Annotated in this window: 48 protein-coding genes and 1 pseudogene (2 of these 49 only partly in view); 16 read left to right on the top strand and 33 right to left on the bottom strand. The window is 64.4% G+C overall.

The window, feature by feature from the left end; translation table 11 throughout:
* Positions 1-179: the 5' portion of an arginase family protein gene (locus ACX9OW_RS04995; protein ID WP_187756563.1), read on the bottom strand. The gene continues 10 nt to the left of window position 1, outside the view; only the first 179 of its 189 coding nucleotides appear in the window; the start codon lies at positions 177-179; its stop codon lies beyond the left edge, outside the window.
* Between the two features lie 46 nt (positions 180-225).
* On the opposite strand from ACX9OW_RS04995, the gene ACX9OW_RS04990 reads away from it, so the two are divergent.
* Both ACX9OW_RS04990 and ACX9OW_RS04985 read left to right on the top strand, forming a co-directional pair.
* Entirely contained in the window at positions 226-555 is a 330-nt protein-coding gene (locus ACX9OW_RS04990) for a TonB-dependent receptor (RefSeq protein WP_223025135.1), read from the top strand.
* Positions 556-581: 26 nt separating this feature from the next.
* Positions 582-1412, top strand: coding sequence for a DUF4198 domain-containing protein (locus tag ACX9OW_RS04985; RefSeq protein WP_005413408.1), 831 nt, complete (start codon positions 582-584; stop codon positions 1410-1412).
* A 104-nt stretch (positions 1413-1516) separates the two neighbouring features.
* Here ACX9OW_RS04985 and ACX9OW_RS04980 read toward each other — a convergent pair whose 3' ends face one another.
* From ACX9OW_RS04980 to ACX9OW_RS04960, 5 genes are all read right to left on the bottom strand, one after another.
* Complete coding sequence (locus tag ACX9OW_RS04980; RefSeq protein WP_005413407.1) at positions 1517-4657, bottom strand: efflux RND transporter permease subunit; 3141 nt, start codon at positions 4655-4657, stop codon at positions 1517-1519.
* Entirely contained in the window at positions 4654-6168 is a 1515-nt protein-coding gene (locus ACX9OW_RS04975) for an efflux RND transporter periplasmic adaptor subunit (protein ID WP_459061999.1), read from the bottom strand. Before ACX9OW_RS04975 ends, ACX9OW_RS04980 begins: the two co-directional genes overlap by 4 nt.
* The gene (locus ACX9OW_RS04970; protein ID WP_275942804.1) at positions 6165-7463 is read right to left on the bottom strand and encodes a TolC family protein; all 1299 of its coding nucleotides are present in this window, start codon (positions 7461-7463) and stop codon (positions 6165-6167) included. Before ACX9OW_RS04970 ends, ACX9OW_RS04975 begins: the two co-directional genes overlap by 4 nt.
* 79 nt (positions 7464-7542) lie before the next feature.
* Entirely contained in the window at positions 7543-7938 is a 396-nt protein-coding gene (locus tag ACX9OW_RS04965; protein WP_005413404.1) for a hypothetical protein, read from the bottom strand.
* A gap of 137 nt (positions 7939-8075) precedes the next feature.
* Positions 8076-8318, bottom strand: a complete 243-nt coding sequence (locus ACX9OW_RS04960) for a heavy-metal-associated domain-containing protein (protein WP_224482004.1) — start codon at positions 8316-8318, stop codon at positions 8076-8078.
* 315 nt (positions 8319-8633) lie between these two features.
* On the opposite strand from ACX9OW_RS04960, the gene ACX9OW_RS04955 reads away from it, so the two are divergent.
* The 5 genes from ACX9OW_RS04955 (at position 8634) to ACX9OW_RS04935 (ending at position 12775) form a co-directional block, all read left to right on the top strand.
* A complete protein-coding gene (locus ACX9OW_RS04955) occupies positions 8634-8927 on the top strand; it encodes a BPSL0761 family protein (protein ID WP_223224794.1) in 294 nt (97 codons plus the stop codon).
* 2 nt (positions 8928-8929) lie between these two features.
* The gene (locus ACX9OW_RS04950; RefSeq protein WP_049401588.1) at positions 8930-9871 is read left to right on the top strand and encodes an SseB family protein; all 942 of its coding nucleotides are present in this window, start codon (positions 8930-8932) and stop codon (positions 9869-9871) included.
* A 403-nt stretch (positions 9872-10274) separates the two neighbouring features.
* Positions 10275-10418, top strand: a complete 144-nt coding sequence (locus ACX9OW_RS04945) for a hypothetical protein (protein ID WP_153855340.1) — start codon at positions 10275-10277, stop codon at positions 10416-10418.
* 101 nt (positions 10419-10519) lie between these two features.
* Complete coding sequence (locus ACX9OW_RS04940; protein ID WP_021201831.1) at positions 10520-11047, top strand: NIF family HAD-type phosphatase; 528 nt, start codon at positions 10520-10522, stop codon at positions 11045-11047.
* Positions 11048-12145: 1098 nt separating this feature from the next.
* Complete coding sequence (locus tag ACX9OW_RS04935; protein ID WP_306341171.1) at positions 12146-12775, top strand: cyclin-dependent kinase inhibitor 3 family protein; 630 nt, start codon at positions 12146-12148, stop codon at positions 12773-12775.
* Between the two features lie 314 nt (positions 12776-13089).
* On the opposite strand, the gene ACX9OW_RS04930 is transcribed toward ACX9OW_RS04935, so the two are convergent.
* The 3 genes from ACX9OW_RS04930 to ACX9OW_RS04920 all read right to left on the bottom strand — a co-directional run bounded on the left by ACX9OW_RS04930 (position 13090) and on the right by ACX9OW_RS04920 (position 15231).
* On the bottom strand, positions 13090-13764 hold the full coding sequence (locus ACX9OW_RS04930) for a helix-turn-helix domain-containing protein (protein ID WP_005413401.1): 675 nt from the start codon (positions 13762-13764) through the stop codon (positions 13090-13092).
* Positions 13765-14006: 242 nt separating this feature from the next.
* Entirely contained in the window at positions 14007-14534 is a 528-nt protein-coding gene (locus tag ACX9OW_RS04925) for a DUF6988 family protein (RefSeq protein ID WP_395760189.1), read from the bottom strand.
* A gap of 436 nt (positions 14535-14970) precedes the next feature.
* The gene (locus ACX9OW_RS04920) at positions 14971-15231 is read right to left on the bottom strand and encodes a hypothetical protein (protein WP_049401600.1); all 261 of its coding nucleotides are present in this window, start codon (positions 15229-15231) and stop codon (positions 14971-14973) included.
* Positions 15232-15292: 61 nt separating this feature from the next.
* On the opposite strand from ACX9OW_RS04920, the gene ACX9OW_RS04915 reads away from it, so the two are divergent.
* Positions 15293-15493: a hypothetical protein gene (locus tag ACX9OW_RS04915; RefSeq protein WP_032966765.1), complete on the top strand. Its 201-nt coding sequence runs from the start codon at positions 15293-15295 to the stop codon at positions 15491-15493.
* On the opposite strand, the gene ACX9OW_RS04910 is transcribed toward ACX9OW_RS04915, so the two are convergent.
* The 8 genes from ACX9OW_RS04910 to merT form a co-directional block, all read right to left on the bottom strand.
* Positions 15490-18456, bottom strand: coding sequence for a Tn3-like element TnAs1 family transposase (locus ACX9OW_RS04910; protein ID WP_005413400.1), 2967 nt, complete (start codon positions 18454-18456; stop codon positions 15490-15492). The genes ACX9OW_RS04915 and ACX9OW_RS04910 overlap by 4 nt on opposite strands.
* A gap of 3 nt (positions 18457-18459) precedes the next feature.
* Positions 18460-19020 carry a recombinase family protein gene (locus ACX9OW_RS04905; RefSeq protein ID WP_010921730.1) on the bottom strand — a complete coding sequence of 187 codons (561 nt, stop codon included), beginning with the start codon at positions 19018-19020 and terminating at the stop codon, positions 18460-18462.
* Between the two features lie 175 nt (positions 19021-19195).
* Complete coding sequence (locus ACX9OW_RS04900; RefSeq protein ID WP_003132006.1) at positions 19196-20185, bottom strand: DUF3330 domain-containing protein; 990 nt, start codon at positions 20183-20185, stop codon at positions 19196-19198.
* Positions 20182-20418 carry a broad-spectrum mercury transporter MerE gene (gene merE, locus ACX9OW_RS04895; protein ID WP_003132004.1) on the bottom strand — a complete coding sequence of 79 codons (237 nt, stop codon included), beginning with the start codon at positions 20416-20418 and terminating at the stop codon, positions 20182-20184. Before merE ends, ACX9OW_RS04900 begins: the two co-directional genes overlap by 4 nt.
* Positions 20415-20780: a mercury resistance co-regulator MerD gene (gene merD, locus ACX9OW_RS04890; RefSeq protein WP_000995360.1), complete on the bottom strand. Its 366-nt coding sequence runs from the start codon at positions 20778-20780 to the stop codon at positions 20415-20417. Before merD ends, merE begins: the two co-directional genes overlap by 4 nt.
* Positions 20781-20797: 17 nt before the next feature.
* A complete protein-coding gene (gene merA, locus ACX9OW_RS04885) occupies positions 20798-22483 on the bottom strand; it encodes a mercury(II) reductase (RefSeq protein WP_003156770.1) in 1686 nt (561 codons plus the stop codon).
* Between the two features lie 71 nt (positions 22484-22554).
* Positions 22555-22830, bottom strand: coding sequence for a mercury resistance system periplasmic binding protein MerP (gene merP / locus ACX9OW_RS04880; protein ID WP_003131987.1), 276 nt, complete (start codon positions 22828-22830; stop codon positions 22555-22557).
* A 12-nt stretch (positions 22831-22842) separates the two neighbouring features.
* Positions 22843-23193 (bottom strand): mercuric ion transporter MerT, encoded by a 351-nt coding sequence (gene merT, locus ACX9OW_RS04875; RefSeq protein WP_003131974.1) that lies wholly within the window; start codon positions 23191-23193, stop codon positions 22843-22845.
* Positions 23194-23264: 71 nt separating this feature from the next.
* Here merT and merR point away from each other — a divergent pair, with 71 nt between their 5' ends.
* Positions 23265-23699 (top strand): Hg(II)-responsive transcriptional regulator, encoded by a 435-nt coding sequence (gene merR, locus ACX9OW_RS04870; RefSeq protein ID WP_005413387.1) that lies wholly within the window; start codon positions 23265-23267, stop codon positions 23697-23699.
* A 2453-nt stretch (positions 23700-26152) separates the two neighbouring features.
* Entirely contained in the window at positions 26153-26929 is a 777-nt protein-coding gene (locus ACX9OW_RS04865) for a hypothetical protein (protein ID WP_032966761.1), read from the top strand.
* Here ACX9OW_RS04865 and ACX9OW_RS04860 read toward each other — a convergent pair.
* Positions 26926-27252 (bottom strand): HNH endonuclease, encoded by a 327-nt coding sequence (locus tag ACX9OW_RS04860; RefSeq protein WP_323162603.1) that lies wholly within the window; start codon positions 27250-27252, stop codon positions 26926-26928. The genes ACX9OW_RS04865 and ACX9OW_RS04860 overlap by 4 nt on opposite strands.
* Before the next feature lie 253 nt (positions 27253-27505).
* Positions 27506-27688, bottom strand: a pseudogene (locus tag ACX9OW_RS04855) (hypothetical protein); the annotation flags it as partial.
* A 314-nt stretch (positions 27689-28002) separates the two neighbouring features.
* On the opposite strand from ACX9OW_RS04855, the gene ACX9OW_RS04850 reads away from it, so the two are divergent.
* Positions 28003-28350, top strand: a complete 348-nt coding sequence (locus ACX9OW_RS04850; protein ID WP_262218115.1) for a DUF3653 domain-containing protein — start codon at positions 28003-28005, stop codon at positions 28348-28350.
* A 52-nt stretch (positions 28351-28402) separates the two neighbouring features.
* On the opposite strand, the gene ACX9OW_RS04845 is transcribed toward ACX9OW_RS04850, so the two are convergent.
* The 3 genes from ACX9OW_RS04845 to ACX9OW_RS04835 all read right to left on the bottom strand — a co-directional run bounded on the left by ACX9OW_RS04845 (position 28403) and on the right by ACX9OW_RS04835 (position 31280).
* Positions 28403-28801, bottom strand: coding sequence for a DUF4124 domain-containing protein (locus tag ACX9OW_RS04845; RefSeq protein ID WP_459062465.1), 399 nt, complete (start codon positions 28799-28801; stop codon positions 28403-28405).
* A gap of 518 nt (positions 28802-29319) precedes the next feature.
* A complete protein-coding gene (locus ACX9OW_RS04840) occupies positions 29320-29844 on the bottom strand; it encodes a transporter (RefSeq protein WP_197600091.1) in 525 nt (174 codons plus the stop codon).
* A 452-nt stretch (positions 29845-30296) separates the two neighbouring features.
* Positions 30297-31280 (bottom strand): LacI family DNA-binding transcriptional regulator, encoded by a 984-nt coding sequence (locus ACX9OW_RS04835; protein WP_053516400.1) that lies wholly within the window; start codon positions 31278-31280, stop codon positions 30297-30299.
* Positions 31281-31439: 159 nt separating this feature from the next.
* On the opposite strand from ACX9OW_RS04835, the gene ptsP reads away from it, so the two are divergent.
* The 4 genes from ptsP (at position 31440) to ACX9OW_RS04815 (ending at position 38019) form a co-directional block, all read left to right on the top strand.
* Positions 31440-33950, top strand: a complete 2511-nt coding sequence (gene ptsP, locus ACX9OW_RS04830) for a phosphoenolpyruvate--protein phosphotransferase (protein ID WP_197599985.1) — start codon at positions 31440-31442, stop codon at positions 33948-33950.
* Positions 33947-34903, top strand: coding sequence for a 1-phosphofructokinase family hexose kinase (locus ACX9OW_RS04825; protein ID WP_111186963.1), 957 nt, complete (start codon positions 33947-33949; stop codon positions 34901-34903). Before ptsP ends, ACX9OW_RS04825 begins: the two co-directional genes overlap by 4 nt.
* A gap of 83 nt (positions 34904-34986) precedes the next feature.
* Positions 34987-36687 (top strand): PTS fructose transporter subunit IIC, encoded by a 1701-nt coding sequence (locus tag ACX9OW_RS04820; protein WP_053516393.1) that lies wholly within the window; start codon positions 34987-34989, stop codon positions 36685-36687.
* A gap of 78 nt (positions 36688-36765) precedes the next feature.
* The gene (locus ACX9OW_RS04815; RefSeq protein WP_346480304.1) at positions 36766-38019 is read left to right on the top strand and encodes a carbohydrate porin; all 1254 of its coding nucleotides are present in this window, start codon (positions 36766-36768) and stop codon (positions 38017-38019) included.
* Positions 38020-38067: 48 nt separating this feature from the next.
* Here ACX9OW_RS04815 and ACX9OW_RS04810 read toward each other — a convergent pair whose 3' ends face one another.
* Genes ACX9OW_RS04810 through ACX9OW_RS04780 form a run of 7 tightly spaced genes read right to left on the bottom strand, consistent with a single transcriptional unit; the run spans position 38068 to position 50034 of the window.
* Positions 38068-38919 (bottom strand): aldose epimerase family protein, encoded by an 852-nt coding sequence (locus ACX9OW_RS04810; RefSeq protein ID WP_459062464.1) that lies wholly within the window; start codon positions 38917-38919, stop codon positions 38068-38070.
* Positions 38909-39946 carry a glycoside hydrolase family 43 protein gene (locus ACX9OW_RS04805; RefSeq protein WP_197599982.1) on the bottom strand — a complete coding sequence of 346 codons (1038 nt, stop codon included), beginning with the start codon at positions 39944-39946 and terminating at the stop codon, positions 38909-38911. Before ACX9OW_RS04805 ends, ACX9OW_RS04810 begins: the two co-directional genes overlap by 11 nt.
* A gap of 16 nt (positions 39947-39962) precedes the next feature.
* Positions 39963-41447: an MFS transporter gene (locus tag ACX9OW_RS04800; RefSeq protein WP_111186967.1), complete on the bottom strand. Its 1485-nt coding sequence runs from the start codon at positions 41445-41447 to the stop codon at positions 39963-39965.
* Entirely contained in the window at positions 41434-44139 is a 2706-nt protein-coding gene (locus ACX9OW_RS04795; RefSeq protein WP_459062463.1) for a glycoside hydrolase family 3 protein, read from the bottom strand. Before ACX9OW_RS04795 ends, ACX9OW_RS04800 begins: the two co-directional genes overlap by 14 nt.
* Complete coding sequence (locus ACX9OW_RS04790; protein ID WP_459062462.1) at positions 44139-45821, bottom strand: glycoside hydrolase family 43 protein; 1683 nt, start codon at positions 45819-45821, stop codon at positions 44139-44141. Before ACX9OW_RS04790 ends, ACX9OW_RS04795 begins: the two co-directional genes overlap by 1 nt.
* Before the next feature lie 59 nt (positions 45822-45880).
* On the bottom strand, positions 45881-47809 hold the full coding sequence (locus tag ACX9OW_RS04785; protein WP_459061998.1) for a sialate O-acetylesterase: 1929 nt from the start codon (positions 47807-47809) through the stop codon (positions 45881-45883).
* Positions 47810-47859: 50 nt separating this feature from the next.
* Entirely contained in the window at positions 47860-50034 is a 2175-nt protein-coding gene (locus ACX9OW_RS04780; protein WP_459061997.1) for an alpha-glucuronidase family glycosyl hydrolase, read from the bottom strand.
* A 92-nt stretch (positions 50035-50126) separates the two neighbouring features.
* Between ACX9OW_RS04780 and ACX9OW_RS04775 the strand changes: the two genes are divergently transcribed.
* Positions 50127-51185 (top strand): LacI family DNA-binding transcriptional regulator, encoded by a 1059-nt coding sequence (locus tag ACX9OW_RS04775; protein ID WP_053516379.1) that lies wholly within the window; start codon positions 50127-50129, stop codon positions 51183-51185.
* Between the two features lie 73 nt (positions 51186-51258).
* Here ACX9OW_RS04775 and ACX9OW_RS04770 read toward each other — a convergent pair whose 3' ends face one another.
* The 4 genes in view from ACX9OW_RS04770 to xylB are tightly spaced (at most 46 nt apart) and all read right to left on the bottom strand, a layout consistent with a single transcriptional unit that may run on beyond the window.
* Positions 51259-53808: a glycoside hydrolase family 3 protein gene (locus ACX9OW_RS04770; protein WP_459061996.1), complete on the bottom strand. Its 2550-nt coding sequence runs from the start codon at positions 53806-53808 to the stop codon at positions 51259-51261.
* A 5-nt stretch (positions 53809-53813) separates the two neighbouring features.
* Entirely contained in the window at positions 53814-55223 is a 1410-nt protein-coding gene (locus ACX9OW_RS04765; RefSeq protein ID WP_164152081.1) for a sugar porter family MFS transporter, read from the bottom strand.
* A 45-nt stretch (positions 55224-55268) separates the two neighbouring features.
* Entirely contained in the window at positions 55269-56603 is a 1335-nt protein-coding gene (gene xylA, locus ACX9OW_RS04760) for a xylose isomerase (RefSeq protein WP_197599976.1), read from the bottom strand.
* 46 nt (positions 56604-56649) lie between these two features.
* Positions 56650-57671 carry the 3' portion of a xylulokinase gene (gene xylB, locus ACX9OW_RS04755; RefSeq protein WP_445394488.1) on the bottom strand. Its footprint extends 472 nt past the window's final position, so the window shows 1022 of its 1494 coding nt (coding positions 473-1494); the start codon falls outside the window, past its right edge; it ends in the stop codon at positions 56650-56652.

The raw sequence follows: 57671 nt of genomic DNA, 5'->3' as shown, positions 1-57671 counted from the left end.
TGCGCACTGACCATTCGGTGGATCAAACGCGCGGCCACACGTGCGGTGGCTTGATCCGGATCCAGGGGCGGACACAGTTCCGCCACGTCGACCACACGTACCTTGCCCGAGGCCATGACCAGATCCAGCAGGGCTTCCAGGACCTCCAGACTCACCCCGCGTGGGTTGGGGGCGCTCACGCCCGGGGCCACCACCATTGAGTACGCCGGCAAGATCACCAGCGGCTTGGGTAGCTACACCCAGTGGCGTGGCTTGGGCTCACTGCGTATGGGCAAGAACCGTTGGACCGGCGTCTATTCGGCGCAGTACATCGGCAGCGCGGACGACATCATCGCCGTGCCCGACACGATCGGCTCGCATGTGTCCAGCGTGGTGTACCACAGCCTGCAACTGAGCTACGGCATCAAGAAGAAGTGGGATATCTCCGCCGGCGTTGAAAAAGTGCTCGATAAGAAGGCGCCGTTCGTGAAGAACAACCCCAACACCGACACCGACACCATGACGTACGACTTGCTGGGTCGTCGCTGGAATGTCCGCTTTGGTTACCACTGGTAAGCCACGATCACGAGGAGCTACACATCATGAGAAACACGCAACTATCCGCCACACTACTGCTGTTCGCTGTGGCCGGCAGTGCCGGTGCGCACGACCTGTTTGTCGCTTTCTCCAAGCCTGGCACCGCAGCGGGCGAGGCGAACACAGCGTTGGTGAACAATGGCACCTTCGATGAAAGTGCAGGTGCAGTCACCCGAGCGCGTCTACAGGACGTTTCGCTGAGTCAGGGCGGCGCTAAGGCTGCACCGGACTTGGCCAGTTGGAAAGAGGTCGGCAAGCAGAGCCAGCTCACCGTGCATCCGGCGGGCGAGGGCACCTATCTGCTGGGGGTCTCGACGATGGCCTCCACCAGCACGCGTACGGCCAGCGAGTTCGGCAAGTACCTGGAGTTGGAAGACTTGCCCGATACCCTGGCCACCTATGATGCGAGCAAGTTTCCCAAAGGGGTCACCTATAGCTATACCAAGCATGCTCGTACCATTGGACAGGTGGGCACAAAACTGACCGACGATTTCGCTGCCTCGCTGGGCTATCCGCTGGAGATCCGCTTGGCCCGCAATCCTGGAAGCGTGAAGGTCGGCGAACAGCTGTCGTTCCAGGTGCTGCAGCAGGGCACGCCAGTGCCCAACCTACGCGTGTACGTCGGTCATCGTGCTGACGCACCGGTCAAGGGTGGGCACGGTAGCGCTACGCTCCTGCGCACCGATGCCCAAGGCCAAGCCAGTTTCCAGGTGACCACCGCCAAGACCTGGTACATCCACACCAATCACATTGTGCCCTCTACACAAAAGGGTTTGGATTTTGTGTCGGATCGGGCGTCGCTGAGCTTTGAGATTTCCCCGCACGCCGGGCACTGATAAGTAAGCATGTAGGCGGTACTCTCCCCTTTGACGCCAGTCATGACTTCTTCCATGACTGGCGTCTTTTTGTGGGGACTTACCTCAAGTGCTCAGTCTGTCTCTCATTGGTCGCCCCGCGCCGCGCGCAATCCACGTCGCCGCACTAGATAGAACGCTGCGGGAATCACCACCATAGAGAGCACCGGTGCGGTGAGCATGCCACCCAGCATCGGCGCGGCGATACGTTGCATGACCTCCGAGCCGGCACCGGCACCGACGAAAAGCGGAAACAACCCGGCCAGGATGACGGCTACCGTCATCGCCTTCGGGCGCACCCGTTGCACGGCGCCTTCGTAGATAGCCTCTTGCAGGGTAGACACATCTTCCGGCGCACCGCTGGCCAAGCGCTGCTCCCAGGCATGACGCAGGTACAGCAGCATGATGACGCCGAACTCAGCCGCAACGCCGCCCAGGGCGATGAATCCGATCATGCTGGCCACCGAAATCGCATGGCCCAGCCCCCAGATCAACCAGAAACCGCCCACCAACGCCAAGGGCAAGCTGAGCAGGATGATGGATACATCGCTAAGCCGGCGAAACACCATCCAGATGACCAGGAAGATGATCGCCAACGCCGCGGGCACCACCCATTGCAGGCGTGCCAAAGCCCGTTGCAGATACTCGTACTGCCCCGACCACGCCAGACCATAGCCGGCAGGCAAACTCACCTGGGTCTGCACCGCGGCTTGCAGGTCCTGGACCACCGATCCCAAGTCGCGATCGGCCACATCCACGTAGATGTAGCCCACCAACCGGCCGTTATCGCTCTTGAGCATCGGCGGGCCTGGGCTGATTGACAGCTCCGCCACCTGGCTCAAGGTCAGTTGCACACCGCCTGGCGCGATCAGCGGCAGATCCTGCAAGGCCTGCAACGAGTCACGCTGGCCACGGGGGTAGCGCAAGACGATGGGATAGCGTTCGCGCCCCTCGATCGTTTCCCCGATTGGATCACCGCCAACGACCGTGGCAATCAGTTGCTGGAGTTGGCCTTGAGTGAATCCGTAACGTGCAGCGATTTCCGGGCGCACCTGTACATCGACATAGCGCCCACCCGTGACGCGTTCGGCCAGTGCCGAACTCACGCCGGGCACAGTCTTGGCCACCTGCTCGATCTGCTGGCTCAGGCGCTCGATCTGCTCCACATCGGGTCCGGAGACCTTGATCCCAATCGGGCTCTTGATGCCGGTGGCCAACATATCGATGCGATTGCGAATGGGCGGGACCCATAGGTTGGTCAGACCGGGAATCTTGACCGCTGCGTCCAACTCCTGGCGTAGCTTCTGGGGGGTCATGCCCGGGCGCCATTGATCCCGCGGCTTGAAGGTCACGGTGGTCTCAAACATTTCGATCGGTGCCGGATCGGTCGCACTTTCGGCACGGCCCGCCTTGCCGAACACGTGCTCAACCTCCGGTACGGTCTTGATCATCCGGCCCGAGAGCTGGAGCAACTGACGGGCCTTGTCGGCGGACAGGCCGGGCAGGGCCGTGGGCATGTACAACAGGCTGCCTTCTTCCAAGGGCGGCATGAACTCACTGCCCAACCGGCTAAAGGGGATCAAGGTGAGCACTAGCAGCAGGCCGCTGAGCAGCAAGGTGACACCGGGATGTTTGAGGACCCACAGCAGGATGGGCCGATAGCCAGCGATCAGGATGCGATTGATGGGGTTCTGCTGTTCCGGGCGGATGCGGCCGCGGATCAGGTAGCCCATCAAGACGGGGATCAAGGTCACCGACAACCCTGCTGCGGCGGCCATCGCGTAGGTCTTGGTGTAGGCCAGAGGCGAGAACAATCGCCCTTCCTGCGCCTGCAGGGCAAAAACCGGCACGAAAGACAGGGTGATGACCAGCAAGCTGGCGAACAGGGCCGGTCCGACCTCGGCCGCCGAGCGGGCCATCAGCTGCCAGCGCTCCTCACCCTGAGGTTCCCGGCCGTGCGCCTCCCGCCAGTGCTCCAGATGCTTGTGTGCATTTTCGATCATCACCACCGCTGCATCGACCATCGCACCAATGGCGATGGCGATGCCGCCTAATGACAGCAAGTTGGCGGAGATCCCCTGGGCGTGCATCACGATGAAGGCCGCCAGGATACCCAAAGGCAGGGTGATGACGGCCACCAACGCCGAGCGTAGGTGCCACAGGAACAGCAGGCATACCAGCGCTACGACCAGAAACTCTTCGCCAAGCTTGTGGGTGAGGTTGCGTACCGCATCCTGGATCAGCTCGGAGCGGTCGTACACCGGCACCACTTCCACGCCCTCGGGCAAGCTGGATTGCAACGCCTGCAGTCGCGCTTTGACGTTCCGAATGGCCCCCAAGGCATCCTTGCCGGTCCGCAGGACGATCACGCCGCCGGCCACCTCACCTTGACCATCCAACTCTGCGATACCACGACGGAAGACCGGCCCGCGACTGATCGTGGCCACCTCGCCGAGCAGGACGGGGATGCCGTCGTTGCCGGTTACCGGCACCTGTTCGAACGCCTCCTGTGTGCGCAGGTAGCCTTCGCTGCGCACCATCAGTTCGGCTTCGCCTTGTTCGATCACCGAGCCCCCGGTAGCGCCGTTGGCCGCATCCACCGCCTCGATGAGCTCGGCCACCGTCAGTCCACGGGCCGCCAACGCCTGCGGATCGGGCTGGATCTGCCAGGCGCGCACCGCACCGCCCACACTGGCTACTTCAGCCACGTCCGGCACGGTTTTTAGCTCATAACGAAGAAACCAGTCCTGCAACGCACGCAGCTGCCCCACATCACGTTGACCTGTCCGATCCACCAAGGCGTACTGGTAGATCCAGCCCAGTCCTGTCGCATCAGGACCCAGCGCCGGATTCACATTCGGCGGAAGTCGATCGCGTACCTGGCTCAAGTACTCGAGCACTCGAGAGCGCGCCCAGTAAAGATCAGTGGCATCGTCAAACAGGATGTAGACGAATGAATCACCGAAGAAGGAGAAGCCGCGTACCGCCTTCACGCCCGGCACGGACAACATCGTGGTGGCCAACGGGTAGGTGACCTGGTCTTCGATGATGCGCGGGGTTTGCCCCGCCCATTGCGTGCGGATGATGACCTGGGTATCGGACAGGTCCGGCAGCGCATCCAGCGGCGTGTTCTTTACCGACCAGATACCGACCACCGCCAGCAGCGCGGCGGCAACCAGCACCAGCACGCGATTGGCGATGCAAGCATGGATCAGGCGCGCGATCATGGTGTGCCCTCCATCGCTTCGGACATGACCTCGCTTGCCTGGCAATCAGCGGCTGCGGCGGGGCCGAACTTGGGTACCAACTGCATATCCATGAACGGTGACTTGCCCGGCTTGTCGAAATGCTTCTCCGGCACCATCGGGTCATACCAGTACTGCACCGGGCAGCGCGGCGGCGTAGAGGTGGAGGTGTCTGGCGCGACAGGCGCCGGCTGTCTGGACGGTGACGGCACGACAGTGCGTGGTTCGTGCCCGGCGTCATGGCGCTCGTGCACACCTGATGCGCTGGCAGGGCGTGTCGGTTGTGCAGCACCCAGGCGCTCCAACGCACCGGAGAGATTGGCTTCGGAGTCGAGCAAGAACTGACCCGAGACGACCACGCGTTCACCACCGGCCAAGCCTGCCACGATCTGCGTGCGCCCTTGCACGCTACGTCCCACACTCACCCGCACTGGCCGGAAGCTCCCGTCCGGATCCTGCACGATGACCCGGCTGTCCCGCCCGGTGGCGATCAGCGCCTCCGTGGGAACGACTGGCAGGGCCTGCTCGGCGTCGGGCTGCACCAGAACCTCGGCGAACATGCCCGGCACCAGCCGACGCTGCGGGTTGCGCAGCACAATTCGCGCCCGCTGCGTGCGACTAGCCATGTCGACCTGGGGAAGCAACGCCTGGATCTGTCCGGCAAAGCGCTCTGCCGGCCAGGCACTGACCGTGGCCTGCACTGAGGTCCCCGGCCGCAAGGTGCCCAGCGCTGCCTGGGGTACCGAGGCCTCCAGCCACAACGTGTCCAGCCCATTGATCTTGAACAGTGGCGTACCGGGCATCACCGTCTGTCCCTCGCGTGCCAGGATCTCGGTCACGACACCACTGTGGTCTGCGCTAAGCACGACGCCACTTCTGGCCGAGGCGCCAGAAGGAACACCCAACGAACGCAACCGTTGTTGCGCCGCACCCTGCAGCTCACGCGCGCCCGCGGACTGAGCTTGGCTCAGGGCATGTGCTTCGGCGATGGCCGCGTTCCATGCCGGGGCCTGCACGGTGGCCAGCGTTTGACCACGACGAACCTCGGTAAACGGCGCCTTTACCTGCACGTGGGTGATCAAGCCTTCCATGCGCGCACTGATCACGCTTTCCTGGGTCAGATCCCACGTCAGTGTGCCCGGCACGCGTACGGCAGTCCCTAGTAACTCTACCGTCACTTCCTGAGTGCGTATGCCCACGTTCTGCTGCAGGCGCGGATCGATCTGCGTTCCGCCCCCTATGGCCTCATCTGCGTATTTGGGCAGCAACTCCATATCCATGAACGGAGATTTGCCCGGCTTGTCGAATCGCTGCTCCGGCGCCATGGGGTCGTACCAGTACAGCACCTTGCGTGCTTGATCTGCGACGCTCGTGCCGGGGGGCGGGGTGGTATCAGAGGTTCGAGTCATCCAGGCGTAGCCGCCGGCAAAGCCGAGCGCCAGCAACCCGAGGGCCACGGCGAGCTGTGTGAGACGCGTCTTGGTCGGGCTCATGGCGTGTTCTCCTCATGGGGTAGCAGATAGGCCAGTGCCGCCCAGGCACGGCCCTGTTCGCCCAGCAGACGGGCGTTCTCCAGGTGCAATTCGATCTCATCGCGCCGCGCTTCCAGCCACGGCTGCAGGTCGGCACCGGCGCCGTAGGCGGCCAACGCCGTGCGTGCACGATCGCGCGCCAAAGGCAGGCTCTGCGTGTTCTGGCGCTCCAACTGGCCGGTTAACCCGCGCCATCGCGCTATCGCGCGTTGCACCGACTCGGCTTGGATGCGCCGGGCCTCATCGCGCTCTGCGGACACCGCCTCCAGCTCGGCCCGCCGTGCCGCGATGCCTCGTGCTTGGCGGTTCTTCTGGAACAGCGGCAGGCCCACACCCACTTCCACCATGAGCATGTCGCTGCGCGCCATGCCGTCGGGTGCGCGCTCGCGACGTCCGTAGGTGAGCTCCACACTCCAATCCGGGCGGGTTTCGGCCACGGCCGCATCCACCTGGGCCTGGGCTAAGCTCTCGCGTGCCTCCCAGCCCAGTAGTGGCGTGTGTTGGTCCAGTTTGGCCAGCAGTTGGGTGGGCTCCAATGGCAACTGCGAAAAATCCGGTGCCGCACCACTGGCCAAGATCGCCTCTGGTGCAATACCCAACCACCGCGCCAGGCCGGCCTGCGCGGCGGCGTGCTCCGCATGTACCTGCTCCAGGCGATTGTCCAACTGCAGTAGGGCGGCCTGGGCGGCAAGCACATCACTGGCCCCGGCCGTGCCGCCTGCCAAGCGAGCACGCGCCGCACGCTCGGCTATACGGGCCGGCTCGCGCAGACCTTCCAACGCATCTACGGCTTGCTGCGTACTCCACAGCTCGATCCAGGCCAGCGCGGCCGCTTGGGCCACCATCTGCTGTTCGGCCATCGACAGTGAGCGCGCTTGCGCCAGCGTCGCTTGCGCCAACGCGTGCTCGGCACGTCGTTTCGCACGCGCAGGAAACTCCTGCATCAGACCGATTTGCTGGGTGGTCATCTCATCGGCCCGCAAGCTGAAGGCATCGGGTCCGCTGACGGGCCAGTTCGCCAGCCCCACGATCAAACGTGGGTCGGGAAGCGCGCCAGCACGCGCGGCTTCTTCGGTACTGGCATCGATCTGCGATCGGCGCACGTGCAGGGTTGGGGCGTTAGCAAGCGCCCGTTGTAGGGCTTCTGTGTAGCTGATCGGGATAGCGGGCGATGCCGCCAGCACAGGACCACTGAGCGCCAGGGCAAACACGAACCCACACGCCATCTTGCGCCTTGCACGCAAGAAGAAAGACATCTCCATAAGACCTCCGGGAAACGACAACGAGCGCGCTGCAACGCATGCAGCACGAGCACGGGTCAATCCAGGAGGGGGCTTAAATCAGCAGGCTACAGAAGCGCTGCAGGGGAGGCGGATCGGACACGCACACCGGAACATCCCGATACAACTGCGCGTGTACCGGTGGCAACAGAGCCTGCACCAGCGCGAAGGCGGCCAGCGCGGGCTGGTAAGGCACTTGAGGGGCCTTCGCATCGGCCGTGGCGATGTGATCGCGCTGGCAATGCTGGTCGCACAACGCCGGAGCATCGGGATCCGGCGTGGACATCTCTTCGCAACCGACCATCAGGGTCGCTTGTCCAGCTTCCACCGATTCCAGCGGACAGGCGTAAGCCACCAGCGCGAGTTGCTGCAGCAGCAGCGCCCACAGTCCCAGCCATGCCAGTCGGGCACGAGAACGGGGTCGCCGCCACCGCCTCAGCAGCCTCACCATGACAGCTCCCGCACGCCCGAAGCAGCGCCTGCGGACGCTGGGCAGATCAGGGCAGGGGACGTGCGAGCTCTCATGATGGCCAGTCTAGCCCTCTTGGGGCCGACTGTCATTGATCAGGATCAAGCCCTCGCGCGGACTCAGCGGTGGCATCCGCCGCAGCAGGAGGATGCGACGGCCGGGGCGGCCGGCGTACCAGCCTCAGAAGGGAGCACCGCAGCGATCACATAGCCTTGCCGCTGGATAGCCTCAACCGCCTGTTCTACGGCAAGCAGGCCCTCGATCTTGACCACGCCACTGCCCAGATCGACGTCCACCTGGGCGTGGGGGTCAAGGGCCTGAATGGCTTGGGTGACCGTTCGGACACAGTGACCACAGGTCATACCTTCAACAACGAGATTCATGGACAACCCTCCAAAAGCATCGGCGGTTTGCCGACGGCGTGACGATGAGCCTTCCCACGGTGGGAAGGTCAAACGACAGGCAAGTTGAGTGGTAATCCGTCCCGCGTTGTTGACCTTCCCATCATGGGAAGGCTCAGGCTACCTGCTCGTTCCTATTGGCCCTCACTCCATGGACATAACGCTCACTTATGCGAATTAAGTTATTGATTATATTACATTAATACAGGAATCGCAAGGTCTGTAGTTGCACCGTGCCCTGGCCGGCCACAAACGCGATAAGCTAAGCATTCCTTAGTGCTAGTCATTCTTGATGTCATGACGATGCCATCTGAGCGCACCCGCAATGTGCTGCAGGCGGGCGCGTTCCTCAGGCAGCTAGCGGCCAGCCAAGCCGTGCCTAAAGAGGTGCGGCAAGAGGCATATCGACTGCTGCGGCACTATCCAACCGTCAGCGACATCGAGGCGATTGCTGAGCACGAAGAGCGGCTGCGAGCGCTGACCCAGTCGGCCTTCGTACGACCCTACCTGAGCAGCGAGATCGAGGCGGATTGGTTCTCCGGGTACCCGCTCGGCCCTCATCGCATCTGACCATGAAGCAACCGAGCAGGCCGCGTGGAAGAGGGACTACGTCTGCGGAGACAGCGCTGGAGGCTTCCTTTGAACGGGCCCGCGACAGTGCGGCCGAGGAACGCGCATTCTTCAAGCGACTGATGGATGCGATCGTGTACGTGCATGCGCCCATCTCGGACGACGCGCAGACACTGCGGCTGGTCCAGTTCCGCCATCCTGACGGTTTCGATGCGATCCCTTTCTTTACCTCGCTCGACAAGGCGCAGGCGGCCAGCTCGTCTGCTGTCAGAATTCTGGGAGTTTCAGGCCGTGAGCTGCTAACCGGTACTCGCGGCGCGACGTTGATGCTCAATCCCAACTACGGCGGCGTTGTCCTGTACCCGGAAGAGGTTGCGACATTGTTGGATACGGGCTTTCTGGCCAGGGTGGAACGTCTGGCGCCGGCGGAGTTCGCGGTGAGACCTGCCCAGGCCGCGCCGGCTTGGCTCGCTCCGGCCATCAGCGGCAGCCTTGAGCACGCCGACTTCGTCTCGTCGGCCTATCTCCTGGAAACTCACTCGTCAGGGGGCGTCGAACAGCCTCCCGGTCTGTTGATCTGGCTGGTGGTGGACCTGGCTTTCGCCGAGCGGGCGGCTCGTCTGGTGACCACCGCCATACAGCCCTTATGCTCAGATTTGGACGTCATCATCGACTTGGCGGTCCACGACGTATCGCTGCCTTTGCCGGCGGGCTTGGATGATCCCCAGATCCTGCCCATATTTTTTCACGAGAATCAAGCCAACTTGAGCACAGCTCATCGGCCTATGAGCCCTGAAGATAAGCTACTAGCACTCCTTCCGGGATTGACCGAGGAAGAGAAGGAACGGCGGACCCGCGAGGGTATGGCCGACGTCGACGCTGGACGTACGATCCCGCACGAGGAACTACTGCAATGGATCAGGCGACGGTCAGAGCCTTCTTGAAGGTTTCCGTTGGGTCAGGAGCGTGGAAACTCTTGAATCCAATATTCAAGAAGGGCACGCGTGCCTGAGCAGTACTCCAGGAATGCCTGTGTCACGCGGCTTCTGGTTCAATCAAGCCTAGGTCTGTAATCCACGAACTGCCTGACGTCGAGGGGTGTTTCCTCGTTGAATCATGGTGTTAGAGACGATTCGGCTGTTTTTCTCACGAATCCCTGCCGACCTTCTTGAAAAACTGAACCAGACCTACCCAAACGCTTCCGTAAGGCAGGTGGTGAGAGGGCAGGTTAAGCACATCAGGGATAGCAATCCCAAGGAGATAGAAGCGCTATGACAGGAGGCCAACGATCAACTTCCTACTATCGCCGAGCTAAAGAGGGTCAGTGCGGTTGATCCAGAGTTCCGGATGGAAAACAGCTTCTTTGGGCCCAAGCCAGTCATCACCGCCCGCATCATCAACCGCTCAACACTGCCATTGAGCGAAGCGAGCTGGAATGCGGCGCTGTACATCAGCTACATCCACACGCGTCGAGCTGGAGATGATCCCTGAGACAGCAATGGACTTTACGGACAAAGCCTATCTAAGTGCCGATCTTCAGAAGCGCATTGATTTCCTTGAGAACCAACTCAAGCAAGCGAGCGAGTTCGAAGATGTCTGATGCTACCAAGCCCCGCCGGCGGATCACCCTCCGGCGGGGCTTGGTAGCGGTACCGACGTTCACCCCCGCCAAAGAGGACCATTACACAATGCGCCCGTCCATCCTCGCCTTGGACTTAGAAGGAACGCTGATTTCCAACGCTGTAAGCCAGATCCCGCGCCCGGGCCTCTACGAATTTCTGGAGTCGGCAAAGTCGCTCTTTGAGGGTCTAGTCATCTTCACCACAGTTCCGGAGCCTAGATTTCGCGAGATTGCCGACCTATTGGCTTGCGAAGGAGCGGCCCCGGGTTGGTTTGCCCGCTTGCCATACATAGACTGGACTGGGCCGACGAAGGATCTTGCCAACGTTTCCCAGCCCATCGGCTCTGCATGGCTACTAGATGATTACGCCCCCTATGTACAACCGGGACAGGAACATTGCTGGGTCCCGGTTCAACTGTTTTGTTCTCCTTACCCCGAGGACGACGCGGGACTGGACGATGCCATCGAGGCAATCCGTAAGCGACTGAACGAGTACTAGAGGGCCATCTCTTGGCCAGCGTCCAATGGGCCACAGGCTCGCCGGTCAACCAAGGTCCAGCGCTTCGTTGGAGAACCGTCGATATAGACCTGGGGGGGCGTTTACCGCGATAGAGTCCTGAGCCCCCTCAAACCATCTCATGGACCCGTGGCAGCTGGTCGGTCTACTCAGACTAGAAGCTAAAGCTGCCAACTGCCGCTAGGTTCCAGCCAGTACGCCATGCCCAGCGGCAGGAAAGTCTCCATTGCAACGTCCAGGATCAACGGCTGACGCCAACCCTGACCAGGCAAGAAGCAAAAATCCTTCCGGGCGAGGGTTCCAGCTTGCTCGCGTCCAGCTAACCAGATGCATCTGCGTTTTATCTCGCGATCAAGTGCTCGCCTCGCGGCATGCTCATCCAAACCGCTTTGTATGAACTCCGAGGCAGAATTTCGCATGCTCGCCCACAGCACGTAGCGCTTACGCCCCAAGCTGAGCGCATTCCATTCAGGCGATCCAATCGACTGAAGCCCGTCGCCTAGCTTCGGGTCCAACCGATGCTTCCGCAGAAGGTTTGCCAAGTACGCTCGAGCTTCGGTGGATGCCAGTGAAATTCCGAGATTCCGCCTCGCACTGGGCGTGCACTCAGCCGCCCACTGGGTGAGCGACCGGGTCAATGCCGACTCAAGGTTCAAGTCACTGCGAGACCACGGAGATTTGTAGGACCAAGCCAGGGGCTCATACAGAGATCTTGCGGCAAGCCGAGAACATTCGACTGGTTCGCGATGGAGGACGCGCAGCGTCGCAAGCGTGTCAAGTGCCTGCGAGGCCAACCCCTCAGCAGCTACCGGCGAACTAGCCGTTCTTGAGCGCTCTAGCGCGCACCACGCGCACGCAAGAAAGGGACCTATTGAACGAACGAAATTGTCCAGTTCTGGCCAGGGCGCGATGAGGGTCGGTTGGCTAACGACATAGGCCACACAGCCCTCAAATCGCGATACCAGTTGTCAGGATATCAACCTGCCCACAGACTGTCTATCTGACTTTCCGATATTGACCCTTAGGTGTTCTCTCCAGTTCAACGATATCTGAACATCCGATATCCTAGCCGTGCAGCGAATGAGCGGGGAGCGCCCCGGCGCACGACGCAGAACGTTACCGCATGTTGGGAGAGCCGAAATGATGCGCACCAGCGCTAGCCACCCGTTACTGATTGCAGAGTTGCCTGTTGGAGCCCATGGAGGCGGCATAGGGGTGACATTTGCGCCAGGCAAGTACCAGGAAGTCGCCATGACTGGAGCATGGGCGAGAGACCTAGATGTGGACGTCTCGGCTATTCAGGACTGGGGTGCCACTCACCTAGTCACCTTGCTTGAGCCTTGGGAGCTCAAGGACCTTCGAATCGAGAGCTTACCGGCGATAGTGGCGGGGAAGGGCATCTCTTGGCATGGACTGCCAATCACTGATGGAGCCGCACCAGACGACAGACTCCTCAAAGATTGGCTACAGCTAAGTGCTGAGCTCGTCGCTGACATGCTGAGCGGTCAAAGGATCGTGGTCCACTGCAAGGGGGGGTTGGGACGCGCGGGAACGGTCGCTGCCATGCTTTTGCTGCAGTCTGGCGAGGCCAAGCGGGCATCGGATGCCATCCACATGGTGCGGCATGCCAGGCCAGGCGCAATCGAAACGATTGCTCAAGAGGAGTTCCTAGAGTACTGGGCGCAGAGCCTTCACCCGGGCGGAGCTTGACCACTCAGGTGCGCAGTCAGGAACTCAAGGACGAGTTGCCTGTGGATCCAGAACTCGAGGGCTTCTTAGGTCTGGATCCAGAAATCGACGGCGTCTCCATAGTGGATCTTCGCGAGGGTTCAGGGCACATCAAAAATTCGCTGCCTCGAAAGCTAAGAACCTTGCTGTCGCACGAATCAGGGTCTTGTGCTGGGGCCGGACCAGCGCTATCGCTGACTAAGGCAGGGCAACCTCCAGGGACTGTACTGCGACGGCGCGATCAATAGACATCTGTCAGATGTATCGCCACCACTATCGATCTAATGAATGCTGACTCAGCCGATGCGTGCTGCCTTAGGAGTTACGATCTGACTGCACTCGTGGCCGAGGCGAAACGCCACGACGTACAGGACCGTGGCATCCATCGGCATACCTGAGCCCATCCGAATGACGACCTTACGCTGACCGTGCGACAGTGATACTCCCAGTTCCCGCAGGACCTCAATGCGCTGCTGCAGCCCGTCGTAGATGTCTAGCTTGTCGACTTCTGAATACAGGTCTTGGCAGTCGCGATACTCACGGTAGTAGTCGACCAGTGCAGCAAACTCGCTCGCCGCCTCGCGCGACAGCTCGAAAGCCGGTTCGGACAGATCCATGTCGCACGAAACGATCAGGCTGGCCAGCTCGCGCCCAGCAGCAAGCGGGGACACCGCCAGGGTGATGTAGTCGCGCTCAAACTGCGCTTGCGCCGCCTGCAGTTCCTCGTCTGTCGGCAGCGAGAAAGGCTTGTTGAGTGCATCGATGTCATTGAAATCGAAGGCGCGCGCCAGTGCGCGACGGGTGTCGAAACTGGCCGAGTCACCCTGCTCAACCCGCTGAACTGTTCGCACGTTCAGGCCCGAGATCTCGGCCAATTGTTCTTGCGACCAATGACGCAACTGGCGGAACTGGCGAATGCAGGCGCCAACCTCAGCAGCGGTAAGCAGGCGAGGCGGGGTCTTGGTGGTCATAGAAGATAACTCCGGAGGGGTAGGGAGCCCAGATTAGGAGGGTGCCGAACTTGGAAACATGACAGTCGCCCGACAGGCCCCCGACACAGATCAACTGCCAGGACTTGCCCCAACGAGAAATCCGGGGCAACTGCTTATGCGCCCGTGATGTTCTCCCCGTGCCCCCAGAGGGGGGCGAGGCCCAACTGCCTAGTCACTCACCACAGACCCCACCCTAGACGCGCAGGCGATCCGGGACAGCTCTATGGCGAGGGCTGATGGGGGGTCAATGGCTCCAACTCTGGCAAAACACCCCCAAATTGATGATGCAGTGCATTCATCCATGCCAGAACTGGTTCGCCTGGCCACAGGTGCGCCAGATTCAGAAGGGTTAGCATGGCAAGCGCATTGCTGTTCATGGCCACCCCCGCCAGAAGCGCGCCCGGGTAGCCATTTAACTGCCTTGCCAAGGGGTGAATCCCGGCATGGAGATAGGAGTTCAAGCCGACATAAAGGCATTGTCTGGCTCTGCCCAACAACTGTGATGCTCCTCGGGGCCCAGAGGACTCAAGCTTTACGAGCATGTCCTGAACGCCAGGGAGCCTCTTTGCCGCTTGCTGACTCTCCAGAGTCAGGGGCGCAAGAAGCTTCTCGATGTCGGTGTCGGTAGCTGCATAACATGCCCAGGTTGCACGCACGAGGGCCTCATACTGGGGCCGGACCAGCGAGATTGCTGACTGGGGCAGAGTAGCGATCAGGGACTGTACTGCCACGGCGTGATCAAGGGACATCTGGCAAAGTGCCGCCACCGCCGTCGATCTTCGGTCACGTCCATGCTCTATCTCCATCCAAGCGGCTCGAATTTCACCCAAGAGCTCTAAGGAGCCCTCCAGCACAGACGCCCGATCCTGGTCAGCCGATTGAGGCACAAGTCATCCTAGAATCGTGATCTGCAGGCAAGAGTAACGGCTCGTCCATCGGGCAAAGCCCTCAGTTGGCCGGCTGGGCTGCAGCATCTGTTAGCCGGTAATCTCTGCATTGCATCATCCGTGCATCAGCAATTTCTGCGTTGCGTCAGTCGCAAGTCAAATTTTTCTGCAATGGACCGTCTTGCACTGAAATTTTATTCCTCAAAAGCTGAAATCTCTGCAATGGCACCCTAAGAATGTCTGCGATGAACAGCGTTCTGGTCCGCGCGCGATTGCTTCCTATATTGCAACCATACGCTCAGCCAGCCAACCGCCGGGATCCATGATCGCGCGAGCGGACGATCCCGGTCGCAAATGGCTGGCTGCCGTCACTCTCGTGGCTTTGAGCGATCAAGGGGAGCAGTCTGGCCCACGTGTCGAACAGAAGCCTTGGATCTTGGTGGATCAGAAGCGAAACCCGCAGCGCATCTTCCATCGCCTTGAGGTAGCCGCGGCGTATCTCAAGTGCGTTCTCGCAAGCATTGGGGCGACCAAGAATTTGTGTGATCGCGGAGGCCATAGCAGTCTGGACAGGAGGGGAGGGGAAGGCGATAGTCTGCAAACGTCTAGACGATCCCGCAATGAGCATCCTCAACGTTCTCCTCACTCGTGACCACCTCGTCGTCGCAGCGGATACCCTGGCAGAGGATGCTCTCACAGGGGCGTATTCCGCGGGGGCAAAGCTGCTGCTGATCCCTCAGCACAACGTAGTGCTTGCTGCGCGCGGGTCTACGCAATTCTTCCTGGGGGGCTCGCAGAATTCGGAAAAAATCGTACGCTAAGGTTTTCCGGGCATCCGTAGGGGCCGAAACTTCCCGTCTTCCAGTCTGCGGCTCTGCCGCCAGACGTAATCGCCGGTGAGGTTGATGTGCTCCCAGCCCAGCGGCGACAGGAATTGCAGCAGCTCGCCGTCCACCGGCTTGCCGGCCTCGACCAACCCCTGGGTGGCGCGCTCCAGGTACACCGTGTTCCACAGCACGATAGCCGCCGTCACCAGGTTGAGGCCGCTGGCCCGGTAGCGCTGCTGCTCGAAGCTCCGATCCCTGATTTCCCCAAGGCGGTTGAAGAACACCGCCCTGGCCAGCGAGTTGCGCGCCTCACCTTTGTTCAGGCCGGCATGCACGCGGCGGCGCAGCTCAACACTTTGCAGCCAGTCTAGGATGAACAGCGTGCGTTCGATCCGGCCCAGCTCGCGCAGGGCCACGGCCAGGCCGTTCTGGCGCGGATAGCTGCCGAGCTTGCGCAGCATCAGCGAGGCAGTGACGGTGCCCTGTTTGATCGAGCTGGCCAGGCGCAGGATGTCGTCCCAATGGGCGCGGACGTGCTTGATGTTCAGGGTGCCGCCGATCAGCGGCCGCAGCGTCGGGTAGGTCTGCACGCCCTGCGGCACGTACAGCTTGGTTTCGCCGAGGTCGCGGATGCGCGGCGCGAAACGGAAGCCCAGCAGGTGCATCAGGGCGAAGACGTGATCGGTGAAGCCGGCCGTGTCGGTGTAGTGCTCCTCGATCCGCAGGTCGGACTCGTGGTACAGCAGGCCGTCGAGCACATAGGTGGAATCGCGCACGCCGACATTCACCACGCGGGTGCTGAACGGCGCGTACTGGTCGGAGATATGGGTGTAGAACAGCCGTCCCGGCTCACTGCCGTACTTCGGGTTGACGTGTCTGGTGCTCTCGCCCCGGCCGCCAGCCCGGAAACGCTGGCCATCGGAGGATGAGGTGGTGCCGTCGCCCCAGTGGGCGGCGAAGGCATGCTGGTACTGGTGGTTGACCAGCTCGGCCAGGGCCGCCGAATAGGTCTCGTCGCGGATGTGCCAGGCTTGCAGCCAGGACAGCTTGGCGTAGGTCAGACCGGGGCTCGACTCGGCCATCTTGGTCAGCCCGAGGTTGATCGCATCACCGAGGATCGCGGACAGCAGCAACGTCCGGTCTTTGGCCTCGGCCCCGTCCTTCAGGTGGGTGAAGTGGCGGCTGAAGCCCGTCCAGTCGTCCACGTCCATCAGCAGTTCGGTGATCTTGATGCGCGGCAGTAACTGACTGGTCTGGTCGATCAGCGCCTGCGCCCGATCCGGCACCGCCGCATCCAGCGGGGTGATCTTCAACCCGGACTCGGTGAGGATGGCATCGGGCAGCTCGTTGTCCTTGGCCAGGCGGGCGACAGTGGCCAACTGCTCGTCCAGCAGCTGCAAGCGCTCTTCCAGATACTGGTCGCTGTTCGGGTTGATCGCCAGCGGCAGGGCCTGTTCCCGCTTGAGCGCGGCGAACTTCTCGGCCGGCAGCAGGTAGTCGTCGAAGTCGCGGAACTGCCGCGAGCCCTTGACCCAGATGTCGCCGGAGCGCAGGGCGTTCTTCAGCTCGGACAGGGCGCAGATTTCGTAGAAGCGCCGGTCGAGGCCTTCCGGGGTGATCACCAGTGGCTTCCAGCGCGGCTTGATGAAGGCGGTGGGAGCATCGGCCGGCACCTTGCGCAGGTTGTCGGCGTTCATCTCGCGCAGCGTCTGCACGGCTGCCAGCACGCCCTGCGCGGCCGGGGCGGCGCGCAGCTCCAATACCTCCAGCAGAGCCGGCGTGTAGCGGCGCAGGGTGGCGAAGTTCTCGCCGACCAGGTGCAGGTGGTCGAAGCCCTCCGGCCGGGCCAGCAGCTCGGCTTCGCTGACGCTCTCGGTGAACTCGTCCCAGGGGATCACCGCCTCGATGGCGGCATAGGGGTCGCTGCCGGCTTCCTTGGCCTCCAGCAGCGCCTGGCCGATCTTGGAGTACAGGCGCACCTTGTCGTTGATCGCCTTGCCCTGCTTCTGGAACTGCTGCTGATGCTTGTGCTTCGCGCCGCTGAACAGCTTGACTAGGATGCGGTCGTGCAGATCCACCAGCTCATCAATCACGGTTGCAGTGCTCTCCAGCACCACGGCGGCCAGGGTCGCATAGCGCCGCTGCGGCTCGAACTTGCCGAGGTCTTTGGGCGTCATCTGCCCACCCTCGCGGGCCAGCTTGAGCAGGCGGTTCTGGTGGATGTGCCGGCCCAGGACTTCGGGCAAGTCCACCAGCTGAAATGTCTTCAGCCGCTCGATGTGCTCAAGCATGTGCCGAGAGTTGGGTTTCAGCGGTGCCTGGCGCAGCCAGGTCAACCAGGTGATGCTGCTGCCGGCCTTGAGCTTCAACAGCTCGTCCAGCTTGGCCCGATGCGAGTCCGTGAGCGGTTCAACCAGGGCGCGGTAGACCCGCCGATTGGCCCGTGCAATGGCCTCCGAGCAAGCCCGGTCGATCACGCTCAACGCCGGCAGGATGCGTCGCTTCTGCCGCAGGCTCTCCAGCGCCTGGCCGGCCAGCAGCAAGCCCTTGTCGGTCTGCTGGGCCAGTTCGGTCAGCTCGCGCACCAGGGCGCGGAAGTCGGACAGGCCGAACGGGGCCAGTTGAAGGTAGGTGCGCAGTTCCTGGGCGTGCTCGCGACGGGTCACATCGCGCTCGCCGTACTTCGTCCAACTCGCCGGATCGGTCTGGACTTGCTTGGCCACCCACAGGATGACCGGTTCGGGCAGCTCGCTGTCAGTGCCCAACGCATAGCCGGGGTAGCGCAGCAGGCAGAGTTGCACGGCGAAGCCGAGGCGGTTGGCGTCGCCGCGCCGCTGACGGATCAGCGACAGGTCGGAGTCGTTGAAGGTGTAGTAGCGGATCAGGTCATCCTGGCTTTCTGGCAACGCGAGCAGGGTGCCCCGCTCCGTGGCCGAGAGGATCAAGCGACGCGGCATGTGTCAGTCGTCCGTGCGGAGGTACTGGTAGAGGGTTTCCCGGCTGATGTTGAACTCGCGGGCAAGCTGCGCCTTGGGCTCGCCGGCCGTCGCTCGCTGCCGCAGGGTAGCAGCCTGCTCATCGGACAGGGCTTTCTTGCGGCCCCGGTACGCGCCACGCTGCTTGGCCAAGGTGATGCCCTCACGCTGCCGCTCGCGGATCAGGGCGCGCTCGAACTCAGCGAAGGCCCCCATCACCGACAGCATCAGGTTGGCCATCGGCGAGTCCTCGCCAGTGAACACCAGGCCCTCCTTCAGGAACTCGATGCGCACGCCGCGTTGAGTCAGCTTCTGTACCAAGCGACGCAGGTCATCGAGGTTGCGGGCCAGCCGGTCCATGCTGTGCACCACCACTGTATCGCCTTCGCGGACGAAGCTCAGCAGCGCTTCGAGCTGGGGGCGCTGGGTGTCCTTGCCCGATGCCTTGTCGGTGAACACCTTGCTCACCTGTGTCTGTTCCAGCTGGCGTTCCGGGTTCTGGTCGAAGCTGCTGACCCGGACGTAGCCGATGCGGTGCCCCTGCACGATGTCTCCTTGGTTGAAGGCGGCTTAAGTGCTCCTTCTGTTCCGTTGTGCCTCAAACCCCGTTTCTGTCAGGCTGAAATCTATGACCTTCGCAGGCATGTGTCAAAAAATGCGAAAGATGACTCTATTCTGACTAAGCGGCGCGGCCCTGCCTGACATCCAGTTAGGGTATGCCTCAATCTGACGGTAGCGAGTCGCAGGCGTTCGGATCGGCATCGGTTTCGTTCCCTGTCTTGGCACGCGCTTCGAAGCGTTGATAACACTCCAACCCGCAGAAGTGCTCGACGTATTCCGCGCCTTCCGGGGTGAAGGCGGCATCGAGCGGGATTTCCTTGCAGCACACGCAGCAACTGGTGGTGGTCGAGTCACTTGCATTCATGGTGGCACCCCTCCATTGACTGACGAAGACGGCGAATGCCGCCGCCGGCATTGGCTTCGCGAACAGGAAGCCTTGTCCTGTGTCGCAGTCCGCTTGTCGCAATAGATCAAGACTCGCCGATGTTTCCACGCCTTCAGCCACCACATCCATGCCCAGCCCGTGCGCAAGCTGAATCACGGTGTGCACGATGGTTTGGTCGCGGCGGTCGTTGGCGAGCCCGGCGACAAACGATTGGTCGATCTTGAGCGTGCTGATTGGGCAGCACTTCAGATGTTGCAGACAGGAATACCCCGTCCCGAAGTCATCGGCGGCGAAGCGCACACCGATCTGCCGCAAGGCGTCCAGGGCGGGGAAGATCGCCGGATCACCAAACGCGACCGATTCGGTCAGCTCGATTTCGAGATACTCGGCGGGCAACTCGGCATCAGCCAGCACGCCCTTTACCCACCCGTCGAAGTCCGGTCCCACTTGGCTCGCCGAAACATTGACGGCCAGCCGGAACGGTCGCCATGCCAGCATTCGCCAGTCACGCATCTGGCGGCAGGCTTCGCCCAGCACCCAAGCGCCGATTTCAGGCATCAGGCCGGACGATTCGACCACGGGCAGGAACTGGCCCGGTGGCAATAGTCCAAGCGTCGGATGACGCCAGCGCAACAGGGCTTCCGCGCCGACAATCCCACCACTGCGCAGATCGACGACGGGCTGGTAGTGCAGTTCAAGCTGCCCGCGCTCGACCGCTTGGGCCAGTTCCGGCGTCGTCCATCCATCCGGCCGGAAAGCGCTCATTCTCTTTCCCTGAATGCCCGCAACGCCCGCGACAGGGACAGAAGGAACAGGCCGGTCAAACCGAGCGCCGCGATGACCCAATGCTCGCCGAGGAAAGCACCGGCGGTTGTGCCGGCCAGCACGACAGCGAGGATGGGCAGGTGGCAGGGGCAAGTCAGCACAGCCAGTCCGCCCCACAGGTAGCCGGTGATCGGTTTGTGCGTCTCGGACGGCAAGCGCTCGGGGTTGTTCATGGCAGACTCTCCGCGTGCTGTGCCGGCTCGGTCGGCAGGGTGGCCAACTGCACTTCCAGATCGGCCAACGCTTCGCGCCGACGCTCGACGAACTGACGCAGCAGGGCAAGCTGCGCGGCCGCTTCGTCGCCGTCCGCCGCATCCAGCGCCCGGCACAGCCGCGCCAGCGCGTCGAGGCCGATGCCCGCCTCGAAGGCCGCCCGCACGAAGCACAGCCGTTGCAAGGCGGCGTCATCGAACAAGCCGTAGCCGCCTGGTGTGCACGCCACCGGGCGCAGCAATCCGCGCAGCAGGTAGTCGCGCACGATATGCACGCTCACCCCGGCATCAAGAGCCAGCCGGGACACCGTGTAGGCGTTCATTGAACACCTCCTTTTTCTCACCCGGCGCAGCAGGAAAGCTGCTTCACATCCTTGTTGAAGGTCTGCGCCGCGAGCTTCAACCCCTCGACCATCGTCAGGTAGGGGAACAACTGGTCGGCCAGTTCCTGCACCGTCATGCGGTTGCGAATGGCCAGAGCCGCCGTCTGGATCAGTTCACCCGCTTCCGGCGCGACCGCCTGTACGCCGATCAGCCGATGGCTGCCTTCCTCGATAACCAACTTGATGAAGCCGCGTGTGTCGAAGTTGGCGAGCGCACGCGGCACGTTGTCCAAGGTCAAGGTGCGGCTGTCGGTCTCGATCCCGTCGTGGTGGGCTTCCGCCTCGCTGTAGCCCACGGTCGCCACTTGCGGATCGGTGAACACCACGGCCGGCATTGCGGTCAGGTCGAGCGCCGCATCGCCGCCGGTCATGTTGATCGCGGCACGGGTGCCGGCCGCTGCCGCCACATAGACGAACTGCGGCTGGTCGGTGCAGTCGCCGGCCGCGTAGATGTTCGGGTTGCTCGTGCGCATGCCTTGGTCGATGACGATGGCACCTTGCGCATTGACAGTGACCCCCGCTGCGTCCAGCGCGAGGCTGCGCGTGTTCGGTGTCCGACCGGTGGCAACCAGCAGTTTGTCGGCGCGCAATTCACCGTGCGTGGTGGTCAGCACGAATTCACCGTCCATATGGGCGACCTGGCTGGCTTGCGTGTGCTCCAGCACCTCGATGCCCTCGGCACGGAAAGCGGCTGTCACCGCCTCGCCGATGGCCGGGTCTTCACGGAAGAACAAGGTATTGCGCGCCAGGACCGTGACCTTGCTGCCCAGCCGGGCAAAGGCTTGCGCCAGCTCCAGCGCCACCACCGACGAGCCGATTACGGCAAGGCGTTCGGGAATGGTGTCGCTCGCCAGGGCCTCGGTGGAAGTCCAGTAGGGTGACTCTTTCAAGCCCGGAATCGGCGGGACCGCCGGGCTGGCACCCGTGGCGACCAGGCAGCGGTCGAACATCACGACGCGCTCGCCACCCTCGTTCAAACGGACGGTAAGGCTCTGGTCGTCCTTGAAGCGCGCCTCACCGTGCACAACGGTGATGGCCGGATTACCGCCCAGGATGCCTTCGTACTTGGCGTGCCGCAGTTCGTCGACGCGGGCCTGCTGCTGGGCCAGCAGCTTACTGCGGTCAATCGTAGGCACAGTTGCCGCAATACCGCCATCGAACGGGCTTTCCCGGCGCAGATGGGCGATGTGGGCGGCGCGGATCATGATCTTGGACGGCACACAGCCGACATTGACGCAGGTGCCGCCGATGGTGCCGCGCTCGATCAGCGTGACCTGCGCGCCTTGCTCGACGGCCTTCAGCGCCGCCGCCATCGCGGCTCCACCGCTGCCAATGACCGCTACCTGCACCGGGGGCTCGTTGCCACTGTGCTTTTCGGCGGCGGCCATCCATCCCCGCACCTTGTCGAGCAGTCCGACGCGGTTGTCCGCCAGTGGCGCATCGGCTAGCGTTGCCTTGTAGCCCAGTCCGGCCACGGCGGCAGTCAGCGCGTCCGGCGATGTGCCCGGCACGATGGCGAGTTGCGCTGTGCCCTTCGGATAGGACACCAGCGCCGACTGCACGCCTGGCACTTTTTCCAGCGCTTCCTTGACGTGCGCCGCGCACGAGTCGCAAGTCATGCCGGTGATTTTTAGATGGGTCATGCAACAGATCCTTTATCGTTTGTGGCGCCAGACAATGACGTCCGTTGTGCTGCGGTGCCGTTTTCAGTGACTCACTGCTTGACGCTGGACGGATAGCCCGCGTCTGCGGTTGCCTTGGTCAGCTTCTGCACGCTGGTCTTGGCATCGTCGAAGGTGACGACCGCTTGGCGTGTCTCGAAAGTCACGTCAACTTTGCTGACGCCTTCGACCTTGGAAATCGCCTTCTTGACAGTGATCGGGCAGGCGGAGCAGGTCATGCCCGGTACGGACAGCGTGACGGTCTGGGTGGCGGCCCAGACGGGGGCAACAACGGCGGCGAGGGCGAGGGAGGCAAACAGTTTCTTCATGGTGAACTCCGATCAGTAGAAAAATGGCATGACGTAGGGAAATCCGAGCGCGACCAGAACCAGCGCGGCCACGATCCAGAAAATGAGCTTGTAAGTAGCTCGCACTTGGGGAATCGCGCAGACCTCACCCGGTTTGCAGGCCGCTGCCTGCCGGTAGATGCGCCGCCAGGCGAAGAACAACGCCACCAGCGCCACGCCGATAAAGATGGGGCGATAGGGTTCCAACACCGCCAAGTTGCCGATCCAAGCGCCGCTGAACCCCAAGGCGATCAGAACCAACGGCCCGAGGCAGCAAGCCGAGGCGAGGATGGCGGCAAGCCCTCCAGTGAAGAGCGCGCCGCGCCCGGTTTTTGGTTCAGACATGCGCTTGTCCTTTCGAATTGAAATTGGATAGCGTAACCTTACTTCCGTACTCATGTACGGAGTCAAGCGATATGGAAAACAATTTGGAGAACCTGACCATTGGCGTTTTCGCCAAGGCGGCCGGGGTCAATGTGGAGACCATCCGTTTCTATCAGCGCAAGGGCTTGTTGCTGGAGCCTGACAAGCCCTATGGCAGCATCCGCCGCTATGGCGAGGCGAATGTAACGCGGGTGCGCTTCGTGAAATCAGCCCAGCGGCTGGGCTTCAGCCTGGATGAGATCGCCGAGCTGCTGCGGCTGGAGGATGGCACCCATTGCGAGGAAGCCAGCAGTCTGGCCGAGCACAAGCTCAAGGACGTGCGCGAGAAAATGGCTGACCTGGCGCGCATGGAGGCCGTGCTGTCTGAGTTGGTGCGCGCCTGCCATGCGCGAAGGGGGAACGTTTCCTGCCCGCTGATCGCGTCACTACAGGGTGGAGCAAGCTTGGCAGGTTCGGCTATGCCTTAGCGTGCTTTATTTTCCGTTTTCTGAGACGACCCCTTAGAAAGCCTAGTCAAAGAGCTGTCACGAGAACACCGTTAGCTTAGCGTACGATTTTTTCCGAATTCTGCGGTTCCCCCTTCCTCCGCATCTACGAGCTTGCACTGCAGGCCAGCTTCCGCGCAGATTTCACAATAGAACAGCTATCTGCCGAGCTAGGGCTGGTGGTGGACCAACTCTGGCCGAACTTTGAGAAAGCGGTTAGCGAAGCGGGATTGCCGATCGAGCAACTCGGGACCGAGTTGGTGCTTGGTGGATGGTCGTTGAAGAACGGCCGGATGATGGCCACGGCGTATGCGAAGAGTGACAGCCGGCGCCCTTGCGTTGTCCAGCCGATCGGGGGGCAGATGGCGTCGCCGGGCGAACCGCTCCAGGCCGCGACCCCTAGCATGGCCCAGGTGGATCTGCTGGCCCATGCGCGTCTCCAGGTCAGCTACCTCAATGGGCAATTGGGCCGGAAAGTAGCAGGAGGTCGACTGCTAGTTGGGTTTCTGCAGAAGGGGCAAGCCCTGCTCAAGGATCTAGGAGAGATCTAGGTCGCGGGAGTCAAATACGCTAGGGGCTGAAATCGAAGTTCAGGTCTGGCCCTAAGGCAGAAGGCCAAAGCAGACCAAGGTCGTCCGTGGATTTGGGATGTTTATCGAGGGCAGGGTGGATGTCCGCTTCTGGCCGGAAGCGGACATTGGGCGGCGACCGGCCCGGTGATGGCATCCGCCTTCGACCCAAAGCGGGCATCGTTCTCGACACACCTGAGTTGATCCGTACTCCAAAGCCTGTTTCCGCTACCCCTTGTAGTGCTCGACGTAGAGCCCCAAAGCTGCCAACGACGCATACACGGCGGACCCAGCGTTGGTCGCGTACAAGGCAAAGGGAACCGGAGGATCGCAGGGAACTGTTGCGATGAACCACGGAGCTGAGCTCGTCAAGCTCGTCCTAGGTGATGTGAGGAATCCTAGCTCCCTACGCATACCTAGCGCCTCGCGGACGTACGCCTTGTTCCAGCCGCCAGTCTTGCACGAGACCCCAAGAAGTAACTCCGTAAATGCGGGATAGCGACGGGTCTTAATCGGACGATATACACCGACGTCAATCTCGTGACGGTCAGCCGCTTTGACCACCGTCGTGCCTTTCCAGCTATGGCTTAGTGTGGTGACCTGCACTGAAATCCTAATCTCGAGCTTCTCAGTAGACGTAGATCCACTGATGTAATCGTGATCCGGATGGTTTGCTTTGCATGGAGATCCTCCAAACGTCAGGACGCCTGCCATCTTGGGGGTACACGTGAGCTTGTAGCCCGCACTATCGATGATTCGCAGAAGCCTAAGCAGCACCCGAAGTTCGTAAGCCTTTCCTTGCGCGTAGGGAGACCCGCTCGCCTTAGCACGCGAAATGGCTGCTTTCACAGCGTTGAGGATTGCTAACTTACTGATCGTCACAGTCGCGGTCCTCGTGGCGCGTGTTCCTCGCGAGGGTCGTCCGGTGGCAGATATCGAGCGATATAGGCCTCAAGATCTGCCTGCTCGTGATCCGTCAAACGCTGGGGTGATACAGTTGGTAGATGTGACCGGATTGAGCGAACTCGGCGACCTTCTGGTGTCTCAACAGTGTAATGAACGTCCTCCAGTCCGGTGAGACCTTGGACCAGCTTCCCGATCTCACCCAAGGTTTGCGAGAGGGCGTCTTGGGTCGTCACAGGTCTAAAATCGAGAACCGCCGCAAGTGCGGCTGCAGCTTGTGCATTCGTGTCGTCCTCGTAATCAGACATCGCCTGAACAATCGCGGAGCGAAGCGATCTAACAATTTGTGGATCAAGCTCAGACGCAAGGGCTAGCGCCTTCCCTATCTCCCTAATTACCTCTTCACCACCTTGATCTTCTGCCATTCACAACTCCACAGCTGTAGACATTAACGGGCCGCGCGGGATGAACCGCCCGGATTCTCTAAATTCAATTGCCGAAGGTTGCCGTTGGCAATGTTCCTTAAGAGTAAGGCACAGTGCGGTTTGGTTCCATAAGCGGATCGCGCTGGCTGTATCCCGAAGTGTGCGATGACGCCGAAGCTGGATAGTGTCGCTGAATTGGACCATCAGGCACTTAGGTCTGAGCCCTGATACAGATTGATGATATGACTCCAAGTCGCGTACGGGCTGCGAAGAGCACCGGCTACTTTGGTCCGCTTCTGACCGAAAGCGGACATTCGTTTAACCAAGGGTGAAGGAAACTTTTAGGGCCAGGATGGACTTCAACTCTCTCGTTCGCTCGCTTCTATCCGATGCGAAGATGCGCCGTAACAAGCCTCTGCGAGACTAGTGCGCGAGCCAGGTCGCTGACATTGCTCCATGGCCTATGACGTGCCCCGCACCCGCTGGTCAAATGGAACCGCCCTCGGCACCATGGGCACGACCATCTAAGGAGTTCTTCATGCTCTACCAAGATAAGTACGTCGCCTTCATCGACATGCTCGGGTTCTCCGCACTTGTCCAAGAGTCGGCAGCCGACATGAGCAAGCTTGATGAAATAGCAGAGGCCATCGACAGACTAAAGAACACAGCGTGCTGCAACCCAGCAACAGGACTTTTGTTCACTTACTTCAGCGACTGCATCGTCATATCAAGCAGCCGCTCTCCTGCTGGCCTTGCCGACATCCTGAGCTGCATCAGAATGTTGGCCGAGAACCTGCTAGTGGTTGATATATTGATACGTGGAGGGCTCACAGTTGGAAGCATTCATCATGATTCTCAGATGATCTTCGGACCGGCGATGCTGGACGCCTATCGCATGGAATGTAAGGAAGCACGCAATCCCATGGTGCTCGTGAGCGAAGAGGTGCGATCGGATGCTCGCGCTGCGGGGTTAAGCAACCTGTTGACGTGGGATGACGAAGAGCCAGACCGCCACTATGTCCACTATCTGATCTCGTACAGCGCTTATGACTCTAATCCAAGGGCGGGCGTCGTGATTCTCGATAGCCAGGCCGCTCTCATCCGGCATTTCATCGCCAAGAGGCTGCTAGGCGCTCCGGGTAAGATCCTGGATAAAGCCGAGTGGATGGAACGATATTGGAACGAGAAGGTGGCGACAGGTGGAATTCTCGGACGTGTTGACAGGGTCGCAGACCTTGTTAGGCCCAATGCGCGACCATTTCGCAGCAGACTCGCCGTTCTAGCACCGCAACCGGGCGCCACTAGTGTGGACTAGCGAATCAGGCAAGCAGCTGCCGATTCCTTGCAAAGATTCAATTCAATTGGCCATACGGAAGCACGTGCAATCCCTGATGGCAGTCGGGACCACCATCTCCCCATTGCCAGCCGCGTCTGAACCAGCGCCCGGAACGCTTCAGCGGAAGGGGCTGGTCCCTTCCGCTGGTGCCTGCCCTGGTTGCACCGGCTATGCGCGGCCACCACGTTCCCGGACACGTCTCTGCCCCCGTCCTGTTGGGCCACCAGGTGCTCGGCGGTGCATTGAAAGGCTCGGGCCTTACTGGCCTTCAGCCCGAGCTCTGAGGGTGCAGTGAGCCACATCGGCAGGCCGCAATAGAAGCAACGGCCCGATTGGGCGTAGAAGGCAGAAGTGCGAAGGGATCTGCGGCGTTTGGCGGTCATGGATGGCTCCGGAATCGAAGGATTCCCGTGCCCCCATTGGGTGGACCTCGGGCACCCGGAGCCTATTGGCTATGCGGGCACAACACCGGCGCTTTATAGCGACTGGCTAAGGCGTTATAGCTCAGCGCTTGAGCCGCTACAAGGCCCAGATGCCGACCAGAACGGGAGGGAGTCACCGACGCCCAGTTAAGGTCAAAGCTTGGTCAGGGGGCGAGCGACGCGCTTGAGCAGGTGGAGCGGGGCGTGGCGCGTCACCCAGGGAAGTCGCGGTGTTGTAGTCCTGCTCAACCCGCTGAACTGTTCGCACGTTCAGGCCCGAGATCTCGTCTAATTGTTCTTGCGACCAATGTCGCGACTGGCGGAACTGGGAAGTGCAGGCGACAAGCTCTGACCGATCAGGTGCGCAGTTGGGAACTCAAGGGCGAGCTGGATGTGGAGCCAGAAATCGAGGGCGTCTTAGGTGCGGATCCAGGAATCAAGGGCATCTTTGGGGGAGATCTGGAAATCGCGGGCGTCCTTGTGGGGAAATACGGGCGGACAGCTGTGGGATCTGGGGCGTTTCCGTTGTGGCAGTCAACGGCCCAGCCATTGCCACGCCGAGGACACGAACGCCGCAACCGTCCGATATAGCATTTCGCATAATGTATATTATGTTCATATCATCTTGGGATGGCTGGCACGACTCTTGCCGTCTCCCCGGCTCCTACTCTGGCATGGAGCCTGATCGTGCGTGATCGGAAACTAACCGGCCCTTGGGCCGGTTTTTCGTTTAAGGATGGCCGACTGGTCACCCCCGAGCGCCGCGAGCTGGAGGCGCAGGACCTGGCCTGGCTATCACTCACTGCTGCACAAGCGCAGGAATGGCTGCGGCCGATGGAAACCCGTGGGGTGCCGGCGAATCGGGACGTTCTAGCCAAGAACCAACGGCGTTCGCCCAGAGTGATGGCTGGGCCCGACGCCGAGCCGGCAGCAGCGGTCCTGCCTATACCTGGGCCGAGATCTCGCCAGCGCGTGTGAGGTGCTTCCGTAGGGGGCGCTCCCCTGCGCCCGGCGTGATGCGTCACGGTAATCACTTACAAGCCCGCCAGACCATATCGTCCATACGCCTGCCAACATCAAACGGGCGGTTGGTACCGTAGGCCCTGAAAACGCGCTCACGCTCCGCACGTGCGGCCTCGCAGGCGTTGGCATCCCTGTACTGAGAGATATGGTGCAACTGCCCGCCACCGCCGCCGTTTCTGTAAACAGGTGCTGGGCGCGGCGCCGGCCGAGGCGCGACGGAAGCCGAGTTCTGCTGCCGGATCATGTCCAAGCGCCGCTCATTGGCTGCCGATTCCGCGGATCGTGGCGCGACCTCTACATTCCACGTCTTGGCGGCTTCACCGCTGGCGCATGGCATTGACTGGTACTCGACGCCGCCCTTGGTGACGCACTTGTAAATCTGCTGGGCGCCTAATGGCGCAGCCATCACACACAGCAGCACTGCTGCCGCAATCCTTGTGACCATGACTTCCCCCTGTAGCTGGCCCGAAGCTTACCCCCTTCGCCTTAGGGTTGGCGAGTAAGGGCGGGGTCACAGCTTTGTGGGGATCGCTGGCGTGGTCATGTGGCTGCTGCTCTGGAACGACGGCGTCTCCGAGAAGCTGCCGAGCGCCCTATCCCCACGAGCGGTGGCGCTCCCGTTGATGACCGCCCCACTCTGCTCGATCCGTTCCGGCTGCGCCGTTAGCCGTTGTTGTACGCATCATAGAAGCCGCCGATGAAATTGTTCAGTTGCTCTGCGAGATCACCCGCATTCTGTCGAATTTCTTCAAGCGTAATGACAGAGATTGCCACGGATCACACTCCTTGTTGAATCTGGCCAGAGAGAAGGGATGACACACATGCGTGCAGCACCTCCACCCGAGACGGGGCAATCCTGCAAGTATTCTTCGTACAGCGGCACGCCCGGGCTTGGGAACCGATCGGACAATCACCGCCCCGCGCTCATCGCTCGGGAGGTTTGGGGAAGAGCAGCTTGGGAGTTCCGACAATCAGCAGCCATGCGCCCATGGCCGCCCCGTAGGCAAGGATCGTCCCCACAAAGAATGTGCCCAAGAGGCTGCCGGTGAACAGCTGATACAGTCCTTTGCCGCGGTCTGCAGCGCCGGCTCCAACAGTCAGCACGATTGCCGGCAGCAGAACCATTCCGCTGCAGAGGATCAGGGAGAATGCGCCTAGCAGCCAGCGCTTGGCCAGCGGATTCCATGGCATGGGATAGCCTGCAAGCAATCGCCTGATCCAAAGGAACAACACTGGAATGGCGATCAAGTACATCAAAGCCACATACAACCAGGTTCGAACATCGGTGCTGCCGCCGTCGAACATGGCATGTGGGTATGCCCCTGTGCGATACAGCGCTTCGGCGATTGCCGTCAGAGCCGCGCTAATGCCCATCGCGGGCCAGAACAGACGCGAGACCTTGCCCCACTGCGCGTTGCGTTGCTGCTGCTCATCGTTCATGCCAGACATGAAAGCCTTCTTGGGAGGATGTGTCATGAGATGCCCAGGGCACTCCCGGGCTGTCACGGATTCGGCCAGGGAATGGCATGAGCGGCTGCTGCTAGCGTTCTCGCATCGCCTCGCCTGCGAGCCAAGAATCAACAGCGGAAGGAACGACCAGCGCAGCCACCAAGCATGCTTCGTGCAGCATCCTTCATCGTCAAAGACAAGAACGGTTGGATGCGGCAACCGGCGGTTGGGTTTGAAGGCGGCTCTGCGTCGACTCACGAACGATCGCAATGAACACTTTCAGCGGCGCAGGTACCTGGCGATAGCTGGCGCAGCAAATGCAGCGATGGGACGTAAGCTATTTTCCTTCGACATCGACCGTGACGCGTCACGATAATTGGAGGTGGATCGGGCCAGATCACCTCCTCTCCACGATCTGCAACGCAGTTCCGCAGGCCCCGGGCGTCTGGAAATTATCGCGAGGCGGTTGATCCCCGTACAACGCAGCGGCCGGTCATCACCAGCCTGCGCACTGGCATCTCCGGTGCACGCAGGCGCTCCAGCAGCAGCGACATCGCGGCTCGCCCCATCTCCTCCACCGGTTGCTCGACGACAGTGATGCCCGGTTCAACCAGTTCGGTCCAGCGCTCGTTGTCGAACCCCGCCAGCGCCAGCGCGCCTGGAATCGCCAGTCCTGCGCTGCGTGCCGCTTTCAGTGCTCCCATCAGCAGCAGGCTGTTGCTGGTAACCAGCGCCTCGGGCCTCGAGGGCCCAGCCAGCCACTGTCCGGCGGTGCTGATGGCGGCCTCGGCCGTGGGTTCGACTTCCCGGTAGTCCGGTTCAAGCCCATGCCTGCGCATGGCCGCGAGGTAGCCATCACGACGTTCGGCCGCAGTGGTGCTGGTGCTGCCGAACAGGCCGCCGATGCGCCGATAGCCGCGTTCAACCAGATGCTCGACCAGCCCGGCCATGGCCGCCGGATTGTCCAGCACCACGCTGTCGATCGCCCCGCCCGGCGCGGCGCGGTCGACCAGTACCGTCGGATAGTCCAGCGCGAGCCGTTCCAGCCGCCCCACCGTGGTCCGGGTCGGCGCGAAGATCAGCCCGCTGATGCGCTCCTCGTGCATCAACTGCAGGTACAGTGCCTCGCGCTCGGGGTCCTCGTCGGTGTTGCACAGGGTGACGCGCAGGCCCTCGCGATAGGCGACCTCCTCCACCGCGCGGATCAGCGCGGTAAAGAAGGGGTTGCGGATATCCGCCACGACCAGCCCGATGATGCCGGTATGCCGGGAGCGCAGGCGCCTGGCCTGCAGGTTCGGGCGATAGCCGGTCTGGCGGATGGCGGCCTCGACCCGGCTGCGCACCTCTCCACTGACCGGGCCGCCACCCAGCACGCGCGACACCGTGGATTTGGAGACGCCCGCCACGCGCGCCACGTCGTTGATGCTGATGCTCATTGGATTGGAAACGTTCCCGGTCAACTGTGCTGGCCGCAGCGCGACGGCCGTTCAGGACAATGCTAACGCCAAAGTACTATTGGATTTTTGTGCAGTGCACATTGAAATGCGGACTGGGAACGTTCCCAATACGCCAGCACACCCTTCCCGGAGCCCGCCTTGTCTTCCCTCCCCGCCCCTGCTCCCGTCAGCCACGAACTGATCCGCCTCGGCGCACGGGCCCGTGACAAGGCAGATGCCATCGCCCAGGCCGCACAGATGCTGCTGGCCGCCGGCTGCGTTGCGCCGGGCTACGAAACCAGCATGGGCCGCCGTGAGCAGCTGGCGAACACCTTCCTCGGCCACGGTGTGGCGATCCCGCATGGGCTCGGCGAGGACCGCCATCTGGTGCGCCGCGATGGCATTGCCGTGCTGCAGTTGCCGGACGGTGTCGAATGGAATCCGGGCCAGGTGACGCGGCTGGTGGTCGGCATCGCCGCCCAGTCCGACACCCACATCACCCTGCTGCGCCGGCTCACCCGGCTCATCCAGGATGACGCCACGCTGCAGCGTCTGTTCACGACCGCCGAAGCGAGCGAGATCGTGACAGCGCTGGCCGGCGACGTCACCACCTTGGCCAACGATGTTCCAGCGCAGGATCTGGCCGAGCATTTCGGCTGGACCATCGCCTACCCCAATGGCCTGCATGCGCGCCCTGCCACTCGCTGGGCCGAGACGGCCCGCAGTTTCAGCGCCCGTGCCCAGGTGCGCGCAGGCGACCAGGCGGCCGATGCCAAGAGCCTGGTCGCGCTGCTGCAGCTGGGTCTGCGTCATGGCGACCCGGTGAGTGTGTCTGCCGAAGGCGCGGATGCGCCGGCACTGCTGGCCGCACTGCGCAGGGTCATGGAGGGGTTGGTGGCTCAGGAAAAGGCCGATGCCGAACGTGCAGCACAGCGCAAGGCGGCGCCGGTCGCGGGCTGGAATCCACCGGAGGCACAGGCAGCGATCGTCGGCATTGGTGCCAGCCCCGGGTTGGCGATCGGCCGGATCCATGTGCTCGCCAGCAGGCAGACCAACGTCGCCGACCACCCCGCCCCGCTCGGGGAAGGCGGTGCACGCCTGCAGGACGCGCTCGGCCGCACCCGCCAGCAGCTGGCGGCGCTGCAGGACGACACCCAGCGCCGGCTCGGCGCATCCGATGCGGCGATCTTCGGGGCCCAGGCCGCGCTGCTCGACGACACAGACCTGATCACCCGCACCTGTCAGCTGATGGTGGAAGGCCATGGCGTCGCGTGGTCATGGCACCAGGCCATCGAACAGATTGCCTCCGGACTGGCGGCGCTGGGCAATCCGGTGCTCGCCGGGCGCGCAGCCGACCTGCGTGACGTGGGTCGGCGTGTGCTGGCACAGCTTGATCCGTCTGCGGCCGGCGGTGGTCTCGCCGACCTGCCCGCCTACCCCTGCATCCTGCTCGCGGCCGACCTTTCACCGTCAGACACCGCCAACCTCGACACCCGTCGCGTGCTCGGTCTGGCCACCGCACAGGGCGGGCCCACCTCACATACCGCGATCCTCTCGCGCACGCTCGGGTTGCCGGCGCTGGTTGCCGGTGGCGCGGATCTGCTGACGATTGAAGCGGGTGTGGAGGCCATCATCGACGGCAGCAGCGGGCGGCTCTATCTGTCTCCGTCCGATGCCGATCTCGCTTCGGCCCGCGCCTGGATCGCCGAGCAGCAGCACATCCGCGAACGCGAGGCCGCGCAACGCGCGCAGCCCGCGCAGACGACCGACGGCCACCGCATCGACATCGGTGCCAACGTCAACCTGCCCGAACAGGTGCCGTTGGCACTGGAACAGGGCGCCGAAGGCGTTGGCCTGATGCGGACCGAGTTCCTGTTCCTCGAGCGCGGCAGCACGCCCAGCGAGGATGAGCAGTACGCCACGTATCGGGCGATGGCCAGCGCCCTGGATGGCCGCCCGCTGATCGTGCGCGCGCTCGACATCGGCGGCGACAAGCAGGTTGCGCACCTGGAGCTGCCGCATGAGGACAACCCGTTCCTCGGCGTGCGCGGCGCGCGCCTGCTGCTGCGCCGTCCCGATCTTCTGGAGCCGCAGCTGCGGGCGCTGTATCGCGCGGCGAAGGACGGTGCGCGCCTGTCGATCATGTTCCCGATGATCACGTCCGTACCGGAACTGATCGCGCTGCGTGCCATCTGCGAACGGTTGCGCATCGGGCTGGAGGCGCCCGAAGTGCCGATCGGCATCATGATCGAAGTGCCCGCAGCCGCAGCCCAGAGCGATGTGCTGGCGCGCCATGCCGATTTCTTCTCGATCGGCACCAATGACCTGACCCAGTACGTGCTGGCGATCGATCGCCAGAATCCGGAACTCGCCGTCGAGGCCGACAGCCTGCATCCCGCCGTGCTGCGCGCGATCCGCGCCACGGTCGACGGCGCACGCACGCATGGGCGCTGGGTCGGCGTCTGCGGTGGCCTGGCGGGCGACCCGTTCGGCGCCATGCTGCTGGCCGGTCTCGGCGTGGACGAGCTGTCGATGACCCCGAACGATGTTCCGGCGGTGAAGGCCCGCCTGCGCGGTACCCGGTTGGCCGATCTGCAGGCGCTGGCCGGCAAGGCACTGGACTGCGAAACCACCGAACAGGTGCGTGCCCTTGAGGGAGCGCGCGCATGACCCCCCGCGCCGTCACCGTCACCCTGAACCCGGCGATCGACCAGACCGTGCGCCTGGCGGGCCTGCAGCCGGGGCATGTGCATCGTGCCTTCAGCAGCCGCGACGACGCGGGGGGCAAGGGCATCAATGTTGCCGCCTGCCTGGCCGACTGGGGCGTGCCGACAGCCGCACTGGGTGTGATCGGCGAGGACAACCCGGGCGTGTTCAGTGCGCTGTTCTCGGCGCGCGGCATCACCGACGGCTGCCTGCGCGTGCCGGGCAGGACCCGCACCAACATCAAGCTTGTGGATGAGACCCACGGCGAGACCACTGATATCAACCTGCCCGGCCTGCCCTTGAACGGCGCCGATCTGGATGCGGTGTGCCGACGACTCGCCGCCGTGCTCCAGCCACAGCTGCCGGTGGTGTTGTCCGGCAGCCTGCCCTCCGGCCTGCCGGCCGATTCATGGACGCGACTGCAGGCGCAGGCGGGCGGCGCGGGCGCGCGGGTACTGCTCGACACCAGCGGCGATGCGCTCGCCGCCGCCCTGAGCAGCGCACACGCGTCAGTGCCCTATGCGGTCAAGCCCAACCGCCACGAACTGGAGTCGTGGGCCGGAACGCCGCTGCCGGATCGGAGCGCCCTGCGCGCTGCCGGCCTGCGCCTGCTTGAACGCGGGGTTGCGCTGGTGGTGATTTCGATTGGCGTCGACGGCGCGCTGTTCATGGATCGCAACGGCGCCCTGATCGCGCGTCCCCCGCGTCTGTCGCAGGGCAGCACGGTCGGTGCGGGCGACGCCATGGTGGCCGGTATCTCCGCCGCACTGCTTGAGCCGGCCTTCGACCTGGCCAGCTGCGCGCGCCTGGCAACGGCCTTTTCGATGAGTCGCCTGCACAGCGGCGACGCGCGACGGCTGGATCCGGCGCAGGTCCGCGGGTGGACGGACGATGTACTGATCGAACGATTGGATTGAAACCCTGCAGGCGGCGCTGCAGGCCCCACGGCCCGCCCCAGCGCCTCACGCAGAACAGAACCCGAAGAATTCCAGGAGTTCCCATGCACCCTTTCCCCGTCATCATCGCCGCTGGCGCGCGCAGCATCGAGGCCGTTCTCGCTGCCGAAGCGCTGCGCCGCGCCGCCCGCCAGCGTGGCCTCGAACTGGTGATCGAGATCCGCAGCGAACAGGGCGTGACCGGCGCACTTGATGCCGCACACGCCACCGCGACGACGCTCCTGCTGGTGGGCGACGGCGAGGCCGATCTGACCCGCTTCGACACTGCGACGGTGGTGCGCGCCGGCCTCGGCGAAGTGCTGGACGATCCACTCGCTGCATTGGCATCACTGGAAACTGCTGTGCCCAAGGCCGATGCGGCGGACCCTCGCAAGCGCATCGTCGCTGTCACCTCCTGCCCGACCGGCATCGCCCACACGTTCATGGCGGCCGAAGGCCTGCAGCAGGCCGGCAAGGCGCTTGGTCACGCAATCCGGGTCGAAACGCAGGGCTCGGTCGGTGCGCAGGATGCGTTGAGCGACGAGGAAATCGCTGCCGCCGACCTGGTGCTGATCGCCGCAGACCGTGAAGTGGATCTGTCACGCTTCGCCGGCAAGCGCCTGTTCAAGAGTGGCACCAAGCCCGCGATCAACGATGGCCAGAACCTGCTCCGCAAGGCGCTGGCCGAGGCCAATGTCCACGCCGGCGCGTCTGCTCCGGGCCGCGCACCCGAGAAGAGCAAGGGCACCGGCCCCTACAAGCACCTGATGACCGGCGTATCGTTCATGCTGCCGTTCGTGACCGCAGGTGGCCTGCTGATCGCGTTGGCATTCGCCCTCGGCGGCATCTATGCCTTCGACGATGCACACAAGGGCACGCTGGCCTGGTCCCTGTTCCAGATCGGCGCCAAGGCCGGCTTCACCTTGATGGTGCCGGCACTTGCCGGCTACATCGCCTACTCCATCGCCGACCGCCCTGGCATCGCGCCCGGCATGATCGGCGGGCTGGTCGCGGTCAACATGGACGCGGGCTTCATCGGCGGCATCCTGGCCGGCTTCATTGCCGGCTATGGCGTGCACTGGATCAACCGAGCGCTGCGCCTGCCGCGCAGCCTGGAGGGCCTCAAGCCGGTATTGATCCTGCCGGTGCTGGGCACCCTGCTGGTGGGCCTGTTGATGATGTACGTGATCGGCACGCCGGTCGCAGGGCTGCTGGCCTGGCTGACCGAATGGCTGCGCGGCATGCAGGGCAGCAGCGCGATCCTGCTCGGTCTGCTGCTGGGCGGAATGATGGCGGTGGACATGGGCGGCCCGGTCAACAAGGCTTCCTATGCGTTCTCCACTGCATTGATCTCCAGCCAGGTCTACACGCCGATGGCAGCGACGATGATCGGCGGCATGACGCCGCCATTGGGCATCGCATTGGCGACGTGGTTGTTCAGCAACCGCTTCACGGCCGAGGAACGCGGCACTGCCGGAGCCGCCGGCGTGCTCGGTCTCAGTTTCGTCACTGAAGGTGCGATCCCCTACGCCGCGCGCGATCCGCTGCGCACCATTCCGGCGCTGATCCTTGGCTCGGCCGTGGCCGGCGCGATCTCGATGGCCGCCGGTGTCGAACTGAAGGTCCCCCATGGTGGCGTGTTCGTGCTGCCGATCCCGAACGCGGTCACCCATCTGGGCGTCTACCTGCTGGCGCTGCTGGCCGGCGTCACCGTGACGGCGCTCGCGCTGCGTCTCCTCAAGAAGCCGGTCACCGCCGCGGCCTGACCGTTCTCCCTGCCTCGATCACTCGGCTGTCCCGGCTCTCCGGGGCGGCGTCGTTGCCCATCTACAGGACTTCCGCCCATGCCCCGCTCCTCCCGCCGCCTGCTGCTGGCCGCACTCCTGCTGACGCTGCCCTCGCTGGCCGCGGCCGCCGACCGGGGCGAGGTCGTTTCACCCAAGCTTTCCTACACCGGCGAAGCCGCGGCCACGCTCGACGGCGGCAAGAACAGCGGCACCGCCTACGCCGGCCAGCTGATGTTCGGCGCGGACGTGAACCTGGAGGCCGCGTTCGGGTGGCAGGGGGCAACGATCAAGGCCTACGGCATCAACCGCCATGGCACCAACCTGGCTGCCAGCAGCACCGGCAACAGCACCTCGGTGCAGGAAATCTACGGTGGCCAGGGGACGCGTCTGGCCAATCTGACCCTCGAACAGAAACTGCTCGACGACCGCCTGGTGCTCGAAGCCGGACGCAGCGTCGCCAACATCCACTTCCTCGGCTCCGAACTGTGCCAGTACTTCCAGGGCAATTCGGCCTGCGGCAACCCGACCTACGTGTTCCGCACCAGCAACTTCACCTGGTGGCCGGTGTCGAGCTGGATGGCCGATGCCACCACCTGGTTGACGCCGGATGTCTATCTGCGCGTCGGCGCCTACCAGGTCGATCCGAGTCAGGCCGAAGACGGCCAGCATGGCCTGAAATGGAGCACGCACCAGGCCACCGGCTGGATCGTGCCGTACACGATCGGCTGGCGCAGCCCGGCTTCGGCGCGATTGCGGGCCCGGTATGAACTGGGTGGCTGGCAGGACAACTCGACCTATCGTGATCCGTTGCGCGACATCAACGGAATGCCCGCCGTGCTCAGTGGCCAGGACTACGCGAACCGCCACGGTCGCTCCGGTGCATTTGCCCGTTTCGAGCAGCAGCTGACCGGTGATGGCAGCGGTCGCGGCCTGACGGTCTTCGGCGCCGTGCTCAAGGGCACCTCCGGCCAGTTGATCGAGGATCACTTTCTGCAGGCCGGCCTGGTGCAGAAAGGCACCTTCGCCCGCCGTCCACAGGACAGCATCGCCTTCGTTGTGACCCAGCAGAAGTACAGCGGCATCGCCCTGGAGAACCTGCGCCTGGCGCGAGCCGCAGCCGGTGGCAGCGGCACCCCGCATGGCAGCCAGGTGATGATGGAGCTGAGCTACGGCATCCAGCTCACCCCACAGCTGCGGATTGCGCCGAACCTGCACTACATCGTCCATCCCGACCAGTTCAACGAACCTGCGCGCCAGCGTGACCTGCCGGATGCGCTGATTGCAGGCCTGCGCATCGATTGGAGCCTGTGATGGCCCGTTCCGTCGCAGTTCCCGCCCTGCGCTGAACCGCGCCGCAGTTCAGGGGGCGTCCTGCTCCCAGACCAGCTCGAACGTCTGCGCCAGCTGCTGACCGGGCTGCAGCCGGCGCGGCGCAAGCGTGAAGCCATCAGGTGGCCCGCTCTGCGGTTCGACGCAGGTGGCGTGGGGGGCACCGTCGTAGACAACCCAGTGGTCGCCGTCCGATCGCAGCCGCAGGCGCTGCCCCCCGCGCACCAGCGCGATGTCACGATCACGGTCGGTGATGAAACAGTCATCCCATGGACCTCGCGTGGGCGGCACGCACGGCAGAACGGCAATACCCTCCTCGTCACGCGGGTACATCGCGCCAGGGTTGAACAGCAGCCGGTCCGGCTTGCGGAACCACGGGTGCCAGCCCAGTACTGCCGGCATGGCCTGCTGCGCAGCCTGCACCGAGAGGTGCAGCTGCAGGCAGTGTGCCTGCAGGCGTATGACCTGTCGGGCAACGCCACCGAAGGGCCAGTACCTGTCACGCGGCAGATCAAGCGTCAGCGTGGCACTCGTCGCGTCGAGGCTGTCGATCTGCCAGGGCCTGGAGAAGCCGACCCCGTGAATGGCGTGTCCGCCGAAGTTGACCGGCAATTCATGGGGTGCACCGTCGAAGCTGAAGTGTCCACGACGAATGCGCCCAGCCCACGGCACCATCGGATAGCAGCCCCAGGCGATCGTCGCCGCTCCGCCCTCCTCTGCGTCCACCAGCCAGTCGACGCCCCGGTAACGCATCTGTGCCAGTCGACCCCCTGCCCCGGCCGCCAGCGCCACTTCGAGATCGCCCGCCCGCAGCCAGTGCAGCTCACCGGCCGGCAGCGGGGCGAGCGCGTCGTCCACCGGCAGCCTGCGCTCATGCACCATAGGGGTCGATGGTCCGGATGCGGCCATCGGCCTCCATGTGCAGCGGCGTGCACTTGGCCGAGCGCAGATGCGTCACGCCACCGGACATCAGCGCATCGTGGTAGAACAGATACCACTGTCCCTTGAAGCTGCAGATGGAGTGGTGCGTGGTCCAGCCCACTACGGGCGTCAGCAGTACGCCGGCATAGGTGAACGGGCCATAGGGGCTGTCGCCGATCGCATAACACAGCAGATGCGTGTTGCCCGTGGAATAGGACAGGTAGTACCGGCCCTGATACTTGTGCACCCACGGCCCTTCAAAGAAGCGGCGCGCATGATCGTCCGCGCGCAGCGGCTGGCCGTGCTCGTCCAGGATCTGCACTTCGCGCGTGGGTTCGGCCAGTTCGGTCATGCCGGCATCGAGCCGGCCCACCCTCGGCCCCAGCGCCGGCGCACTGCCTGTCGGCTCTTCGTGCGCGGTGTCGTACCGATTGTCACGATAGTGCTGCAGCTGTCCGCCCCAGATCCCACCGAAGTACAGATAGTGGCTGCCGTCCTCGTCCTCGAATACGGCCGGGTCGATCGAGTACGCGCCCTGCATCGGTTCGGGCCGGGGAATGAATGGTCCCTCCGGCCGTTCGCCGACCGCCACGCCGATGCGGAACAGGCCCTGCGCATCCTTGGCCGGGAAATAGAAGTAGTAGCGCCCGTCGCGGCAGGCGGCGTCGGGCGCCCACATCTGCTTGTGCGCCCACGGCACGTCGTCAAGGTGCAGCGCCTGGCCGCAATCGATGGCGTCGCCGTCGGGCGTGTCCATCCGCAGTACGTGGTAGTCCTGCATGCCGAAGTGCCCACCCTCGTCGTCGAACGGCTGGCCGCCGTCGATGTCGTGCGAGGGATAGATGTAGAGCCGTCCCTCGAAGACATGGGCCGACGGATCGGCGGTGTAGATATGGGTCACCAGCGGCTGCGAGATGGCGTGCCGGGTGAGCTGCGCGAGGCGGGCGTCGTCGGCTCGGCCGTCGTCGCCTGGAGAGAGGTCGATCATGGTCGTCATCGTTGGGTTACGCGGACGCGTCGGCCGTGCGGCGACGCAGTTGGAGGTCCTGTTCGATGCGGGCTTCCGCGCGCTTGTCGATTTCGTACGCGAACAGCAGCGCCACGGCGAGCAGGAAAGGAAGGGAGCAGTAGACGCTCACGGTCAGGCGGATGCCCTCGACCACGCCCTCGGGCTGTGTCGCCACGCCCGCCTGGTAGCCGTAGTGGGCAAGAATGCCGGCGACCAGGGCGCCTCCCACGCTGAGGCCGATCTTCAGGCCGCACAGCATCGCCGAGAAGATGATCGCGGTGGCCCGGCGATGGTTCTTCCATTCCGAGTAGTCGGCAACGTCGGCGATCATCGCCCACAGCAGCGGGATGGTGATGCCGTAGCAGAATCCATGCAGCATGAAGGCAGCAAAGGCCACGCCGACCGCCGTCGGCGGAAACAGGTAGAAGGCCAGCAGGAACAGGGTGGAGATGAACAGTGCGCCGCCGAAGACGTCACGCTTGCCGAAGCGGTCTGCCAGCCGTCGCGACACGCCGATGCCCAGGATCATGCAGATGATTCCGCAGGCATTGAAGAGGCTGAAGGCCGAGGTTGCCGCGTCCCTGGGCCAGCTGAAGCCGGCGAATCCGGCACTACCCAGACCTGCGTTCAGCGCGCTGATCAGGCCGTTGAATCCTGAGTTTTCCAGGAAGCCGGTCAGCGCAGCGTCGCTCATGTAGTACTGGAAGTAGTAGATGTACGTGCCACCCTTCAGCGCCAGGTTGATGAACACCAGGACGGTCAGGGCCAGCATCACCTGCCACGGCCGGTTGTGCAGCAGGTCAGACAGATCCTGCAGCACGCCTCCGGTCTGCTCGCGGGTGGGAACGATGCGCTCGCGCGTGGTGGCGAAGGTGATCAGGAAGAACACCGTCCCGACGATGGCGAACACGGTCATCACCTGTTCGAAGCCCCGCACGCGGTCACCGTCACCCAGGATCAGCACCAGCGGCATCAGCAGGACCTGGATGATGAACTGCGCGATCATCACGGCCACGAAACGGTAGGCCGACAGGCTGTTGCGCTGTGCCATGCTGCCGGTCAGCACACCACTCAGTGCGGAGTACGGCAGATTGTTCGCTGCATAGACGAAGACCAGCAGAGCGTAGGTGCCCAGCGCATAGATGACCTTGCCGCGCTCGCCCAGTTCTGGCGTGCTGAACGCCAGCAGCGACAGCACACCGAACGGGATCGCCGTCCACAGGATCCACGGACGGAACCGCCCCCACCGCGTCGAGGTGCGGTCTGCGGCGATGCCGATCAGCGGGGTGAAAACGAACGCGCCGAGCATGCCGACCACGAAGATGATCGTAGCCGCCGTTGCCGGCGGCAGCCGGTAGACATCGGTGTAGAAGAACGCCAGATAGGTGATCAGGGTCTGGAAGATCAGGTTCGCCGCGAGATCGCCCAGGCTGTAGCCCAGCTTCTCGCGCACCGTGAGGGTGTGTTCAGTGCTTGCCATGCACGGCCTCCACCGAGAAGCCAGCCTGCGCGCGGATATCGGCACTCGAGGCGCCGACCCGCACCTCGTAGGCCCCGGGCAGCACCGCATAGGCACCGCCCGCTTCGTCGTAGCGGCGCAGGTCCCGCGGTGCCTCAAGCGCGATTGTCACGGTGCGCCGTTCGCCGGCGGCGAGATGGACACGCTGGAAGCCACGCAGTTCCTGCACGGCCTCGTCGCTGCCGGCCTGCTGGCGTCGCACATACAGCTGCACGACCTCGTCACCGCTGCGTGTGCCGGTGTTGGTCACGTCCACGTGCACACCCAGCCGGCCATCGGCATTGATCCTGTCCGCATCAACGCGCAGTGCTGTGTAATCGAAGCGGGTGTACGAGAGCCCGTGGCCGAACGGATACAGGGGGGTGCCGCGGAAGTATCGGTAGGTACGGCCCTCCATGCTGTAGTCGTCGAACGCCGGCAGCGCTTCACCGGCCTTGTAGAAGGTCACCGGCAGGCGACCCGCGGGGTTGACGTCGCCGAACAGCGCCTGGCCCACGGCAGTGCCGCCGCGCTGCCCCGGGTACCAGCTCATCAGGATCGCCGGCAGATGGTCCTGGGCCCAGTCAACGGCCATTGCCGATCCGCCGGTCAGCACCATCACCACCGGCTTGCCGGTGGCATGCAGTGCCTCCAGCAGGGTGCGCTGGGGTGCCGGCAGCCGCAGATCGGTCCGGTCCCCGCCCGCGAAGCCCGGATAGTTGACGGTCATCTCCTCGCCCTCGACGTCGCCGGTCAGGCCGCCGACAAACACCACGACATCGGCGTCGCGGGCCGCATCAAGGGCTTCGTCGAAGGGTGCCTTGGCGCCCGGCATGCGCCAGCCCAGCCGCACGCCCGCATCGCGCTCGTCGTCGTAGTACTCCAGCTTCAGCTCGTAGGTGCGGCCCGCCTGCAGATCGACGTCGATACCTTCGGCGTGCAGACGATCCGAGTTCACCCAGTGGTCCAGCACGCGCTTGCCGTCCAGATACAGCCGGAAGCCGTCGTCGCCGGCCACCTCCAGCCGATAGCGCCCGGATACCGGCGGCAGCAGCTGTCCGGTCCAGCGGATGCTGAAACCATCGCTCGGAATCCCCTGCCCCGGCGCCGCCTCACCACGGGCAAGCAGATTGTCGGTTGGCGAACCGCGGTCCCAGCGGAAGCCGATCTGCGCGTCGGTGCGGACCAGTGCCGGCGTGCCCGACAGGTCGGCCGTGCGGAAGTACTCGCCACGCAGGCCACGCTCGGTCGACGCCGCCGACGGCCGCAGGAAGGTCGGCTCGATCAGGGGCGTCGCGCTGGGATCATCACGCCCCTCGACCAGGTCCACGCCACGGGCGTAGCGCACGTCGATACCCTTCGCCGCATCGCGGATGCCCTGCAGTATCGTGACCGGCGCGGCCGGTGTGCCGAAGTAGTTGCCGAGCAGCGCCATGGTGTCGTCAGCCGTGGGACCGACCACGGCAATGCGCTTGAGGTCACGCGACAACGGCAGTACCCCCTCGTTCTTCAGCAGGACCAGCGATTCCTGGGCGGCCCTCAGCGCCAGGGTGTCGTGCGCGGGCGCCTGGTTGACCGAGGCGGGAATCCGCGCCCAACGCACCCGCTCCGGTGGATCGAACATGCCCAGGCGCATCCGTGCGGCGAACAGGCGTGTCACCGCGTCGTCGATCTCCGCTTCGGTGATCAGGCCCTGGCGCACGGCTGCGGGCAGCGTGGCGTACTCCTGTCCGCACTCCAGCTCGGTGCCATTCCTGACCGCCAGCGCTGCGGCGGCTTCACGGGTGGCAACGATCCGGTGATGTTTCCAGATATCGACGATCGCCCAGCAGTCCGAGACGACGTAGCCCTTGAAGCCCCAGTCACGCCGCAGCACGTCGCGCAGCAGGAACCGGCTGGCACTGGCCGACTCGCCGTACACCCGGTTGTATGCGCCCATTACCGCATCGACATCGGCCTCCTTCACCAGCGCCTCGAACGCCGGCAGGTAGGTGTCGTACAGGTCGCGCCGGCTGGGCCGCGCGTCGAAGTGGTGACGGTCGGCCTCCGGCCCGCTGTGCACGGCCAGATGCTTGGCCGTGGCATCGAGCTTGCGGTACACCGGGTCATCGCCCTGCAGGCCACGTACGAAGGCGACGCCCATGCGGGCAGTCAGGTAGGGATCCTCGCCGTAGGTTTCCTGGCCACGGCCCCAGCGCGGGTCACGGAAGATGTTGACGTTCGGGGACCAGAACGTGAGCCCCTGGTAGCGCCCGTGCGAGCCCTCGCGGAGAAACTGGTGATGCTTGGCACGGGCCTCGTCGCTGATGGTCATCGCCACCTCGCCCATCAGCGGCACGTCGAACGTTGCCGCCAGTCCGATGGCCTGTGGAAAGACAGTGGCCTGCCCTGCCCGCGCCACGCCATGCAGCCCCTCGTTCCACCAGTCGTAGGCCGGCACACCGAGGCGCTCGATCGCCGGCGCGGCATTCTGCATCTGCGCGGCTTTCTCCTCCAGCGTCATCTGGGCCACCAGCGATGCGGCCCGCTGCTCGAAGCTGGCCGAAGCATCCAGCCACGGCCGCGGTGCAGCGGCCGACGCGGCGGTCGCCACGCACAGCAGCGCAGCGTAAAGCACCCGCCGGCCATGCCGCGTGCCGCGGTGGACAGCGCCGTTGGACGAAGTCGATATCATCATTTGCTCCTCCCGGCGCGCTCATCGCGCGCGAATGGTCCCAGCAGTGCGCCTACGAAGCCGCCTGCGCGATCAGTACTCAGAACCGTGCCATCCACACCGCGTGCCAGCGTCTGCCAGCCCTGCCCGTCACCGGTATCGAACGAGAACGCGTAGTCGGCCTCATCCCCGGCGATCTTCAGGCGCAGGACCGCGGATGCGGGGACCTCGCGGCTGGCCAGCGTTCGCGTGCTGCCGCTGCCGTCGCGACCCTCGAGGAAGACCGACAGACGATCACCGCGCACGCTGCGGACGCCAAGGAAGTACCAGTAGGCCTCGCTCTGGAATGCAGCCAGGCCCGCCGCGACGCCGATGGCCGGACGGGACATCTCGGTACTCGCCTCGAAGCGCAGATGCTGCTGGCGGCGACCGAGGAACGCCGGATTGCGCAGCGTGTCCAGATTCTCCGCAAGCGGGTGCACGGCCAGCATGCCCGGCCGGTCACCCAGGTCGGCCCAGGCCTGTTTGGGCACCCGAACGCGCAGCCAGTGGGCGGCAAGCGTCGGCCCATCAAAGGTGTCGCGGTCGACGAAGTTGCCGGTCAGCGGCGCCTGGGAAGCCTGCCCCTGCATCCAGGACGGTGCCTTGACCACATAGGGAATGGCCTGGTCGGTCGGCAGGATCTGCGGCCAGCCATCCTGCCAGCGAACCGGCAGCAGATAGGTTTCGCGCCCGGTGTTGTAGTGCCGCTTCTGGTAATTGCGGCTGGCAAGGAACACTGCCCACCACGAGCCGTCCGGGCCCTCGATCAGATCGGCGTGCCCTGCATTGGTGATCGGCAGCGGCCGGTCGTCCGGCAGCTCGCGCTGGGTCAGGATGGGATTGCCCGGATAGGGGATGTACGGCCCCCATACATCACGGCTGCGCAGCACCACCTGCGAATGCTGCGGCCCTGTGCCGCCTTCGGCGTCGGACAGGTAGTACCAGCCCTCACGCTTGTAGATGTGCGGCCCTTCGATCCAGATGGGGTTCTTCGACGGCTCCACGCCACCATCGACCAGCACCCTGCGCGGGCCGACCGGCTTGAAGGCCGACAGATCGATCTGCTGCATCCAGATGGCGCGGTGGCCGTCGTAGCGCGCCGGACCCGGCGGCACATCGTTGTTGATCAGATAGACCTTGCCATCGTCGTCGAAGAACAGTGACGGATCGATGCCATCGATGCTGGGCAACCAGTGCGGATCGGACCACGGTCCCGCCGGATCCCGCGCGGTGGCGATGAAATTGCCACCACTGTCGGTCGCGGTGGTGACGACGTAGAAGGTTCCCTCGTGGAACTCGATGGTGGGCGCGAAGATGCCGCGGGAGACGCTCAGACCGTCGAAATCCAGCTGTGTCGGACGGTCGATCACGTTGCCGATCTGCTTCCAGTGGACCAGGTCGACGCTCTCGAACACCGGAATGCCCGGGTAGTAGGTGAAGCTGGAGTTGACCAGGTAGAACTTCCCGTTCGCGCCCACGATGCTCGGATCGGCGTGGAAGCCGGCCAGGATCGGGTTGCGGTAGTGGCCCGCCGGCAGCGGCGCCTCAAACGCGGTGTCATGACCGCGGTACTCGAACCAGTCGAAGTGCACCGGCGGCGCGGCCTCTGGCGAGGCGGCATGGGCGGTCGCCGCCGACAGCGCGAACATCGCTGCCAGCATCCGGCGCGCCAGTGACACCCGGGCGCGCCGGGCAGAAGGGTGCTGCAGGGACAACATCTTCATCGTCGGGCCTCGGCGTCGGCAATGGGAAGTTCGAACGGACCGGCCGGCGCCCCGCTGCTGTCACGCAGCGTGCACACCGGGCCATCGGCCCAGCAGTAGCGGACATGCGTCGGGCGCAGGGAAGGCAGGCTGCGCAACACCACCCGGTGTCCATCCAGGTCGGCGTCGCTGTACTCACAGCGCGGGGCAGCGGCATCGCACAGTTCAAAGCCGATGGGGTGCTTCGAACCGATTGCTGCCAGGGCGCCGTCGACATCCTCGAATTCCACGGCCACGCCTGCCGGCACGCGCAGGGCCCTGGCCGCATCCGGCCCTGACGGGGCCACTGCGTGCTCGCCGTAGATGACGTGGCGCGCGACCCGGGCCAGACGGCGACCCAGTTCCTGCTTGTTCGGTGGGTGGATGTCGTAGGCATCGCCGATGTCGATGGCCACGGCGAGGCCACTGCGGGGATCTTCGGCCGCGACCCGGCGCTGTGCGTCGCGCACCTGCGCCCATCCGCTGTCCGCAGGGGCGACGGGCGGTTGGCCATAGCCAGCCAGTTGCACCAGCAGCAACGGCGTGCCTGCACCGAACTGGCGTCGCCAGTCATCCCGCAGCGAGCGCAGCAGTGCCGCATATCCGGCGCCGTCGCCGGTGTTCGACTCCCCCTGGTACCACAGCATGCCGCGCAGTCCGAACGCGCCCAGCGGCGCGATCATGCCGTTGTACAACGTCGATAGACCCGTCGCCGCCTGCCAGGGAGCGAACGGGGGCGCTTGTCCGCCAGGTGCCATCCGGTACTGCCAGGACGCATCCAGCACCACCCGCTGACCGTCCTCCAGGATCACCGCATGTGCGGTGGCAGGGCCGGCCAGGCCGCCTTCACCGTAGGTGTCCAGCACGTTGACCACGACACTGTTGGACCCAGCCTCCAACAGCCCCTTCGGCAGCGGATAGCGCCGCTCACCGGCGCCATACTGGCTACCCACGGCGACACCGTTCACCCAGGTCATGTCCGTCTCGTCGACGGATGCCAGTTCGAGCGTCGCGCCCTGCGCCGCCTGTTCCGCACTCAGCGTGACCTGCGTGCGATACCACACCATGCCGTTGTAATCGGCAAGCGCCGGGACGTTCCAATGCTCCCATGCGCCCAGCGCTGCCGGCGCCGGTTGCCATCCGCTGTCGCTGGCCTCCGCGCGCCACGGCGCTGCGCCGGGCACAGCCTCATCGCGCGTCACCCACCACTGCTGCCAGTACCGCCCCCAGCGTGCGCGTGCCGCCAGGGGGTCACCGGCATACAGCGCGAGGATATCCAGGGGCTCTGCCATGCCCCGCTGCGCGCGCAGCGCCTCGACGCTGGTCCATGCCTCGATCCGCGAGCCGCCCCAGGCGGCCTGGATCAATCCCATCGGCACGGCGACCGTGCGCTGCAGCTCGCGTGCGAAGTAGAGGCAGGTCGCGGAGAAGTCGCGCACCGTGGCGGGCGATGCCGGCGTCCAGGCAACCGCGCTCTGGAATGTCGTCTGCGCCTGCACCGCCGCGGCCTGCGGCACGGTGAACAGGCGGATCGTCGGCAGCGTGGTGGAGGCGATCTCGCTGCCTGCATTGAGCGCGCGCCACACGGGCAGCTCCATGTTCGACTGTCCGGAGCACAGCCAGACATCGCCGACCAGGATGTCGCGGGCGATCTGGATGTCCTTGCCGGACGTTGCCTGCAGCATGTGGGGGCCGCCTGCCGGAGTCGGCTGCAGCGTGGCGTGCCATCGGCCCGTGGCATCCGCCTGCGTGGTCACCGCCTGCCCGGCGAAGGTCACGGAAACTTCCTGCCCCGCAGGCGCCTGGCCCCAGACCGCGATCGGCCGATCACGCTGCAGGACGGCATGATCCTGGAACAGCGGATGCAGCAACGCCGCCGGCTCCCGTGCCGCGACGGACCCGGCCATTGCAGCTAGGGCCAGCAGCAAGGCCGCCCTCCCGGCCCGTCCGATCATGCTCATCGTCCATCCCTCGGTGCGAAAGGAAACTGCAATGCCTGGTAATACGACAGCGGGTGCGGCGGTGGCGGTTCGCCGGGCGGCAACGGCCGGCCGCTGAGCGACTGGAAGTACGCCACGCTGGCATCGCGCCACCATTGCGCCTCCTCCTGCTGGATCTGCAGGAACGCGGCCACGTGCTGATAGCGTTGTGGATCGATCCGGCCCTGCAGGGTTGCCCAGGTAGCCTGCAGGGACTGCACCTGGCGCACGCCACGCGAGTAGCGTCCTACCAGTTCGTCCCACAGCAACCGCCCCGAACGCATGCGGTGATCCCACGGCACATGATGGAACCACAGCAGCAGCGACTCCGGCACCCGCGCCAGGTCGCCGTACTCCGCGGCGACCGCCGGGGCATACTGGGATACCGCGTTGCTCCCGGCTGAGGTGCGGTCGAAGCCCACGCCGTGCCGGTCCGCGCGGTGGTAGTACACGGACGTCCAGTCGGCGCGCGGCCCCCCATCCACCCAGGGACCGGGGCCGTAGTGATGCCCACGGGCCATGAGGTGATGCAGGCCCAGCGGGGTCATGTAGTCCACCGCCGCTTCGCGCGAGGCCATCATCATCCGCACGATCGGGCCGGTCACCTGCGGGTCCGGCGAGAACGTCAGCGCGGCCCAGTCTTCAGCGATGGCGCGGGCAGACTGCTGCGGATTCCAGGCCAGCCGCCCGAAGGCATACCAGTTGGCCTGATCGAAGTGCGAGCCGCTCCAGGTCCGGTCCACGCCGATGTTGGCGACGCCGGCGATGCCGGTCAGCCCGTGGCCGTGCAGCGAACCGTCGACCACGCGCGCGACCGTGGAGCCCGGTCCGCGTACCCGGGTGTCGGCCCGCAGCACTTCCTCGTAAAGCGTGCCCAGGTACACCAGGTGCGTCGCAAATCCCAGATACTCCTTGGTGATCTGGAACTCCATCATCAACGGCGTGCGTGGCATCGCGCCGAACAGCGGATGGAACGGCTCGCGGGGCTGGAAATCGATCGGCCCGTTCTTCACCTGCACGATCACGTTGCGGCGGAAGGCACCGTCCAGGCCGATGAACTCACCGTAGGCCTGCTTGGCGCGATCTTCCGGCACCTCGTGCGAGTAGACGAAGGCACGCCACATCACCACGCCGTTGTGCGGCGCCAGGGCATCGCCCAGCAGGTTGGCACCGTCGGCATGGGAGCGGCCGTAATCCTGCGGGCCCGGTTGGCCCTCCGAGTTCGCCTTGACCAGGAAGCCGCCGAAATCCGGGATGAGGGCGTAGATCTCTTCGACCTTTTTCCGCCACCAGCGCTGCACCTCCGGATCCAGCGGATCGGCCGTGGCCAGGCCGCCGAGCTCGATGGGCGCGCTGAAGCGTGCGCTCAGGTACACACGGATGCCGTAGGGGCGGAACAGGTCCGCCAGCGCGGCGGCCTTGGCGAGATAGGCCGGCGACAGGCTCAGGGCGCTGGCATTGACGTTGTTCAGTACGGTGCCATTGATGCCCAGCGACGCGTTGGCGCGGGCGTAGTCGGTATAGCGCGGGTCACGCCACTGCGGCAGGGTCTGCCAGTCCCACAGGGAGCTGCCCGCGTAGCCGCGTTCGACGTAGCGATCCAGGTTGTCCCAGTGATCGAGCACCCGCAGCGCAACCCGGGGCGATTCCCGCACGTCCAGCGACTCCAGCGATCCGCCACGCTGCAGCAGCCGCAGCAGGTGGAACACGCCGTACAGCACACCGATGTCCTGCCGTGCCGCCACCAGCAGAAGATCGCGTCCTCCGCTGCGGACCTTCCTGATCAGGTAGCCATCCTCGCCCAAGGTGGCAATGTCTTCGCGGAACGGCGCGACCAGCATCGAGGACTGCGGCGTGCCCAGCACCAGGGCGTGATCACCGGCGAGGTCCGTGCGGATGGGCGGTGCCGTTCCCAGTACCCCGGGAAGGCCGCGCGCCAGTTCATCACGCGCGGCGCGCTGGGTGGGCGTCTGGTCAGGGGCGACCACCTCGCCCAGCTGCAGCCGATAGCCGGCAGCGACCTCCACGGCCGCCGGCACGTAGCGCATCCACAATGCGTAGCCATCCTCCGCATGTGCGCCACCGGCGCATGCCAGCAAGGCAAGGGCGGCGCACAGCCGTCCGCCGACAGCACGGAACAACGGCGTTAACATTCGACTTTGTAGACTACGACCGGCGCCGGAACGGTTCATCATCTGCCCTCGCACCTGCGCGGCAACGCCACCAAGAACAAAGGGATCGTGCATTGGACAAGCCGAAGAAATCGGTTCGCCGCAGAACCGCGGGCGTGACGATCGACGAGGTTGCGGCCCTTGCCGGCGTTTCGCCGATGACCGTGTCGCGGGTGATCAACCAGGGCAAGGTGCGGGACGTCACCCGCGAGCGGGTGATGCGTGCCGTGCGTGAGCTGGGCTATACGCCCAATCTGGCGGCCAGTTCGCTGGCCGCTGCGCAGCATACGCGCATTGCGTTGATCTATACCAATCCCAGCGGTGCCTACCTGCGCGAACTGCTGGTCGGGCTGCTGCGCGTCGCGTCCAGCTCTGCCATCCAACTGGTCATCGACTACTGGGACAACCTTGACGATGAGTCCGAGCGCACGGCAGCGCGTGCCCTGGCCAGCCGCGTCGACGGGGTGATCCTGCCGCCGCCGCTGTGCGAATCGCAGGCGGCCGTGAGTGAACTGGTGAAGGCCGGCATCCCGGTGGTGGCCATCGCATCGGGGCGCCTGAGCGAGGCCCTGTCCTGCGTCCGCATCGACGACTTCAACGCAGGCAAGGAAATGACCGAGCACCTGATCCGGCAGGGCCACAGCCGCATCGGCTTCATCCGCGGGCGCCGGGATCTGAGCGCGAGTGCGCGTCGCTACGATGGTTTCGTCACCGCGTTGCAGGAAGCCGGACTGTCGGTGGAACCCGGCCTGGTCCAGCACGGCGACTACACCTACCGGTCCGGACTGGCCGCCGCTGAGAAGCTGCTGTCCCAGCGTCGGCCACCGACGGCCATCTTCGCCAGCAACGATGACATGGCGGCAGCCGCCATCTCCGTGGCGCACCGACGCGGCCTGGAGGTTCCCCGCGACCTGTCGGTGGTGGGCTTCGATGACACATCGGCCGCGACCACCGTGTGGCCGGAACTGACGACGATCCATCAGCCGATCGCCTCGATGGCCAATGCTGCCATCGATATCCTGCTGCGCACCATCCGTCGCCCGGCCGGAAACGCCCCCGTACTGCGGGATCATGTCGTGCCGCATCGCCTGATCGCACGCGATTCGGTGGCGGCCCCGCCCACGCACCGGTAGCGCACAGGCCCGTGTCATGCCGGCACCCGCACGGTGCCTGTGTCCAGCGCGCTGGCCTCCAGGCAGGATGCCATCACGCACCGCATCCGAGGGTGGTTTCGGCTTCGTTCAGCGCGCCCAGCGCCACGCGGGACACGGAGATCGTCATTGCATCAGCCGTCCCCACCGACCACGGCCGATCCAGCGCACCCACCTTCGCTCCGGCCGCAGCCAGGCATTTCAGGGGAATGCCCACGCGCGTCCACTGGCCGACCGGAAGCGCCGCCAGCGTGGGCCCGATGGCGATGCGCGCCGAGCACCCGGCACCACAGCCCACCGACAACCACGCCTCGCCACGTGGTGCCACGTCGACACGCAGCGTGGTCAACAGCATCAGATCACCATTGGCTTCCCGCTGCAGGTCCAGCGGCGTGTGCGACTGCAGTGCGGCCACGGCTTCCCCCTGACCCGACCAGGCAAGACGTCGGCCGTCCTCCTGGGCCAGATGGTCCACACCGGTGATCTTCAGACGGTCATCTGCCAGTGCATCCGGCACGCTGATCACGGTCATGCCCTGCCCGGCACCATCCTCCAGCCGCAGCGCCATGCCGGCACCTGCATCGCCGCGGGCAAAGAAGACACCGGTTGCCCCCTCGTTGCCGGTGACGCCCGAAACTTCCGGCAGTGCCGCCAGATCGCCCTTGTCGGCATAGCTCAGACCGAAGCCGAACGGGAACAGCGGGGCGTAGTCCTTCTGGCCGACGTTGTTGGCGTACTGCGTGGCCGTACGTGGCCAGCTGAAGCTGAGTCTGCCCTTGAAGTCGTGCTGCATGCGGCCATCCGGACCACGCAGCAGTACGTCGGCAACGCCACCGCCTTCCGATCCCGGCAGCCACGCCGCCACGAAGGCGTCCGCGGCATTGATTTCCCGGTTCACCCAGAGAGGTCGCCCGCTCAGGAAGACCGCCACCACTGGAATGCCGTCTTCCTTGAGCCGGCGAATCAATCCCAGATCCGTTTCATCGCCGGGCTTGTAGGCCAGCGTGGGCAGGTCGCCCTGGAACTCGGCGTACGGATCTTCACCGAACACCACCACTGCCACATCCGGCTTCGTCGTGTATCTGCCATCGATGGCAAGCGTGGCCTCGCCCCCCGCGGCCCTGGCCTGCTGCGCGATACCCTCGAAGATCGTGTCCGCATTGGGGAAGTCCTTGCGGGTCGTGCCGGTGCCCTGCCAGTTCAGCGTCCAGCCGCCGGCCTGCTTGCCGACATCATCGGCACCGTCGCCGGCCACGAGGATCCGCTGCTTTGGCGACAGCGGCAGGATGCCGTTCTGGTTCTTCAGCAGCACCAGCGACTCGCGCACCGCCTGCCGCGCCACCGCGCGATGCTCAGGGGCGCCGATCAGCGCGAACTGGCCGCCGACCGCCCGGGTGGAAGGCCTGCCCGCCTCGAACAGGCCCAGGCGGAACTTCACCCGCAGGATCCTGCGCACCGCATCATCCAGCCGCTCAGCAGTGATCCTGCCGTCCTTCACGGCTGCCAGGGTGGTTTCGTAGAAGCCCTTCCAGCTGTCCGACGCCATGGCCATGTCCAGGCCCGCATTGATGGTGGCGGGACAGTCGGTGGTCGTGCAGCCCTTGATCTGTCCATGGCCATTCCAGTCGCCGACCACGAAGCCGCCGAAGTTCATCCGCCCTTTCAGCACGTCGGTGAGGTAGTGCCGGTGGCCGTGCATCTTCTCGCCGTTGACGCTGTTGAACGACGCCATGGCGGTTTGTGCTCCGGCAGCGATCGCCGGCGGATAGCCGGCCGCATGGATGCGCACGAGCTCGGCCTCGCTGATGCGGGTGTCGCCCTGATCCTTCCCGCCGGTCGTGCCACCATCGCCCAGGAAGTGCTTCACCGACGCGATCACATGGCGGCCATCAAGAAAGTCAGGCGACCCTATCCTGCCCTGCAGGCCCTCCACCATGGCACCCGCATAACTGGCCACTACGGTGGGAGACTCCGAATAGCCCTCGTAGGTGCGCCCCCAGCGGTCATCCTGCGGAACCGCGACCGTTGGCGCGAACGTCCATTCCATGCCGGTGACGCGTGTCTCCAGCGCGGTGATCTCGCCGATCCTGCGCAGCAGCTCGGGATTGCGAGCAGCGCCGAGCCCGATGTTATGTGGGAACAGCGTGGCGCCGATGATGTTGCTCTGCCCGTGCACCGCGTCGATGCCGAACAGCAGCGGAATTGCCTTTCCACCCTGCGAGGTGTCCATGGAGGCGTCGTAGAACGCGTCCGCCAGCGCCAGCCACTCGGCGGGCGATGCATCGTAGCGACCGCCAGGATCGGAGTTGCCTCCGGCCAGGATCGAGCCGAGCCGGTATCTGCGCACGTCGTCGGGGGTGATGCTGGCGATGTCTCCCTGCACCAGCTGGCCGACCTTTTCCTCCACGGTCATGCCGGCCATCAGGTCGGTGATGCGTTTCTCCAGTGCGGCATCGTCGGCCAGGGGCCAGGCCACCTGTGGCCATGGATCAGCCTCGGTAGCGGCGGCCTGCGCTGGCCGGTCTCCCCCCTTGCAACCGACCAGCGCCAGCATCAGTCCGGCGATCAGCGCGCCGGCACGGCGCATGGAATCCTGCGATGTCATGGCGCTCATCCTTCCATCTGCTCCAGTTCCTTGCCCTTGGTCTCGTGCACATGGCGCAGCACGAACACGACCGAGACCACCGCGGCCACCAGGTAGATGCTGTAGGTTGCCGCCAGCCCGGCCGCGGCCAGCAGCATCGGAAACGTCACCGTGACCGCGAAGTTCGACGTCCACTGCGCTGCACCGGCGACGGCCAGTGCCGAGCCCCGGATCTGGTTGGGGAACATCTCGCCCAGCATCACCCACATCACCGGTCCCCAGGACAGATTGAAGAACACGACGTAGGCATTGGCGGCGACCAGCGCCAGGGTGCCCATGCGGCCCGGCAGCTGCAGGTGCCCGTCGGCCAGCGAGCCGCTGGCGAAGGCCACCACCACCAGCGCCAGGGATACGGACATGCCCACCGAGCCGATCCACAGCAGCGGCTTGCGACCGATACGGTCGATCAGCAGCACGGTGACGAGGCATGCGCCGATGCTCAGTGCGCCGGACAGCACATTGATCAGCAGCGCGTCGTTCTCCGAGAACCCGACCGCCTGCCACAGCACGGCGCCGTAGTAGAAGACCACGTTGATGCCGACCAGCTGCTGGAAACAGGCCAGGCCGACACCCACCCAGACGATGGGACGGATCCGCCCGGTCGCCCTGCTCCTCAGGTCGGACAGCCGCGGACGATGATGGTCGGTGGACAGGGAGGCCTCGATCTCGTCGAGCGTGAGCTGTGCCTTGTCGCGGCCCAGCAGCCGGGTGAGAACCCGCAGTGCGTCCTCCTTGCGCCGCTTCACCACCAGGTAGCGGGGGCTCTCGGGGATGGTCAGCAACAGCAGCAGGAACACCAGCGAGGGCACCGCCTGCATCCAGAACATCCAGCGCCAGGCGGCCTGCCCTGCCCACAGAGGCTCCGTCGATGCCCCGGCGGCGGCGGCCAGCAGATAGTTGGACAGGAACGCTGCGGTCAGCCCGCTGATGATCGCGATCTGCTGTACCGTAGCCAGTCGGCCACGGTAACGGGCGGGTGCCACCTCGGCGATGTAGGCCGGTGAAATCACGCTCGCCGCGCCAACTGCAAATCCCCCTATCACCCGCGCGACGATGAACCACGCGGAAGAACCCGCAGCGCCGGCCCCCAGCGCCGACAGCAGGAACATCACCGCCGACAGGATCAGCACATTGCGCCGCCCCAGCCGGTCGGCCAACCTGCCGGCGCTGAAGGCGCCCACGGCGCAGCCCAGCAACATCGAGGCGATCTCGAAGCCCTGCATCCATTCCCCGGAGCGGAACGCCTGGTGCAGGCCGTCCTGGGTGCCGTTGATGACGCCACTGTCAAACCCGAACAGGAACCCGCCAATCGTTGCCACCACGCTGATCAGAACGATCAGCCGTGTGTTCTCTCCGCCATCTGCTGCCTGGTTCATCGACATCCCCTCGATCGCTCCATTGCCGCCTTGATGCTGCCGTGCTCAGCGCAGCAGATACTGGTTGAGCAGGTTCTCGTAGCGTTCCTGCTTGCCGCTGGTCTGGCGCGGCTCGCCGATATCGGCGGCCAGCGTGGCCAGGTCGGCAAGGCTCAGCGTGCCGCGCTCGAAATCCTTGCCGGCCCCCGTGTCGAAGCTGGCGTAGCGCTCCCTGCGCCACTGCTCCCACGGCGACTCGGTGAGCAGTGCGTGTGCCACTTCCAGACCTCGTGCGAACGCGTCCATGCCGCCGATGTGGGCAATGAACAGGTCTTCCAGGTCAGTCGACTCCCGGCGCACCTTGGCGTCGAAATTCAGCCCGCCCTCCAGGCCACCCTGCCGCAGCACGACCAGCATCGCGCCTACGGTGTCGTACAGATCGCTCGGGAACTGATCGGTGTCCCACCCGTTCTGCGCATTGCCACGGTTGGCATCGATGCTGCCAAGCAGGCCATGGTCGGAGGCCACCTGCAGGTCATGCTCGAAGGTGTGCCCCGAGAGCGTGGCGTGGTTCGCTTCGATGTTGAGCTTGAAGTCCTTGTCCAGCCCGTGCTCCTTCAGGAAGCCCACCACGGTCGCGCTGTCGAAATCGTACTGGTGCTTCATCGGCTCCATCGGCTTGGGCTCGATGAGGAAGTTGCCTTTCAGGCCGATGCTGCGGCCGTAGTCGCGGGCCATCGTCAGGAACCGCGCGAAATGCTCGATCTCGCGCTTCATCTGCGTATTGGCCAGCGACGCGTAGCCTTCGCGCCCACCCCAGAACACGTAGTGCTCGCCCCCCAGCTCGACGGTGGCATCCAGCGCGGCCTTCACCTGCACCGCGGCACGGGCAACCACGGCGAAATCAGGATTGGTCGATGCGCCGTTCATGTAGCGCGGGTGCGAGAACAGATTGGCCGTACCCCACAGCAGCCTGACCCCGGTGGCGTCCTGGCGGGCCTTGGCCAGGCGCACCATGTGCGTGAGATTCTTCTGGTACTGGCCAATGTCGTCTGCATCCGGCGCCAGGTCGATGTCATGGAAGCACCAGTACGGCACGCCCAGCTTGGTGAAGAACTCGAAGGCTGCATCGACCTTCGCCTCTGCAGTGGCCAGCGGCGAACCGGCCTCCCACGGAAACTGCCGGGTTCCCGGTCCGAACGGATCGTGGCCGGCGTTGCAGAAGGTGTGCCAGTAGCACACGGCGAAGCGCAGGTGCTCCTGCATGGTCTTGCCGCCGATGACCCGGTTCGCGTCGTAGACCTTGAACGCGAGCGGATTGTCCGAGTCCCTGCCCTCGAACGGAATGCGGCCGACGCCGGGGAAGTACTCTTTGGCGCCGATGAAGGGCTGCGTGGTCATGGTACGTGCTCCTGTCGTTGTGCGGGATGTTGGAGGGAGGCGGACCTCAGCCGCGCTGCAGCGGCGTGACGGCCTCGAGATGGCGGAGAAAACGCGAATAGGCGGAGGCATAGGCCGCACTGCGGCCGGAATCCGGACGCGCGGACAGTGCCGGGTCCAAGCTGACATGCTGCGCGGTGACCTCGCTGATCGGCGCGGCATCACCCTGCGACCGCCCTATGGCCCACAGGGCCTGCAGCGCCGCACCGAATGCCGCGCCTTCGGCCTGCACCGGCACGTCGACCGGCAGTCCGAACACATCGGCCACCAGCTGCCGCCACGCGGCACTGTTGCTGCCACCCCCGGTAAGCACGATGCGGTCGAACTGCATGCCGGCGCGTCTGAACGCGTCGTAGCCGAACTTCAGGCTGTAGGTCGCCCCTTCCATGGCAGCGCGGTAGATGTGCGCCGGCGTGAAGTTGTGGGTGTCCAGGCCGGCCAGCACGCCCTTGCCCAGCGGCAGGTCGGGGGTGCGCTCGCCATTGAGGAACGGCAGCATGACCAATCCGCCAGCGCCGGGCGACGTCGCGTCGAGGTGGGCATCGCCGTCACGCGTACTGAAACCGAAGGTACTCGCTACCTGCTCGGTCACGACGGTGCAGTTCATCGTGCAGATCAGCGGCAGCCAGCCGCCGGTGGAAGAGCAGAAGGCGGCCCAGGCCCCGCCCGGATCGATCACCGGTGAATCGGAGTAGGCAAACAACGTGCCCGACGTTCCCAGGCTCATCGCCAGGCGGCCTTCCGTGACGCAGCCGGTGCCGATGGCCGCCATCATGTTGTCGCCACCGCCGACCGCCACCTTCACCGTCACCGGCAGTCCGAGCATGCTGGCAGCCGCGCGGTCGATATCGAACAACGCATCAGGTGGGGCGATGGGGGGAAGGCAGGCGGCAAGATCGCGGTCCGGATCCGTGGCGCGCAGCAGCGCCTGCGACCACGTGCGCGTGCGCACATCGAGCCAGCCCGTGCCGGAGGCATCTCCGTGCTCGCAGAACCGCTGCCCGGTCAACACGAAATTGAGATAGTCGT

The organism is Stenotrophomonas genospecies 5 (assembly GCF_054473825.1).
Note: the sequence above shows the minus strand (reverse complement) of the source record. Positions and strands in the feature narration are given on the sequence as shown.

What these genes read in the sequence shown, in the direction of transcription:
- ACX9OW_RS04860 (WP_323162603.1), bottom strand. Translation starts at nt 27,252, where the DNA reads ATGTGGCTCACTGCACCCTCAGAGCTCGGGCTGAAGGCCAGTAAGGCC.
- ACX9OW_RS04795 (WP_459062463.1), bottom strand. Translation starts at nt 44,139, where the DNA reads ATGATATCGACTTCGTCCAACGGCGCTGTCCACCGCGGCACGCGGCAT.
- ACX9OW_RS04980 (WP_005413407.1), bottom strand. Translation starts at nt 4,657, where the DNA reads ATGATCGCGCGCCTGATCCATGCTTGCATCGCCAATCGCGTGCTGGTG.
- merT (WP_003131974.1), bottom strand. Translation starts at nt 23,193, where the DNA reads ATGTCTGAACCAAAAACCGGGCGCGGCGCGCTCTTCACTGGAGGGCTT.
- ACX9OW_RS04765 (WP_164152081.1), bottom strand. Translation starts at nt 55,223, where the DNA reads ATGAACCAGGCAGCAGATGGCGGAGAGAACACACGGCTGATCGTTCTG.
- ACX9OW_RS04940 (WP_021201831.1), top strand. Translation starts at nt 10,520, where the DNA reads ATGTCTGATGCTACCAAGCCCCGCCGGCGGATCACCCTCCGGCGGGGC.
- ACX9OW_RS04945 (WP_153855340.1), top strand. Translation starts at nt 10,275, where the DNA reads ATGGAAAACAGCTTCTTTGGGCCCAAGCCAGTCATCACCGCCCGCATC.
- ACX9OW_RS04770 (WP_459061996.1), bottom strand. Translation starts at nt 53,808, where the DNA reads ATGACATCGCAGGATTCCATGCGCCGTGCCGGCGCGCTGATCGCCGGA.
- merR (WP_005413387.1), top strand. Translation starts at nt 23,265, where the DNA reads ATGGAAAACAATTTGGAGAACCTGACCATTGGCGTTTTCGCCAAGGCG.
- ACX9OW_RS04805 (WP_197599982.1), bottom strand. Translation starts at nt 39,946, where the DNA reads ATGATCGACCTCTCTCCAGGCGACGACGGCCGAGCCGACGACGCCCGC.
- ACX9OW_RS04850 (WP_262218115.1), top strand. Translation starts at nt 28,003, where the DNA reads ATGGCTGGCACGACTCTTGCCGTCTCCCCGGCTCCTACTCTGGCATGG.
- merD (WP_000995360.1), bottom strand. Translation starts at nt 20,780, where the DNA reads ATGAACGCCTACACGGTGTCCCGGCTGGCTCTTGATGCCGGGGTGAGC.
- ACX9OW_RS04950 (WP_049401588.1), top strand. Translation starts at nt 8,930, where the DNA reads ATGAAGCAACCGAGCAGGCCGCGTGGAAGAGGGACTACGTCTGCGGAG.
- ACX9OW_RS04780 (WP_459061997.1), bottom strand. Translation starts at nt 50,034, where the DNA reads ATGTTAACGCCGTTGTTCCGTGCTGTCGGCGGACGGCTGTGCGCCGCC.
- ACX9OW_RS04920 (WP_049401600.1), bottom strand. Translation starts at nt 15,231, where the DNA reads ATGGCCTCCGCGATCACACAAATTCTTGGTCGCCCCAATGCTTGCGAG.
- ACX9OW_RS04790 (WP_459062462.1), bottom strand. Translation starts at nt 45,821, where the DNA reads ATGCTGGCAGCGATGTTCGCGCTGTCGGCGGCGACCGCCCATGCCGCC.
- xylA (WP_197599976.1), bottom strand. Translation starts at nt 56,603, where the DNA reads ATGACCACGCAGCCCTTCATCGGCGCCAAAGAGTACTTCCCCGGCGTC.
- ACX9OW_RS04785 (WP_459061998.1), bottom strand. Translation starts at nt 47,809, where the DNA reads ATGGCCGGGTCCGTCGCGGCACGGGAGCCGGCGGCGTTGCTGCATCCG.
- ACX9OW_RS04935 (WP_306341171.1), top strand. Translation starts at nt 12,146, where the DNA reads ATGAGCGGGGAGCGCCCCGGCGCACGACGCAGAACGTTACCGCATGTT.
- merE (WP_003132004.1), bottom strand. Translation starts at nt 20,418, where the DNA reads ATGAACAACCCCGAGCGCTTGCCGTCCGAGACGCACAAACCGATCACC.
- ACX9OW_RS04910 (WP_005413400.1), bottom strand. Translation starts at nt 18,456, where the DNA reads ATGCCGCGTCGCTTGATCCTCTCGGCCACGGAGCGGGGCACCCTGCTC.
- ACX9OW_RS04815 (WP_346480304.1), top strand. Translation starts at nt 36,766, where the DNA reads ATGCCCCGCTCCTCCCGCCGCCTGCTGCTGGCCGCACTCCTGCTGACG.
- ACX9OW_RS04840 (WP_197600091.1), bottom strand. Translation starts at nt 29,844, where the DNA reads ATGTCTGGCATGAACGATGAGCAGCAGCAACGCAACGCGCAGTGGGGC.
- ACX9OW_RS04845 (WP_459062465.1), bottom strand. Translation starts at nt 28,801, where the DNA reads ATGGCTGCGCCATTAGGCGCCCAGCAGATTTACAAGTGCGTCACCAAG.
- ACX9OW_RS04865 (WP_032966761.1), top strand. Translation starts at nt 26,153, where the DNA reads ATGCTCTACCAAGATAAGTACGTCGCCTTCATCGACATGCTCGGGTTC.
- ACX9OW_RS04965 (WP_005413404.1), bottom strand. Translation starts at nt 7,938, where the DNA reads ATGGTGAGGCTGCTGAGGCGGTGGCGGCGACCCCGTTCTCGTGCCCGA.
- merP (WP_003131987.1), bottom strand. Translation starts at nt 22,830, where the DNA reads ATGAAGAAACTGTTTGCCTCCCTCGCCCTCGCCGCCGTTGTTGCCCCC.
- ACX9OW_RS04930 (WP_005413401.1), bottom strand. Translation starts at nt 13,764, where the DNA reads ATGACCACCAAGACCCCGCCTCGCCTGCTTACCGCTGCTGAGGTTGGC.
- ACX9OW_RS04810 (WP_459062464.1), bottom strand. Translation starts at nt 38,919, where the DNA reads ATGGTGCATGAGCGCAGGCTGCCGGTGGACGACGCGCTCGCCCCGCTG.
- ACX9OW_RS04835 (WP_053516400.1), bottom strand. Translation starts at nt 31,280, where the DNA reads ATGAGCATCAGCATCAACGACGTGGCGCGCGTGGCGGGCGTCTCCAAA.
- ACX9OW_RS04900 (WP_003132006.1), bottom strand. Translation starts at nt 20,185, where the DNA reads ATGAGCGCTTTCCGGCCGGATGGATGGACGACGCCGGAACTGGCCCAA.
- merA (WP_003156770.1), bottom strand. Translation starts at nt 22,483, where the DNA reads ATGACCCATCTAAAAATCACCGGCATGACTTGCGACTCGTGCGCGGCG.
- ACX9OW_RS04960 (WP_224482004.1), bottom strand. Translation starts at nt 8,318, where the DNA reads ATGACCTGTGGTCACTGTGTCCGAACGGTCACCCAAGCCATTCAGGCC.
- ACX9OW_RS04970 (WP_275942804.1), bottom strand. Translation starts at nt 7,463, where the DNA reads ATGTCTTTCTTCTTGCGTGCAAGGCGCAAGATGGCGTGTGGGTTCGTG.
- ACX9OW_RS04820 (WP_053516393.1), top strand. Translation starts at nt 34,987, where the DNA reads ATGCACCCTTTCCCCGTCATCATCGCCGCTGGCGCGCGCAGCATCGAG.
- ACX9OW_RS04800 (WP_111186967.1), bottom strand. Translation starts at nt 41,447, where the DNA reads ATGGCAAGCACTGAACACACCCTCACGGTGCGCGAGAAGCTGGGCTAC.
- ACX9OW_RS04915 (WP_032966765.1), top strand. Translation starts at nt 15,293, where the DNA reads ATGAGCATCCTCAACGTTCTCCTCACTCGTGACCACCTCGTCGTCGCA.
- ACX9OW_RS04925 (WP_395760189.1), bottom strand. Translation starts at nt 14,534, where the DNA reads ATGTCCCTTGATCACGCCGTGGCAGTACAGTCCCTGATCGCTACTCTG.
- ACX9OW_RS04975 (WP_459061999.1), bottom strand. Translation starts at nt 6,168, where the DNA reads ATGAGCCCGACCAAGACGCGTCTCACACAGCTCGCCGTGGCCCTCGGG.
- ACX9OW_RS04825 (WP_111186963.1), top strand. Translation starts at nt 33,947, where the DNA reads ATGACCCCCCGCGCCGTCACCGTCACCCTGAACCCGGCGATCGACCAG.
- ACX9OW_RS04985 (WP_005413408.1), top strand. Translation starts at nt 582, where the DNA reads ATGAGAAACACGCAACTATCCGCCACACTACTGCTGTTCGCTGTGGCC.